Below are 57,671 nucleotides of genomic sequence, written 5' to 3'. Positions count from 1 at the left end.
CTGGTTCAGCGAGCCCCCGACTCCCGAGTCGCTGTCCGCCGTCGCGGAGGCGGTGTGGGACGACCGGCCGATCCTGGCCCGCTACCGGCGCGGCCCCGGCGACACCGGCGTGGAGCGCACGTTGGAGCCGTACGGGCTCGTCCTCAAGGCGGGCGTCTGGTATCTGTGCGCCCGGGTACCGGAGCACGCCGGTCCTGGGACCGGTCCCTTCCGGGTGTACCGCGTCGACCGCTTCACCTCCGTCGAGGTGTCCGGCCACCGTGGCCCCGTCTCCGGCCAGGGCCCCGACGAACGCTTCACGCGCGACGCCGGCTTCGACCTGCCCGCGTTCTGGGAGGAGGGGGCGGAACAGTTCGCGCGGTCGATCCTGCGCGCGGAGGTCGTCGTACGACTATCGGCGGAGGGGGTCCGCAGACTGCCGTACGCCGTCGATCCCGTGTCCGCCCGCGACGCGCTGTCGGCCGGTGGCGACCCCGACGAGCAGGACCGGGTCACCGTGACGCTCGCCGTGGAGTCGCTGGAGGTCGCCCATACGCAGCTGGCCGTGCTCGGGCCGGAGGCGGAGGTGCTGGCGCCGCCGGAACTGCGGGCGCGGTTCGCGCGGGACGCGCAGCGGCTTGGGGCGCTGTACTCCCCGCCCCCGCCACACCCACCTCCACCAGCCGCGTAGTTCACCGCGAGGCGCGAGCTCGCGAGGCCGGCGGGCCTGTACACCCCCGTCACCTGTTTTCACCTGTTTCTTGCGAGGAGGCCCTGGCGTTCACGCCGGGGAGGAATCGCATCCGGGTGTCGTGACGCGGAGCGCCGCCACATCCGGTTCAGGGCGCGGAGCGCCGGTACCGCTGTTGGCAGCACCGAGGTGATGCGAACGTGTGTGCGACCAGAGGATGGCCCGCCGCAGACCGAAGAAGGGCCGGCCGGGATCGAACAGGCAGCATGAGGACACCGGCCGCAAGTGGGCCAAGAAGGTCGTCCGTGACCACGACGCCATCGCTGTCGAGGATTTCCGCCCCAAGTTCCTGGCCAGGACCACGATGGCCCGCAAGGCCGCTGACGCCGCCATCGGCGCCACCAAGGCCGCTCTATCTACATGGGCCGCAAACACCGGCGGGACATCCGCCTCGTCCACCCCGCGCACACCACGACTCCCCACGGGACAAGAACTCCGCACACGTCATGCTCGTCCGGGCTGGTCTCAACCCGGCTGGTACCGATGGCAGAAGACCTCCTGGAGCGCTGCTCCAGGAGGCGGCCTGAGCCAGGAATCCCCTCCCGTTCAGGGAGAGGAGGATTCAAATTCCGCGTAGCTCCGCGTGCGTCTCTCCCTTCGAGGCACGATGCTGTACCCGTGATGGACGAGACGGAGTTCTGGAAGCTGGTGGACGCGAGCCGCGAGGCCGCCGAGGGTGACCCCGAGGACCAGGCCGACCTGCTGGTCGAGCAGTTGCTCCAGCTCGACCCTGACTCGGTCCTCGACTTCGCCCGGCATTTCGAGGCTCGTTACAACCGCGCCTACCGCTGGGACCTGTGGGGCGCCGCCCGGGTCCTGCTCGACGGCGCCGACGACGACGCCTTCGACTTCTTCAGGTGCTGGCTGATCGGCCAGGGCCGCGAGGTCTTCGAGGGTGCCCTGCACGGCGACCCGGACTCGCTCGCCGATCTCCTGGACGACTTCGACGCGGAGATCGACGGGGACGGTGAGGAGCTGGGCTACGCGGCCGACGAGGCGTACGAGCAGCTCACCGGCACCGCCACCCCGGATCTGGGTATTCCGCCGGCGCCCGCCGAGCCCGAGGGCACGCCGCTCGCCCTGGAGAACGAGGGGGCGCTCGCCGACCGGTATCCCAAGCTGTGGCAGCGGTTCAAGGGGGCCTGAGACCCCCGTCGTCCCGTGGTCCCGTAGTCCCGTAGTCCCGTAGTCCCGTTGCCGCTCCCCGTTCTCAGGCTGCCGTGCTGCGGCGGCGGGTCAGGTCCGACGGGATGTAGGCCTGCTGCGTGGGGTCAGCCCGTACCGCATGGTGCATGGGGGCCGCGTTGGCCTGGTCGAGGGCGGACGCCGTGACCGCCGCCGGGCCCAGGACGACCGTCGCCACCGCGCAGAGCACGGTCCACGGACCCCACGCGCCTCCGGCCCGGCCGCCGGAAGACCTCTTGCCGCCGGAAGTCCTCTTGCCGCCGGCCCGTTCGGCTCGTTCGGCCCGCTCCAGCGGGTTCGTACGACTGCTGCTGCTCATGATCCCCACCTCCGGTCAGTGCGTATACCGAAGGTACGACGGGGAGTTGGGACGCCTCGTTGAGTGCGCTGTGCCGTACCTGTGAGCGGTCTCGCGACAGAGCCCGTGCCTCAGCGCCGACCCTGCAGACGCGCCGCCGTCTGTCTGATCGCCGGGAGGCGAGCCGTGAGGGCGGCGCCGGGGCAGCTCGTCATGTAGCCGGCGTTGTGGCCCGCCAGGGCGGGCAGGGTGACGGTGGTGCCGGACGCCCAGCGGCTGAGGGAGTTGCTGGAGACCAGGCGTGCGGTGCCGCGTGGGTCGGTGCCCGAGAGGCCGAGTTTCCAGGCGGCGAGGGCGGCGATCGCGTCGGTCATGGCCTGCGGCACGGGCACGCCCGCGGTGAAGGTGCCGAGGGCGGCGATACCGGCGGTGCGATGGTTGAAGCCCTGGGTGTGGGCCCCGGTGACGGGGCGGTCGACGCCGCCCGCGCGGCCTTCGTAGACGGTGCCGCAGCGGTCGACGACGAAGTTGTAGCCGATGTCGTCCCAGTCCCGGGAGCCGGTCTGGCCGGCGTACAGGTAGCGGATGATGCGGGGCGCGTCGGCGCAGTCGTAGCCGTTGGGCGAGTCGGTGTGGTGGACGAACACGGCGACGACCCGGTCGTCGTAGCGCGGCGGCGGCTGGCTGCGTTCGGCGTCCGCGATCCAGGCGGTACGGGGGACGATGCGCGGCTTGGCGGCGGGGTGGGCGACGGCCGGGCGGGCCGCGACGGGGGGTGTCCGGCGCGCGGGGGTACGGTCGACGCCGGCCGCGCACAGGACCAGTCCGACGGCGGCGGCGATTCCGGGCAGGCAGGCGAGCACCACGCGGGCGGCGGCCGGCACGCGGAGGACACGCGAGTCACCCATGGACCCCATGGACCGCTTGGATCCCATGAGCCTCACTGTGGATCGGTTCCGTTCCGCCCGCGATGTGTGGTGTGCCACTTGGTGGAACCAATGTTCCGGTCAGGGACGTTTTTAGAGGTCCAGGCGCCGGATGCGCGCATGTGACTGATCGGCGACTGATCACCGGGACCTTCCCGCGCGTACTACCGCATGTAATCCGCGTGTACGGGGGACCTACGGGGGACCGAGGGTCCAGAAGAAAGGCGGCCGGAGTGGACCTGCTCGACATCCTGCTGTTGCTGGTGATCCTCGGCTATGCGGCGTCCGGTTACCGGCGCGGCCTGGTGGCGGGCTGTGTCTCCCTGGCAGGGTTCGTGGGCGGCGCCGTGATCGGGGTGTGGGTGCTGCCGTGGATCATGGAGCTGGTGGAGGCGGGGACGCCCGGGGCGACGGTGACGGCCGTGCTCACGGTGCTGGTGCCGGCCGTGGTGGGACACGAGCTGATGGGCAGGTTCGCGCTGAAGCTGCGCCGCGAGCTGGACCAGGGGCCGCTGCGGGTCGCCGACGGGGTCGGCGGGGCCGCTGCGAACGCGGTCGCCGTGCTGTTGGTGTCGTGGGTGGCGGCGAGCGTCCTGGGTGCCTCCTCCTCGCCGGTGGTCACGACGGCGATCCGGGACTCGGCGCTGCTGGGCGCGGTGCAGGACGCAATGCCGGAGACCACCCCGACCTGGTTCTCGCGGGCCACGTCCGCGCTCACCCAGGCGGGCTTCCCGCAGGTCTTCAACCCCTTCGAGAACGAACCGGCGACGAGCGTCGCCAAGCCCACCGGGGACAGTGTCACAGCGAGCGCGACGAACGCGGCCAAGCTGAGCACGGTCAAGATCGAGGGCGTCGCGGGCAACCAGGGCCGCGAGGGCAGCGGTTTCGTGTACGCGCCCCGGCATGTGATGACCAACGCCCACGTGGTGGCGGGCATCGACGACCCGACCGTCCGGGTGGGCGGCGTAGGGACGGCGCACGAGGCGACGGTGGTGCTCTTCGACCCCGAGAAGGACGTGGCCGTGCTGTACGTACCGGATCTGCGCGCCCCCGTCCTGCGCTTCGACGACAGCGCGAAGCGGGGCGACTCGGCGGTGGTCGCCGGCTATCCGCAGGACGGCGACCTGAATCTGCAGGCCGCCACGGTCGCCGACAAGGTGCGGGCGAGGGGCCAGAACATCTACAACAGCGGGACGGTGACCCGCCAGATCTACTCGATCCGCTCGACGGTCCGCCCCGGCAACTCCGGCGGCCCGCTCCTCACCACCGACGGCAAGGTGTTCGGCGTGGTCTTCGCCCGCTCCACGTCCGACGACGAGACGGGCTATGTCCTGACGGTGGACGAGGTCTCCGACGACGCCGAGAGCGCGGCGGCCTCGACAGCGGCGGTGGACACGGGCGACCTGGTCACGTCCTAGCCACCTACACCTGGGTGGCTACAGCGAACGGCCCATGAGTACGTCGTCCACGAACTCCCCGTCCAGCAGGAACTCCCTGGGCTGTATGCCCTCGACGACGAAGCCCTCCGACTCGTACAGCCTGCGGGCCGGGGTGTTGTGCCCGAGGACGCGCAGCGTGAGACGCAGGGCGCCCCGGCGGCGGGCCTCGGCCACGGCGCCCCGGATCAGCAGCCGCCCGACACCCATGCCCCGCGCCTCGTCGGAGACGGCGAGCCCCTGGATCTGCCGGACGTGCGCGTTCGACGCGAGCGGAGTGGGCCGGGCGAGCCTGACATAGCCCACGACCAGACCGTCACCGGCCACGGCGACCAGATGGTCGCCCGGGCCGGAGTTCTCGTGGAAGAACGGCGTGTACGGCGGTCTGGGCCGAGGCGAGACGGAGTGCAGCGTGGACCAGGTGGCGCGGTCGAGTCTGCCGAGGGCCTCGTCGTCGTCGGGCAGGGCGAGGCGCACGAACGGCTCGTGGCCGGCGGGGAGCTCCTGGCCCTCGGGTCCGTCGTACGGCTGCTGATGTGGTTGGTGCGGCGCGGGCGGCATGGGGATCACTCTAGAGCGGGGGTAGGACAACAGGTCAGGGGCCGGTGGCGCAGGATGGGGGCATGGAACGCTCGCGAATCGCGGTGGCCGGTGCGTCCGGTCTCATCGGTACGGCCCTGGTGCGGTCGCTGACCGCCGACGGACATGAAGTGCGCCGCCTGGTACGGCATGCGCCCCGGAGCAAGGACGAGGTCCGCTGGGATCCCGAGCGGCAGACGATCGACGCCGCCGGGCTCGCGGGCTGCAGCGCGGTGGTGAACCTGGCCGGGGCGGGGGTCGGGAGCCGGCGCTGGACCGACGCGTACAAGCGGACGATCCGCGACAGCCGTGTCCTGGGCACGGCGACGCTCGCCGAGGCCGTCGCCTCGCTGGACGAGCCGCCGCGGGTCTTCGTGAACGGCAGCGCGATGGGCTACTACGGGGCGACCGGCGAGCGGGCAGTGGACGAGAACGCCCCTGCGGGAGACGGCTTCCTGCCGTCGGTGTGCGTGGAGTGGGAGGGGGCCGCGGGCGCCGCCCAGGAGGCGGGCGTACGGACGGTGTTCGTGCGGACGGGACTGGTGGTGGCGCGCGGGGGCGGGGCCTGGGGAAAGCTGTTTCCGCTGTTCAAGGCGGGCCTGGGCGGGCGGATGGGCGACGGCTCCCAGTACTGGTCGTTCGTCGCGCTGCACGACGAGGTGGCGGCGATCCGGCATCTCATCGACACCGACGGCCTGTCCGGGCCGTTCAATCTGACGGCACCGCAGCCCCTCACCAACCGGGAGATCACGGCGGCGATGGGGCGTGTGCTGCGTCGGCCGACGCTGTTCACGGTGCCCGCACCCGTGCTGCGGCTGGTGCTGGGCGAGATGTCCGGGGACGTGCTCGGCAGCGCGCGGGTGCTGCCGACGCGGCTGCTGGAGTCCGGGTTCACGTTCGCGTTCCCGGAGATCGACGACGCGATCCGGGCGGCGCTCGCCTGATCCCCCTCCGCGCCCTTGGACCACACCGCGGATGACCGTGTGCGACCGCATGCGACCGGTGTGCGACCGTGCCCTGTTCATGCGCGACTTCCGCCGACCGTGAGCCGCCCTACTCTCGGTCCGAACGGTTTGAACGGTCTGCACAGTCAGGACAGTCAGAACTACCGAACTCGCTTATCCCGTACGCCTGTTGGGGCAGCGGTGCCCCGGCCGGCCGCGTCACCGCGAACCAGGGAGGGCACGTGCTTGAGCCCGCGTACCAGGCGGACGTCGTCATCGTGGGGGCCGGGGTCGCCGGACTCGCGGCGGCCCATCGGCTGACCAGCGCAGGAGTAACGACCGCGGTCCTGGAGGCCGCCCCTTACGTCGGCGGCCGAATGGCGACCGAGAAGGTCGACGGTTTCCGACTCGACCGGATCGGGCAGCTGCTGTCCACGTCGTATCCCGAACTGCGGCTCACCCCGGGCCTCGACGCGCTCGTCCTGCGTCCCTTCGCACCGGGTGTCCTGGTGCACAGCGACGGACGCCGGCACCGCGCGGGCGCCCCGCTGGGCGGAGGGGGCGCACGGGGCGCACTCGGTGCTGTGCGCGCCCTGGCAAGCGCCCCGAGGCCGGCCAGGACGGCCAGGACTGCCAGGTCCCCCAGGACGGTGGCGTCGGCGATGGCGCGCACCGGCGCCCCGCTCGGCGGAGTGGTCGGCGGGGCGTTCGGCGGCGCGGTCGACCAGGCCCGGCTCGGCGCCGCGCTCACCCGGCTCGCCGGGGTGCCCGTGCAACGGCTGCTGGCCCGCCCCGAGTTGTCGGCCGCCCACGCCCTGGCCAACCGCGGCCTGCCCGCCCGTACGATCGAGGGCTTCCTGCGCCCGCTGCTCGCCGCGCTGCTCTGCGACCCCGACCTGACCACGTCGAGCCGGTGCGCGGATCTCGCGCTGCGGTCCTTCGCGAGCGGCCGGCTGTGTGTGCCGGAGGGCGGCGCGGACACCCTGCCGGAGCTGCTCGCACGGGCGCTGCCGCCCGGCACGGTGCACACCGGGGTCCGGGTCACGTCCATCGCCACGAATCTCGTGACCACCGCCGACCACGGCGAACTGCGCTGCCGGGCCGTTCTGGTGGCGACCGACGCCCGCGCCGCCGCCGGTCTGCTGCCCGGTCTGCGCGTACCCGACTTCCACCCGGTGACCGTCGTCCACCACACAGCCGACGAGGCGCCCGCGACCGGCGCGTTCCTGCTCCTGGACGCGGATCGCGGGGGCCCGGTCACGCACACGGCGGTGATCAGCCGCGTGGATCCGTCCCGGTCCCCGGCCGGCCGCCCGCTGATCTCGTCGACGGTGCTGGGCGCCCCTCCGGCGGACCTGGACACGGCCGTACGTACGCATCTGTCCCGCCTGTACGGAGTGTCGACCGCGCGCTGGGAGACCCTCGCCGTGCACCACACCGCCGAGGCGGTTCCCGCTATGCGTCCACCGCACGATCTGCGCCGGCCGGTGCGGCTGCTGGCGGGCCTGTACGTGTGCGGCGACCACCGGGACACGAGCACCGTCCAGGGCGCCCTGCACTCCGGGCACCGGGCCGCGGCCGCGATCCTGACGGACCTGGGCGCGGGCCCGATGCATGTGGCGGAGCCGTTGCGGACGTCAGCGACGCCGGCGGAGGAGGACGAGGCGGCAGCCGCGTGAGCTATCCGAGCGCGGCGACCTTGTCGCGGTACCCCCTGACGGGTGCCGCGTCCCGGTAGGGCTCCAGGCGCCGCTCGAAGTCCCGTACGTACTCGATCGCCCGCACCGAGCGCATCTCCGTCGCCGCGCCGGCCGCCTCGGCGCCCAGCTGGCAGGCCTGGTCGAGCTCGCCGAGGCCCAGCCGTGCCGAGGCGAGCACGACGCGGCAGAAGAGACGGCTGCGGGCGAAGGCGGGGGCGCGCAGCTGGAGCGAGCGCTCCGCGTGCTGGGCGGCGGCGCGGAACTGCTGCAGATCGCGGTGGCAGTGCCCGAACTCGTCGGCGAGCTGCGCCTCGTCGAAGAACCGCGCCCAGTGCGGGACCTCGTCGCCTGGCCGGGCGGCTTCGAGGGCCCGTTCGGCCCGTACGAGGGAGGCGGTGCAGGCCCGGACCTCCCCCAGCACCCCGTGCGCCCGCGCCTCGCACGCGTGCAGCAGCGACTGCACGACGGGCGGTGCCGCGGTGCCGACGCCCTGCTGGGCCACCCGCGCGAGCTGCACGGCCTCCCGTCCGTGCCCGAGGTAGACGGCCTGCCGGCTCATGGTGGCCAGCACGTACGAGCCGTACGCCCGGTCCGCCGCCGCCTGCGCGAGCCGCAGCGCCTGCACGAAGTAGCGCTGGGCGAGGCCGTGCGCGGCGATGTCGTACGACGTCCAGCCCGCGAGCCGGGTGAGGTCGGAGGCCGCCGCGAACAGCAGGCGGCCCGTCTGCTCGCCGTACGTGCCGCGCAGCATGGGCTCGGTCTCGTGTTCCAGGTAGCGGACGAGGGCCTGGCGGGCGTGGCCGCCCCCGTAGGCGTCGTCGAGAGTGCGGAACAGCTCGCCGACCGAGCGGAGCGCGGCGATGTCACCGCCGGTGACCTTCTGCCCGGGGCCGCGCTCGGCCTGCCCGCGCTGCCGGGGCACACCGGGCCGCCCCTGCACGGGCACCCGGGCTGCGGCGGGTTGATCGGCGCGGCCGACCCGGTCGTCGGGACGCCCGATCAGCCAGTCCCGGCTGGGCACGACGAGTCCTGCCGGGGTGAAGGCGATCTTGCGCAGCTCGGCGTGGCTGCCGGAGTCCTTGCGCCACAGCCCGCTGACGATGTCGACGGCTTCCTCGGGGGTGGCCGCGAACTCCAGCCCCGCGTAGACGGGCGCGCAGGCGTCGAGGCCGAGATCCTGGGCGGTGAGCCGTCGTCCGAGGCGCCGGGTGAACACCTCGGCGATGAGGGCGGGGGTGGTGCCGCGGGGCTGCTGTCCGCGCAGCCAGCGGGTCACCGATGTCTTGTCGTATCTGAGATCAAGGCCGTGTTCGAGACCGAGCTGGTCCACCCGGCGGGCCAGACCTGCGTTGGAGAATCCCGCTTCTGCGATGAGCGCGGCGAGCTGTCGGTTGGGAGTGCGCTGCGCGGGTCGTTCCGTCATCTGCGGTGCGGTCTCCTGCCTTCGGGCCCTCTGGGGTGCCCGGCTTGCTGGTGAGCAGCCCTTTTTGGCCTCGTGGACGGCGCGAATGTAGCGGAGCGTAAGCAGCCGATCGCACATTTCGCCGTACATTCATCCGATCGTGTGAGGATTGGGCGCCGGACTGACGGGTGTCGGCCGGACGTACAGTGGCTTGGGCGCGTTACGTGCCTGACCCGCAGTTGCTGAGGAAGCTGCCGAGACAGCCAGGGAGGCACCCCCGTGAGTGGTGAGTTGCGGTTCGTCCGGATGGGATTCGGCGCCGACGGCATCGACTACGTCGACTACCAGGCGGCCTGGGACGAGCAGCGCCGGGTGCACGCGGCCCGCTTCGCGGACGAGATCCCCGACACCTGCCTGCTCCTCGAACACCGGCCGGTCTACACGGCCGGTCGGCGCACCGACCCGAGCGAGCGCCCCCTCGACGGAACTCCGGTCATCGACGTCGACCGCGGCGGCAAGATCACCTGGCACGGCCCCGGCCAGCTGGTGGGCTACCCCATCCAGAAGCTGCCGCGTCCGGTGGACGTCGTGGCGCATGTCCGGCGGCTGGAGGACGCACTGATCCGTACCTGTGCGGAGTTCGGGGTGGAGACGTCGCGGGTGGAGGGGCGCAGCGGGGTGTGGGTGCTGGGCGATCCGGTCGAGCAGCGGGCCGCCTCGCTCGGCGGCCTCTCGCTGGACCTGGACCCGCGCCTGACGGACGACGAGTTCGATCCTCGGCTGAACGGCCCCGAGTACGCGCCGTCGAACGCCGGGCAGCGGCGGGAGGACCGGAAGGTGGCGGCGATCGGGATCCGGGTGGCCAAGGGGGTCACAATGCACGGCTTCTCGCTGAACGTGAACCCGGACAATGTCTGGTTCGACCGGATCATTCCGTGCGGAATCCGGGATGCCGGGGTGACGTCGCTCACGAACGAGCTGGGGCGGGATGTGACCGTGGGAGAGGTTCTGCCGGTGGTGGAGCGGCATCTGCGGGATGTGCTGGAGAGCGCGGAGCTGCGGGCTCGGGTGGTGGAGCGGGCGTCGGCGTGACGGGGCGCCCCTGAACGGGCCTCGCCCTCAAACGCCGGAGGGGCTGAATTTCAGCACCCCGCGTCTCAAAGGTTGCCCGTCTCGAAAGGCGGGAAGCGCACGGGCGTACCCTGGTGGACGCCGAAGAATCGAAGCTACAGGGAGCCATCGTGTCCGCAGTCGCACCCGACGGACGCAAGATGCTGCGCCTGGAGGTCCGGAACGCCCAGACCCCCATCGAGCGCAAGCCCGAGTGGATCAAGACCCGGGCGAAAATGGGCCCCGAGTACACGAAGATGCAGAACCTCGTGAAGAGCGAGGGCCTGCACACCGTCTGCCAGGAAGCCGGTTGCCCCAACATCTACGAGTGCTGGGAGGACCGCGAGGCCACCTTCCTCATCGGCGGTGACCAGTGCACCCGGCGCTGCGACTTCTGCCAGATCGACACCGGCAAGCCCGAGGCTCTCGACCGTGACGAGCCCCGCCGCGTCGGGGAGTCCGTGGTCACGATGGACCTCAACTACGCCACCATCACCGGCGTCGCCCGCGACGACCTGGAGGACGGCGGCGCCTGGCTGTACGCCGAGACCGTGCGCCAGATCCATCAGCAGACCGAGGGGCGCGAGGGCGGGCGTACGAAGGTCGAGCTGCTCGCGCCCGACTTCAACGCCGTACCGGAGCTGCTGGCCGAGGTCTTCTCCTCCCGGCCCGAGGTCTTCGCGCACAACGTCGAGACGGTCCCCCGCATCTTCAAGCGCATCCGCCCCGGCTTCCGTTACGACCGTTCCCTCAAGGTCATCACCGACGCCCGCGACTACGGTCTGGTCACGAAGTCGAACCTGATCCTCGGCATGGGCGAGACCCGCGAGGAGGTCAGCGAGGCGCTGCGCCAGCTGCACGAGGCCGGGTGCGAGCTGATCACCATCACGCAGTACCTGCGTCCGACCGTCCGGCACCACCCCGTGGAGCGCTGGGTCAAGCCGCACGAGTTCGTCGAACTGAAGGAGGAGGCCGAGCAGATCGGCTTCTCCGGGGTCATGTCCGGCCCGCTGGTGCGTTCCTCGTACCGCGCCGGCCGCCTTTACCAGATGGCCATCGAGCTGCGTCAATCAGCTGCTCCGCAGCGGGGCGGTGCATACATCGCCTCGCAAGCGGTGTGAGCAGGACCCTCGTCGCCTGACACACCGTCACTCTCCCGGCCCAGCAGGGATGCAGCAGACGTGTGAATTCGCGCACAAGTGACTACCCGCCAGTAACGGCCGATTCCGTGCGGTCCTGACCGTCCTCGCAGTTGAGGGCATACGTCAGGGCCGCATCGGCGTTTTCGCCTTCCGTATCAAGGCTTCATCCGCGTTTGACCGGCAAGTCACGCCCTGGTAACACCAATCAGTAACCCTGGTTTTACACGATGTGCACCCTTACCCAGAGCCGTTCCGAGGGGGACACCCGCCATGCAGACCGCACCCGTCCGCGCCACACCCATCCCGTCGTTCACCGGCGCACTGCGCGCAGTCGAGTCGTTGCTCATGAACAGCGGCCAGCGCACCGCCCGCCAGAACGCCTGGACCTCCGTCCTGGAGGACCGCCGTCGCGCCAAGGACCGGGTCGAGGCGCAGCGCGTCCTCGAACAGGCCCTGGCCACCCGTTCCTGACCGTCGCTCCCCACCTCCCGACGACACCGCCGTCGTCGGCGCTTCCAGGGCCACGTAGACTTCACGGCATGGCGAGGAAGGAACCCGCGGCGGACGCCGCGAACCCCGGGCGACTCAAGCAGATCGCTCTGACGTACAAGATGACCCGCAAGGCCGACAAGAAGATCGGTCTTGTACTCGCGGCTGTCGGAATCTTCACCTTCGGTGTCTTCCTCGCGATCGGCTTCCTGATCGGTCACCCGATCTATCTCGGAATTCTCGGCCTCCTGCTCGCCTTCCTCGCGACGGCGATCGTGTTCGGGCGCCGGGCCGAGCGAGCCGCCTTCGGGCAGATGGAGGGCCAGCCGGGTGCTGCTGCGGCCGTGCTGGACAACATCGGCCGAGGCTGGACGACGACTCCGGCGGTGGCGATGAACCGCAGCCAGGACGTGGTGCACCGCGCGGTCGGCAAGGCCGGCATCGTGCTGATCGCCGAGGGCAACCCGAACCGGGTGAAGAGCCTGCTGGCCGCAGAGAAGAAGAAGATGGCCCGCATCGTCGCGGACGTACCGGTGCACGACCTGCTGGTCGGCACGGGCGAGGGCCAGGTCGAGCTGAAGAAGCTCCGCACGACCATGCTGAAGCTGCCGCGCGTCCTCGCCGGCCCCCAGGTGACCGCCACCAACGACCGACTGCGGGCGATGGGCGACCTGATGAGCAACATGCCGCTGCCGAAGGGCCCGATGCCCAAGGGGATGCGCATGCCGCGCGGCGGCAAAACGCGCTGACGCAGTCGCCGCAAGCGGCCTGGCACCGACCCTCGCACCGTCCTCATACCGACCTCGTACGACGATGGGGCGCCCGGATCACTCCGGGCGCCCCATCGTCGTATGCCGTCCCGTACGTGAGCTAGATCCGCACTTCCACAGTGCGTGCCAGTCGATCGTGGAGGCCGCGGCCGTCGCGGTCCCAGATCATGGCCGGTACGGCGATGCACAGCAGGAACGTGCGGAACAGGGCTCGCAGGGGGTTGGCCCGGCCGGTGTCCAGGGCGACCACGCGCAGACCGAAGAGGCGCTTGCCCGGCGTGAAGCCGACGGTACCGACCGTGACCACGCCCAGGACGAAGAAGATCAGCAGGGCCCAGTTGCCGGTCGCCTGGTTGTAGCCGTCAGTGAGCAGACCGTATGCGATCAAGAGGCACAGGCCCCAGTCGACGGCCAGGGCGCCGAGCCGGCGGCCCGGGCGGGCGATCGAGCCGGGGCCCTCCTCGGGCAGACCGAGCTGTTCGCCCCGGTATCCGAAGTCGACACCGGCTTCCTCTGCGGCGGCGCGAGGTCCGGAGAGCCACGATCCGAGTGCTTGCCTGTTGTCCACCCGACCACCGTACTGCGCGCGATTTTCGATACGTACAGGTGGGTCGCACGGCCGAGGTCCGGTTAACTTGGTCGAAACAAATGGGTCATGCCTGAGAAACCACCTGTCCCTAAGGTCGGATCCAACGTGTGCCACCGCACTGGCCGCACGAACGAACTACCACCCCGGCACGGACGGCCGGGAGTAGGAGGAGCTGGATGTTCCAGAACGCCGACGAGGCCAAGAAGTACATCGCGGACGAGGACGTCAAGTTCGTCGACGTCCGCTTCTGCGATCTGCCGGGTGTGATGCAGCACTTCACGCTGCCGGCGACGGCCTTCGACCCGGACGAGGAACTTGCCTTCGACGGCTCCTCGATCCGCGGCTTCCAGGCCATCCACGAGTCCGACATGGCGCTCCGCGCCGACCTGTCCACGGCGCGGGTCGACCCGTTCCGCAAGGACAAGACGGTCAACATCAACTTCTTCATCCACGACCCGATCACGGGCGAGCAGTACTCCCGTGACCCGCGCAACGTGGCCAAGAAGGCGGAGGCGTACCTGGCGTCGACCGGTATCGCGGACACCGCGTACTTCGGTCCCGAGGCCGAGTTCTACGTCTTCGACAGCGTGCGCTTCGCGACCGGCGCGAACGAGTCCTTCTACCACATCGACTCCGAGGCCGGCGCCTGGAACACCGGTGCGGTCGAGAACAACCGCGGCTACAAGGTCCGCTACAAGGGCGGGTACTTCCCGACCCCGCCGGTCGACCACTTCGCCGACCTGCGTGCCGAGATCTCCCTGGAGCTGGCCAACTCCGGCCTCCAGGTCGAGCGCCAGCACCACGAGGTGGGCACCGCCGGCCAGGCCGAGATCAACTACAAGTTCAACACGCTGCTCGCCGCGGCCGACGACCTCCAGCTCTTCAAGTACATCGTGAAGAACGTGGCGTGGCGCAACGGCAAGACCGCGACCTTCATGCCGAAGCCGATCTTCGGTGACAACGGCTCGGGCATGCACGTCCACCAGTCGCTGTGGACGGGCGGTCAGCCGCTCTTCTACGACGAGGCCGGTTACGCGGGCCTGTCGGACACCGCCCGCTACTACATCGGCGGCATCCTCAAGCACGCCCCGTCGCTGCTCGCCTTCACCAACCCGACGGTGAACTCGTACCACCGCCTGGTCCCGGGCTTCGAGGCGCCGATCAACCTGGTGTACTCGCAGCGCAACCGCTCCGCGGCCATGCGTATCCCGATCACGGGTTCCAACCCGAAGGCCAAGCGCGTCGAGTTCCGCGCGCCCGACTCCTCCGGCAACCCGTACCTCGCCTTCTCGGCCCTGCTCCTTGCGGGCCTGGACGGCATCAAGAACAAGATCGAGCCGGCCGAGCCGATCGACAAGGACCTGTACGAGCTGGCTCCCGAGGAGCACGCGAGCGTGGCACAGGTCCCGACCTCCCTCCCGGCCGTCCTCGACTCCCTCGAGCGCGACCACGAGTTCCTCCTCCAGGGCGACGTGTTCACGCCTGACCTGATCGAGACGTGGATCGACTTCAAGCGCACGAACGAGATCGCACCCCTGCAGCTGCGTCCGCACCCGCACGAGTTCGAGCTGTACTTCGACGTGTGATCGACCCGCCTCACCAGCGTTTCAGGGCCGTCCCCGCGAGGGGGCGGCCCTGCTGTGTTTGGACTGTTGGGCCGATCGAAATCTTTTCCCGCTTCACAGACGGCCCGCAGTCACGAGATCATCCTTACCTATTGTCCAGACGGTTGTTCGAGCGAGAGATGAGAGAGGGAACGGGGATGTCCGAACAGGACGACGTGGAGCGGGAGTTCGACGTCAGGTGGGCCGACAACGCCGAGCACAAGGAGCCCTCCGCACGGGCCCGGATGCTGGCCGCGCGGTGGAAGGAGAACCCGCCGGAGCCGGTGCCGTTCCGGGGGGAGCCCGAGCACTCGGGACCGCGTCGGTCGTCGTGGGTATCGACGGCGATCGTACTGGGGTGCGTGGCCGCGGTGATCCTGCTGCTGGGATACGCGAACTTCCGGACTCCCTACTAGTCGCACCCTCCGTATCAGCTCCACCGGAGTGAGTTGCCGGCCGCCCGTTAATCGCGCGACCGGCGGCCGGCTCCCGGCCTACCATCACGCGATCCGGCAGGCTGAACCAGGGGCGGGCATGCGCGAGGACATCAGGGGCGGCGAAGTGGCGGCGCGGCGGCTGGCCGAGGGGGCCGCCCTGCACAGACAGAGGTGGGAGGCCGGCATCAAGGGCTGAGCTTTGCCGGCCCCAGGACCGACCGCGACCGCTTCATGGGACGGGGCGGGTGCACACTGGGCAGTGGGGCGAGTGCCTGACTGGCGGGGTGATGCGGATGTCGAGCCGGATGCGGAGCGATCGGCGACTGACCGTGCGGATGACGGTCACGCTGTTTCTGCTCGGATTGCTGTACGTGGCCTTCGTCGCCGCGTTGATCGTGCTGCTGAAGTCCTGGGTGCTGGTCGTGGTGGTCGCGGCGGGGTTCCTCGCCGCGCAGTACTGGTTCTCCGACCGGGTCGCCCTGTTCGCGATGCGCGGGCGGGTCGTGGAGCGGGAGGAGTATCCGCAGCTCCACGGGGTGATCGACCGACTGTGTGCCATGGCCGACCTGCCCAAGCCGGTGGTCGCCGTCTCGGACATGGATATGCCGAACGCGTTCGCGACCGGGCGGAACGCCGATCACGCCGTGGTGTGCGTGACCACGGGGCTGCTGCGGCGGCTGGAACCGGATGAGCTGGAGGGTGTCCTCGCGCACGAGCTGTCCCATGTCGCGCACAAGGATGTCGCCGTGATCACCGTCGCGTCCTTCCTCGGCGTCATCGCCGGGCTCATCGTGCGGTTCGCGTTCTACTCGCAGCTGTTCGGCGGGGGCCGACGGGACCAGAACACCGCCGTCGTCTTCATGGCGGTGATGGGCGTCTCCGCGGCCGTGTACACGATCAGCTTCCTGCTGATCCGTGCCCTGTCCCGGTACCGGGAACTGGCCGCCGACCGCTCCGCCGCGCTGCTCACCGGGCGGCCCTCGGCACTGGCTTCCGCCCTCACCAAGGTCTCCGGCGACATCGCGCGGATCCCGTCGAAGGATCTACGGACCGCGCAGGCTTTCAACGCGTTCTACTTCACGCCCGCCCTCGGCAAGGAGCCGGGCCTGGCGCGGTACTTCTCCACCCATCCCAGCCTGGAGCAACGGATCGAACAGCTGGGGCGGATCTCCGGCGAGTTGGGCGAGGCGGCGGCTCCCGGCTCCGGGAAGTAACGAGGATCGGCGAGGCTTGGAGTGCCTGTATGGGGTTGCTGGACATTCTGCTGGGGCGCACCAAGCCCGTCGTGCCTGATCTCGACCGGCTCTTCGGGCTGCCGTCGGCCGCGGTGACCCTCCAGGCCGCGGCCGGCTTCACACCCACCGGCGGGGGTGCGGTGTGCTTCGCCACGGTGGAGGGCGCGGCCTTCGACGAGGTACGCAAGGAGGTCCAGGCGCTGCTCGACGCGGATGCGGAGCGGACCGGGCCGCCTGTCGAGCTGGTCCGGGACGAGTACGGGTACTCGTGGCTGGTGTCGCGGCGCGGGCCGGAGGATCTGCCGGCGCTCGTCGGGGATCTGCACGCGGTCAACAGTGCGTTGGAGGCTGGTGGGTTCGGGCCTCAGTTGTTGTGTTCGGTGGTCGGGTTCGAGGATGCGGCGAGCGAGGGTGGCGGTGCGGGTTCGCGGCGGCTCGGGCTTGTCTATCTCTACAAGCGCGGGACCTTCTATCCCTTCTCGCCGCTGACCGAGAGCGTCGGGGGACCTGGAGGTGGCGGTCAGCGGCGGGACAGCGCGCTGGAGTTGCAGGTGCGGGCCGCGCTCGTCGGTGATCTGCGGATGGAGGAGGACCTGGGTCGGTGGTTTCCGGTGTGGGGTGCCCCCGGTCTCTGAAACGGACCGAGGGCACGTTCCCCTCCCGCTGGTCCCGCTGGTCCTACTGGCCCCGCTCGCGGCGGTAGCGGCGCTCCCACTTGGCCTGCTGGTCGCGGCGCTGGCGGTAGGCGCGGTAGTTGGCGGGCGAGGAACCGGCGGCCGGGCTGCTGCCCCCGGACGAGGGTGCCGCCGTACCGCTCCCCGTGCGGCCGTAGCGGAAGTAGACGAAGAGCAGGCCGGCGGCGGCGAGCCACAGGACGCTGTTGTCGAAGCCCATGATGACCAGAACGACGGTCGCGGAAATGATCAAGGTGCCCATGACGGGACTCCTTGCGAGTGGCGTGGGTGGCTGAGCGGTGACGTACGTGACGGTGCATGCCGACGGGGCGCTTGGGGTGGGCGTCCGTCGGTGCGTAGAGAGTAGCCCCGAGTCCCACGAGTGGTGCCTGTCCGGCGGGAAGCGGTGTGGACGGCTTCGCTGTACGTGTCCCAGCGTAGGGATGCGGGGGGAGGCTGCGCATCCGCTTTTCTGCGTGCGGGAGGTGAGTGATGCCAGTGGCGTGAGTGAATGGGCGGATGAGTGAGCTGCTTCCTTTCTCAAGGAACGGCTGGTGCCACTGCTCGCCGAGTTCGTCGCGCGTGACTGGACAGTCCTCTCGTGCTGGTGGGGTTCAGCATGAGTGGGCAGACGGTGGCGGATCTCGCCGGGCACTACGGGGAACGGGTCGCCGCCCTGGGGTTGTGCGCGCCTGCCGTGTACGGCGCCGAGGCGTGGGACGTGCCGTTCGGTGAGGGGGACGGTCGCTTCAGCGAGTTGATCCGGACGCCAGGGAGTTGGCGCGGGGCGCTCGCGCTGGACACGCTGCGTGCGTACGAGGGGCGGGCGGTGCTGGTGGTTCCGGGCGCGGATCACGTCATTCCGGCCGAGGTGACGGACGCCGTCGCGGATGCGTTGGCGAGGCGTGCGCAGTTCACACGTCTTGAGGTCGGCGACGCGGACCACTTCTTGGGGCTGTGCTTCCGCGATCACGAGGACGACCGACGGGAGTTCGTGGACGTCGTGCTCACCGGGCTGGACGACCGCGGTTGGACACCGACGCGCTCCTGGGTGGCCGAGCAACGTTCAAGCGCGAGATGCGGCAACGCGCCCGGGAGTCGGCGGAGTCCGCGACTCGGGACGTGTCGGCATGACGGGGGCGGTGCCGGTCCTTGAACCGTGAACGCCGCCCGTCCCCCAAGGACGGACGGCGTTCACAACCGGGACTCAGCGCGAGTAACGCATCAGTGCCCGCACCATGTGGCACGTCGTGTCCGACGGTGGGTGGACGCCGATCAGGTCCGCCGCGCTGCGGATCGTTTCGTTGCGGGCCTGGTTCGGCATGTAGACGCCGGAGTCGAGCAGGGCGATCGCGAGTCGCATCGCCTTGAGACGGCGGTTGTGCGTGACGTACCAGTCGCGGGGGCGGCCCGGCGGCAGCGGGCGCTTCTCCACGGGGGCGTACGGCAGGTCGAGCACGACCCCTCTCCTGGCGGTGGACTGGGTGGGCAACGGCTTGAGAGCGGCAGCGGGCACAGGCATCCTCCTGTCGCGGTCAGAGTGGCACCGGAACTCCCGGCGACACCCTCGAACACTGCTTCTATTTTACTACCCGGCACTGACAAAAGCCCCTGGCCACGAGGCCTCTGACGTACCGTGAGCCCCATGGAAATCTGGATCAACCCGGCCTGCTCCAAGTGCCGTGGAGCCCTGTCGCTGCTCGCCGCCGAGGGCGCCGAATACACCGTCCGCCGCTACCTGGAGGACCTGCCCACCGAGGCCGAGATCCGTGCCGTACTCGATCGGCTCGGGCTCGAACCCTGGGACATCACCCGGACCCAGGAAGCCGTCGCCAAGGAGTTGGGGGTGCGGGAGTGGGGCCGGGAGGCGGAGGACCGGGAGCGGTGGATCGCCGCTCTCGCCGCGCATCCCAAGCTCATCCAGCGGCCCATCATCACCGCCGATGACGGCAGTGCCGTCGTGGCCCGGACGGACGAGGCCGTGCGGGACGCACTGTCCCGGCGTCCGACGGTGTGACGTACGTTACTTCGGCGGCCGCGGTGACCACTGAGCAACCTCGTTCGATATCTCGTACATAGCGACGTACGCTCCCCTACCTCTTCAGGAGGCGCGGATGTCGCGCAGAAGAACTGTCAGCACGAAGAAGAAGCTCGCGCTGCTGGTCGGTGCCGGAGTGGTGGCGGGCGGTGGTGCATTCGCCATGGCGGCCACCTCCAACGCCGCACAGACCGCCGCCGACTCGACCGTCTGCCAGGGGCTCGCGACCGCCCTCGGCAACAACCAGAAGTTCATCGCGGACCAGCGGGCCACCCCCGACGCCCAGTCGGCCGCCCGGATCGCCAACCGTGACGCGGTCGTCGCTCAGATCAAGGTCCAGCAGGAGGCGTCCGGGTGCGTGGTTGGGGAGTCGGCTCAGGACTCCCAGGTCACGCAGCCCGGCCAGCCCGGCCAGCCCGGCCAGCCCTCACGGAGTGAATCCGCAGCGCCCGCCGAGGCCGCCTCACCCGCAGCGCCCGCCGACGGGCAGCAGGTCTGCAACGGGTCCACCGTCACCCTCTCCGGGGAGGACGGGGCGCCGGCCGCGTCCAGCAACCAGTTCCCCGCCGGGACCAAGTTGCGCGTCACCAACCTGGACAACAACAAGTCCACGACCGTCGAGGTCACTTCGGTCTCCGGCAGTTGCGCTCTGCTCAACAACGCGGCCTTCGAGCAGGTACGCGAGCCCGGCAAGTTCCTGATCCGCCGGGCGCTGATAGAAGAGGTGGGGTGAGGTTCCGGCGCTGACACCTGCTCGGACCAAGGGTCCTGTCGCTCCCGGCCAGGGGTGGCAGGACCCGTCCATTTCCCCCATGTCCCCCTTGTACCCATCAACTGCGTCGCGCTCCCAACCCCTTCGCATACGAGTTCCGAGGCATTTTCCCTCGTTTCCCCTCCCCGGCTCCGTCCCGTCCTCCCCACGTGAGACGCGCCACAAGAACACCAGGTAACACGGGGTTCACATTCGAGCAATGATCGGGAAATCGCCTGTTGACAGGCTTCCGGGCAATGGCGCGGTGCCTCAGTGCCGCAGCACCGCAGCACCCGCAAGTGCGCATAGAGACCCACCCCGAAGGATGTGTCCCCGTGACCTTCAAGGCCGAGTACATCTGGATCGACGGCACCGAGCCGACGGCCAAGCTCCGCTCCAAGACCAAGATCCTGGCCGACGACGCCAAGGGCGCCGAGCTGCCGATCTGGGGCTTCGACGGGTCTTCCACGAACCAGGCCGAGGGGCACTCCTCGGACCGCGTGCTCAAGCCGGTCTCCTCCTACCCGGACCCGATCCGCGGCGGCGACGACATCCTCGTCATGTGCGAGGTCCTCGACATCGACATGACGCCGCACTCGTCCAACACGCGTGCCGCGCTGACCGAGGTCGCCACGAAGTTCGCCGCTCAGGAGCCGATCTTCGGCATCGAGCAGGAGTACACCTTCTTCGACGGCGCCCGTCCGCTCGGCTTCCCTGAGGGCGGCTTCCCGGCCCCCCAGGGCGGCTACTACTGCGGTGTCGGCGCCGACGAGATCTTCGGTCGCGAGATCGTCGAGGCCCACCTGGAGAACTGCCTCAAGGCCGGTCTCGCCATCTCCGGCATCAACGCCGAGGTCATGCCCGGTCAGTGGGAGTTCCAGGTCGGCCCCGTCTCCCCGCTGGAGGTCTCCGACCAGCTGTGGATCGCCCGCTGGCTGCTCTACCGCACCGCCGAGGACTTCGGGATCTCCGCGACCCTGGACCCGAAGCCGGTGAAGGGCGACTGGAACGGCGCCGGTGCGCACACCAACTTCTCCACCAAGGCGATGCGCGAGGGCTACGACGCGATCATCACCGCCTGCGAGTCCCTCGGTGAGGGCTCGAAGCCGCTCGACCACGTCAAGCACTACGGCGCCGGCATCGACGACCGTCTCACCGGTCTGCACGAGACCGCCCCGTGGAACGAGTACTCGTACGGCGTCTCCAACCGTGGCGCCTCGGTGCGTATCCCGTGGCAGGTCGAGCAGGACGGCAAGGGTTACATCGAGGACCGCCGCCCGAACGCCAACGTCGACCCGTACCTCGTGACGCGGCTGATCGTCGACACCTGCTGCTCGGCCCTGGAGAAGGCCGGCCAGGTCTGATCGCTCGTCTGATCTCCGTCTGATCCCAGATGGTGAGAAGGGGTGTCCACCGCACGGTGGACACCCCTTCTCTGCTTCGCCCCTTCTCTGCTTCAATGGACCCATGGCCAGCTTCCAGAAGTGCATCGCGACAGGTCGCCACGACCTCGAGCCCTTCTGGCCTTCCCGCCAGCACCACGACTTCGACCGGGTGTGTTGTCGCGCGATGAACGCGTCGGCCCTCTAACACCAGCTGTACGGCCCTTCTGTCGCCGTACCTCTCGGTCTTCCGCCGACGCGCACGACGTACGTCCCCTGACGAACTCCTCGCGCGAAAGAGCTGACCTCTCATGGCGACCACCACTCGTTCCCTCTCCCCCCTTTCTCCCCTCCCCACGGCTCCCCGTCCCGCCCCCGCGTCCCCGGGCGCCTCCGCACGGCACCGACTTCGCGCCGTCGACCGGGACGAGGTGGTCGACGTCGCGGACTTCCTCCCGCCGGGCGCCACCTGGCTGCCGGCTCCCCCGCACACCCTGCCGACGCTGCCGGGCCAGCCGCCGATGATCGGCTACCTGGTGCTCGTACCGGCCGATCAGCAGCCGCCCGTACTGCCGTTCGCGCTCCCGGCTCCGGAGCCGGCGCCCGAGCCGACGCAGCCGGTGGCCGACGGTGGGCGTCACCTCGTACGCGTCGACAACGCCCAGCGCACCGCCGAGGTCGAAGGGCGTCCGCTGGATCTCACCTACCTGGAGTTCGAGCTGCTCGCCCATCTCGTCGCGCACCCGGGCCGGGTGCACACCCGCGACCAGTTGGTCACCACGGTGTGGGGCTACGGGCACGTGGGTGACGGCCGGACCGTCGACGTCCACATCGCCCGGCTGCGCCGCAAGCTCGGCGTGGAGCACCGGCAGGCGATCCAGACGGTACGGCGGGTGGGGTACAAGTACACGCCCCCGACCGCGCGTTGACCCGTCGCCCCGCTATCCGGGGGGGTGTGTCTGGCACCACCACCCGGTACGGGTGTTCGGCCCCGTGACCCGGTGGGGCGCCCTCGGCGAGACTGACCGCATGGACGACGCCTTCACCGCACGAGTTCGTACCGTGTCGCTCGCCGGGGCACGGTCGCTGCTGCTCGCCGTCGCCTCGATCGCCGGGTCGCTGCTGCTCCTCGTGCTCTCCCTCGTTTCGCTCGCGCTCGTGCCCGTCCTGGGGGTCGGTCTCCTCACCACGCCCCGGGTCGTCAAGTGGGTGCGGGCGTGGGCCGACTGGCGGCGGCTGATGGCCGTGCGGTGGGGCGGGGTGCGGATTCCGCCCCGGTACCGGGTGCCGCCGGCGGACGCGGGGCGGTGGGCGCGGGCCCTTGGGGTGCTGCGTGATCCGGCGACCTGGCGGGAGTTCGCGTGGCTGCCGCTCGACGCGGTGCTCGGGTTCGTCACCGCGCTGGTGCCGGCCGCGCTGCTCCTGTATCCCTTCGAGGGGTTCGCGCTGGCTCTCGGGCTGTGGCGGGTGTTCACGGACGGGACGTACGTCGGCTGGTGGTACGGGTTCGTGCCGATCCGCGGTCAGGGCAGCGCGCTCGCCGCCGGCGCCCTGGGGGCCGTACTCCTCGTTGCCTCGTACTATCTGACGCCCGCCCTCCTGCGCCTTCACTTCCTGCTCACGCGGGTGCTGTTGGATTCCGAGCGCGGTGAACTCGCCGAGCGGGTGCGGGTGTTGACCGAGACGCGGCGGGATGCCGTGGACACCTCTGCCGCCGAACTACGGCGTATCGAGCGTGACTTGCACGACGGCGCGCAGGCGCGGCTGGTCGCGATGGGGATGGATCTGGGGACCGTCGAGGCGCTCATCGAGAAGAACCCGGAGAAGGCGCGGGAGTTGCTCGCGCGGGCCCGGCAGTCCTCCGCCGACGCGCTCGCCGAGCTGCGGGACCTGGTGCACGGCATCCATCCGCCGGTGCTGGCGGAGCGTGGACTGGGCGATGCCGTACGGGCGTTGGCGCTGCGGCTGCCCATCGACACCGAGGTCGTGGTCGACGTGGACGGCGGTCGGGCGGAGGCGCCTGTGGAGTCGGCGGCGTACTTCGCGGTGAGCGAGGTGCTGACCAACGCCGTCAAGCACTCCGGCGCCGAGCGGGTGTGGGTCGATCTGCGGTACGCGGACGGCTCGTTGCGAATCTCCGTCACCGACAACGGGCGGGGCGGTGCGCGCGCCGGGGGCGGGTCGGGGCTGGCCGGGGTCGAGCGGCGGCTCGGTACATTCGACGGCGTCCTGGCCGTCAGCAGTCCGGTTGGCGGTCCCACCATGGTGACCATGGAGATTCCTTGCGAGTTGTCCTAGCCGAAGACCTGTTCCTGCTGCGCGACGGACTGGTCCGGCTGCTGGAGGCGTACGACTTCGAGATCGCCGCGGCGGTGGAGAGCGGTCCCGAGCTGGACCGGGCGCTCGCCGAGCTGGCACCGGACGTCGCTGTGGTCGACGTACGCCTGCCGCCGACGCACACCGACGAGGGGCTGCAGTGCGCGCTGCGGGCCCGTCGGGCGCGGCCGGGGCTGCCGGTGCTGGTGCTGTCGCAGCACGTGGAGCGGCTGTACGCACGGGAGTTGCTGGCCGACGGGGACGGCGGGGTCGGCTATCTGCTCAAGGACCGGGTGTTCGACGCGGAGCAGTTCGTGGACGCCGTACGACGGGTCGCGGCGGGCGGTACCGCCATGGACCCGCAGGTGATCAAGCAGCTGCTGGCGGGGCGTGCCGGGGACGGCCGGCCGCTGGGGCGGCTGACGCCCCGGGAACTGGAGGTGCTGGAACTCATGGCTCAGGGACGTTCGAACGCGGCGATCGCGGGGCATCTCGTTGTCACGGAGCGGGCGATCGCCAAGCACACGTCCAACATCTTCGCCAAACTCGGACTTGAGGTGTCGGACGATGACAACCGCCGCGTCCTGGCGGTACTGACCTATCTCGACCAGGGGCGTTGAAAGCACAGCACCGTCGACAAACTCGACAAACTCGACGATATCCGCTCGCCTGCCGAACACTTGCCGTAAGAGATCGGCAACTCCCAGTATACCCGGTGAGGTTGGGGTCGAATTGTCCTACGAATCTCTCATCAATTTCTGAGGCGGCTGAACACTCCTGAGGTCCCCCTCGTATGGAATGACGCCGCTTCACTCCTGTCGGGCGCCTCGATAGCCCCGCAAGGAAGTCAGAGGAGTTCCATGGGACGCAATGCACGTAAACGACGCTCACCACTGGCCGTTCGCGCCGTGGCCGCATCCGCGGCCCTCGCGATCGGTGGTGGTGGACTTGTCTGGGCGAATTTCTACGCCTCCGCACACGAGGAGAACGGCGCCCAGAACCAGACCAAGGCCGCTGCGGCGCAGATCGCCACGATCGACTGCCCGGATGTCGGTCAGAAGCTCTCGAACGTCCCCGACGGCGCCCGCGCCGGCGTGGACAAGGAGCTGGCGAATCTCGACAACCAGATCACCGAGGCCTACGCGCGTCTCGCCTCCACTCGGCAGGCGCAGGCAGGTGACGCGAGCTTCGTGCAGAACGCGATCGTCGGTCCGCTGAAGGACAAGCGGTTCGCGGCGATCGACCGGATCCGGATCAACATCCAGCGCGCTGGTGGTTCCGGTGCCGACAACCTGGGGCAGTTCGCCCAGTGCACCGGTGTCGCGGCCGCGCCGCAGACCAACGCCGGTGAGGGCCAGGGCAACCAGGGCAACGGCCAGAACAACGGTGGCAACCAGAACAACGGTGGCCAGGACCAGAACAACGGCGGTCAGGACCAGAACAACGGTGGTCAGGACCAGGGTCAGGACAACGGCCAGGACCAGGGCCAGGACCAGGGTGGCGGTCAGGACCAGGGTCAGGACCAGGGCAACGCCGGTGGCGGCGGCCAGGGCGGCAACGGCCCGGTGGCTGCCGACTTCGTCGACATCACCCAGGTTCAGGGCAACGCCCAGCTGGGTGTGGGTGCGAACGGACTCGCTGCCAACGGCAACAGCGGCTCGCGTGGCTCCTTCACCACGAAGTGCGGCACCAACGGCAACGACAACCACAACACGGACAACGTGATCGTCGCCCCCGGTGTCAGCAACGGTGCCCACCACCTGCACGACTACGTCGGCAACCAGAGCAACGATGCCTTCGCGAGCGACCAGGAACTGGCGGCGGCCCAGACCAGCTGCCAGAACCAGGGCGACAAGTCGTCGTACTTCTGGCCGGTGCTGCGTCTGCAGGACGGCTCGCAGGACTTCGACCAGAACAACGACGGCGGTGGCAAGGAAGGCAACGTCGGCAAGATCCTGCAGGCCTCCCAGGCGCAGATCAAGTTCGTCGGCAACAAGAAGGGCAACGTCGTCGCGATGCCGACCGCCCTGCGCATCATCACCGGTGACGCCAAGGCCTTCGTCAACGGCAACGCGAACGCCAACGTGAACTGGAGCTGCACCGGCTTCGAGAACAAGGTGCAGCTGAAGGACCAGTACCCGATCTGCCCCCAGGGCAGCTCCGTGGTCCGTACGACCGACTTCCAGAGCTGCTGGGACGGCCAGAACATCGACAGTGCGAACCACCGCACTCACGTGTCCTTCGTCCAGGCCGACGGCACCTGCGCCAACGGTTTCAAGGCGATCCCCCAGCTCCAGGTCCGTCTGGTCTACAACGTTCCGGCCCCGAAGCTCGAGAACGGCACGGTGGTGAACCCGTACGCGGTGGACACCTTCCCGGAGAACCTGCACAAGCCGATCACCGACCACAACGACTTCATCAACTTCTTCTCCCAGAACACGATGAACAAGATGGTCAACTGCATCAACACCGGCAAGAAGTGCCAGTAGATCCAGTAGCTCGACCGGTGGCCCACCGACGGTGGGCCACCTGAGAAAGCCGGTGGCGGGTTCTCCCGCCACCGGCTTTCTCATGCTCTGCTCTGTCTTTGTTGTTCCCGCTTCCGCTCAGCCTTCGTGGCCGGCGGAGTGGCTCGCCTCGCCACCGCCGCCCGCGTGGTGGTCGGCGCCCACCTCGGTGGTCCCGCCGAGCTTGCTCTGCAGCTTTGCGATCACCTTCTGGTCGCCGACCGCGGTCCACTTGCGGCCGAGGAGGTAGAACCCGCCGTAGTCCTTGGCCCCGTTGATCCACTCGCGCTGGCCGCGGTCGGTCGCGTAGGTCAGGAGAAGGAACTTGCCGTAGGTGGTGGTCTTGCAGGCGGCCTGGCGGAGCTCGTCCGCGTCGATCTGCATGATCGGCGTGCAGCCCGCCTCGCTCGCGATGTGTTCCAGGCTGCCGGTCGCGGCGACCGGCGTGGCGTCGATCGCCGTGGCCGCCTGATCGCTGTCGCCGCCTGAGCAGCCCGTCAGTGCCAGCGCCGCCACGGCTGTGACCGCGGCAGCCACGAGCTTCGGTCGCGTCACCATCATCTGTTCGTCCTCCGGTCCGTTCGCCGCCGACATTACTCTCGGCCCATGCTGCGGGAGGCCCCGGCACGGAGCCCTCGCTCTCGATACGGCTGCCGGGCACAGACCACTCAATCAGGGAACGCGTGTGCGAGAGTGGGCAAGTGAACGCAGACTGGGAAGAGCGTGTGGATGCCGCCTGGGCCACCTTCGACGACTACGACGAGGACCACGGAGCGGACTTCCGCGCCGTGATCGACGCACTCGTCGCCGAACTGCCCGCCGGCAGTCCCCTGACCCCCTTCGAGCAGGCCTGCGCCTGGGACTCGACGGGCCACTCCGACCGTGCGGCGCCCCTCTACCGGGAGGCGCTCGCGCTCGGGCTCGGCGAACACAGCGGATACAAGGGCCGGCGCGCCAAGATCCAGCTGTCGAGTTCACTGCGGAACATCGGACAGGCCGAGGAGGGCGTCAAGCTGCTCACCCCCGAACTGGACGCCCCCTCCGACGAGTTGGACGACGCCGTACGGGCATGTCTGGCGCTGTGCCTGTCCAGTCTCGGCCGCGACCGCGAGGGCCTCTCGCTCGTCCTCGGCGCCCTCGCTCCCCATCTGCCGCGCTACCAGCGGTCGATGGCGAACTACGCACGGCTGTTGACCGAACCGGACGCGTAACTCCGGGAGGGTCAGGTGACGAGGGCCAGGTGACCATCCGACGATTCGCTCGTTCTGCTGAACGTGCAGTCACAGGATGTCGCCTTCAGCCCCAGCACCGGTAACAGCGCCAAGGGCCGCCCCGTCGTCGACGTGGAGCAGGCCGAGGCCGCGCTCGTCGAGCACTATCCCCGGCTCGTCCGGCTCGCCTATCTGGTGCTGCCCCCGAGCCTCGGCCGCAACCGGCGCGTCCTGACCGCGCACGCCCTCACCCAGCGCGCGCTGCCCAGGGGACGCACGGCCACAGCGGTGCTCCCGGCCCAGTCGAAGGGCCGCGCGGGCGACCCCGGTTACGCGCTGGTCCGCCTCCAGGTGCTGCGTACGGCACTCGCGGCGGGACAGCCGTGGCGGGGCCGCACGCTGCCGAAGCGGTCGCAGCTGCCGCCGCTGCTCCCCCAGGTGTGGGGTCTGCGGCTCTTCCCGCGTTCGGGCGGCGCCGACGAACTCGCCCTGGACCAGCGGCTGTCGGCCCTGTCCGGCCCCGCCCGGGCCGCTTACGTCCTGCGCGGTCTGGAGAAGCTCCCGGACTCCGACGTGCGCACCGCCCTGGAGGCCGCCGGGGTCGGCCGGCCGATCGAGGCGCTGCGCGAGGCGGACGAGGTGCCGGCGCAGTACGCGCTGCTCGACTCCGCCGAGTTCGACCCCTGTTCGCTCCACGCCCGCCCGACCGACCTGATGCGGCGCAGGCAGCACCTGAAGGCCGCCCTTGTCGCCGCCGCGGCCGTCGCGGTGTGCGGCACGCTGCTCGGTCTGCCCGGCGACGGCTGGGCCCCGGACGGCGCCGCCGCTCCCTCGTACGCGCAGAACCCGGCCGCCCAAGCCGCCCTGGACCCCGCCCGGTTGACCTTGGTGCCGGCCGCCACCTGGAAGTCCTCCGCGCGCACCGACTTCTCCGTCTGGCCCGCGCGCGGCGACCTCGTCGGCGACAGCGCCCTGCTGCGCCGCGCCCTCGCCGTCTGGGCCCGCCCCGGCGAGACGGTCCAGGTCTCGGCGACCCCGGGCACCCCGTCCGGCGGCCCGGCCGGCCCGCCCCAGTTGCTGTACGCGGGTACTGTCGACGCGGCTCGCGTGGTGATCCTGTACGACGGTCTGCGCATCGCCCGGTACGCCGAACCGAAGGACGGCACGAGCGGGGCCGCCCTCGACTTCGCCCGCGTCGACGGCGCGACCGGCGCCGAGGCCGACGCGGTGGTCCTCGACCGGGCCGACGGCAACGTCCGCTATCTGACGGCTCCTTGGGTGCGCAAGGCGGAGATGCGGGACCTGCGCAAGCCGGCCGCGACGCCGATCGACCTGGGGCTGACCGACGGGGTGAGCGGGCCGCTGGCCAGCCCTGTCGCCCAGCGGGGCGCCTGCCAGTCCTGGAACACGCTCCAGGTGACGGACGCCGGGGGCGCCCGACTGCTGAGCGACCTCGGCGAACTCGTGCCGGCCCACCTCACCACGGGCCGCCCGGCCACACCCCGCGAGGCCTCGGCACCGACGGCGCTGGCGACGTGGTCGCCCTTCGTCTGCTCTCTCGCCACGATGCACTCCCAGGGCGTGCGCTCCGTGAACGCCTGGCGGTACGCGGAGCAGCCGCTGCCCGACGCGAGCGGCGCCGCCGACTGGGTGTGCACCCGTGCGGAGACCTGGCGGGGTGGGGGTGCGCGGGTGCTGGCCCAGTTCCATACGCCGGGTGGGCAGTACGGGGCGGTCGCGGCGAAGTCCGAGAACAGTCCGGCGTGCGGTTACCGCGACCCGAACGTGCTGGCCGGTGTGCTGTGGAAGTCGGGGGCTGGTGAGTGGTATCTGCTGGCCGCAGGTGCGGAGAACACGGCGTCCGTCACGGCGACGGGTGGGGTGAGTGCGTCTGTGCGGGGTGCCATGCTGGCGGCGAAGACCCGGCAGGGGGCGCAGGCGGGGTTGAAGGGGACCCTCAAGGATGGGCGGGGTATCGGGGGGTTGCGTTAGGTGCGGGCCGGTGGGGGCTTGTCGCGCCCCGCGGCGGAGCCGCATATATGACACAGCCCCGCGCCCCTATCGGGGCGCGGGGCTAGCTGACACTCGCGTCAACAAGTCTGCGCCCGAGGGTTTCCTCGTTCGCTACCCATCAGTACATTGACGCCATGTCCAACCCGCCACACATACCGCTCAAGGTGCGCAAGGTGTCCTTCTCCTGGGAGGGCACCCCGTTGCATTGGGTGCCGGGGGATCCGTTCACCTCGCACACCATCAACGTGCTGCATATGCTGCTGCCCGCCGGTGAGCGGTGGTTCGTGCACGTGTACAAGCAGGTGCTGCCCTACATCCGGGACGAGCGGCTTCGTGCGGACGTCGTCGGGTTCATCGGGCAGGAGGCCATGCACTCCCAGGCCCACGACGAAGTCCTCCCCCATCTACGGGAGTTGGGGCTCGATCCGACGCCGTACACCGCCCAGCTCGACTGGCTCTTCGAGAAGCTGCTCGGCGACCGGTTCCCCCTGCCGGGCCGCCGGGCACGCAAGTGGTGGCTCATGGAACGGGTCGCCGTCATCGCGGCCATCGAGCACTACACGGCGTTCCTCGGCGACTGGATACTCAACGCCTCGGAGCTGGACCGGCGCGGCGCCGATCCGACGATGCTGGACCTGCTGCGCTGGCACGGCGCCGAGGAGGTCGAGCACCGGTCGGTCGCCTTCGACCTGTTCACTCACGTCGACGGGAGTTATCGGCGGCGCGTGCGGACGTGGCTGACCGGGCTGCTGGCGATGTTGTTCCTGTGGCAGCGCGGGGTGCGGTTCTTCATGGCGAACGACCCGGCCCCGAACCTTCGCAAGCCGACCTTCCGGGGCTTCTACGTGCGCGGGAAGCGGGGCCTGCTGCCGTCGACCCGGGCCATGGCGAGATCGGTGCCGCGCTATCTCGCCCGCGACTACCACCCCTCCCAGGAGGGTTCCACCGAGCAGGCCGTCGCCTATCTGGCCTCCTCCCCCGCCGCCGTCGCCGCCGACAGGGGCGCCGCCTGATGCCCCGGCCGCTGACTCTCGCGCTCACCGCCGGGGCCGCGCTGCTCGCCCGGCGGGCCATGCGCCGCCGGATCGAGGCCTCGCCGCTGTGGCCGCTGGGCGTGCTGGCGGAGCCGGTCTCCGGCCGGCCGCGCTCACGGGCCCTGCGGCTGACGGTCGCCGCACACGAGGCGGTCGCCGACGGGGTCGTACAACTGCGCCTGGAGGGCCGGGAGTTGCCGGGCTGGGCGCCGGGCGCGCATCTCGATCTGGTGCTGCCGTCGGGGCTCGTGCGGCAGTACTCGCTGTGCGGGGACCCGGCGGACACCTCGTCCTACACCGTCGCCACGCGGCTGGTGCCGGACGGGCGCGGGGGCTCGCGCGAGGTGCACGAGGAGCTGCGCGCGGGCATGACCGTCGAGGTGCGCGGCCCGCGCAACCGCTTCCCGCTCACTCCGGCACCGGCGTACGTCTTCGTGGCCGGCGGTATCGGCATCACCCCGATCCTGCCGATGCTCCGCGCAGTGGACGCTCAACCCGGCCTGGAATGGCGGCTGTTGTACGGGGGCCGCAGTCGGGCCTCGATGCCCTACCTCCCGGAGATCGAGAAACTGGGCGCCGGCACCGATCGCGTCACCGTCGTCGCGGAGGACGAGGACGGGCTGCCCGACCTCGACGCGCTGTTCGCGGGTGTGGCGGCGGAACTGCCCGAGGGCACCGCCGTCCACTGCTGCGGCCCCGAGGCGCTGATGGCCGCGGTGGAGGCCCGGACTCCCGAGGGTGCCGTTCTGCGTACGGAGCGCTTCACCCCGCGTACGGCGACCGGGGGCGACCGGTCCTTCGAGGTCGAACTCCGGCGCAGCGGGCGGACGTTGACGGTAGCGGCCGACTCGACGGTGCTGGCCGCCGTACGGGCGGAGCTGCCGGACACCGCGTACTCGTGCCAGCAGGGGTTCTGCGGGACCTGCCAACAGCGCGTGCTCGCAGGGGAAGTCGACCATCGTGACGAGCTGCTGACCGATGCCGAGCGGGCGTACTCGATGCTGATCTGTGTGTCACGGGCACGACGCGGTCCACTTGTGCTGGATTTGTGAACACCCTCGGTCGGACCCGTCCGTTGCGGGCCGTATCCGATCGGTAAGGTGTTCGCATGACAACCGGGGTTCGCCGCAGAATGGGAGTCGAGGAACGCCGGCAGCAGTTGATCGGCGTCGCCCTCGAACTGTTCAGCCGCCGCTCGCCCGACGAGGTCTCCATCGATGAGATCGCGTCGGCCGCGGGCATCTCGCGCCCACTGGTCTACCACTACTTCCCCGGCAAACTCAGCCTGTACGAGGCCGCGTTGAAGCGTGCGTCGGACGATCTGGCGGGCCGGTTCGTGGAACCGCAAGAGGGTCCGCTGGGGGCGCGGCTGCTGCGCGTGATGCGCCGGTTCTTCGACTTCGTCGACGAACACGGGCCCGGTTTCGCGGCGTTGATGCGCGGTGGGCCGGCAGTGTCCGCGGACGAGGTGCGGTCGAGCAGCGCCTCGGCGACGAACGCGCTCATCGACGCCGTACGACAGGCCGCGTACGTCCAGATCCTGTCGCATCTGGACCTGGACGTCGAAGAGGCGCCCGCCCGGCTGGAGTTGGTCATCCGGACGTGGATATCGCTCGTCGAGTCGACGGCGCTGATCTGGCTGGACGGGCGGCGTGTGCCGCGCGCCGAGCTGGAGGCGCAGCTCGTGCATGACTTCGCGGCGCTGGCCGCCGTGAGCGCCGCCTACGACGAGGAGATGGCCGCGCTCCTGCGCCGGATGCTCAAACAGGAGCCCGCCGACGGCCCGTTCAGTGATCTGGTCGCACGGCTCATCTCGCTCGCCTCGTGACCCCCGTAGCCCCCGCAACTCCCACTACGGGTCAGTTGTCGAACTTGCGGTAGGAGTCGTCGAGTTCGCGGACCTCGACCGAGGCGTGCAGGGCGAGTCCCTCGACAGGCTTCACCTGGGCGCGCACCAACTCCAGTACGGCTTCCGTCAGTTGGGCCTTCGTCTCCACCGTGCGCCCGGTGAGCATGCCGATCCAGACGTGCACGATCGCATGGCCGTCGCTGTCCGCGCCGACCGTGGCGTCCTCGGTGCGGCGGAACTGCGTCTTGCACGCCTCGGGCTTCGCCTTCGCCGTGGCGACGACCTCCTCGTGCAGCGCGAGCGCGAACGCGCGCCGGTCGAAGGCCTCGGCCAGCGAACCCGAGTAGTCGACGGTGATCTGCGGCATGGGTCAAACCCCTGTTCTAGGACTGCTACGACTTCTACGACCTGTACGACCTGTGCGAGGGCACGGCCACCACACCCTAACCGGAGCCCTGATCAGCCAGCCGCAGCGCCAGCATCGCGATGTCGTCCTCCCTGTCGTGCCCGAAGCAGACCAGCAGCGTGTCGCACAGGGCGTCCAGGCCGGGCAGCGCACCGGAGGCGGCCGCGCGGAGGTGTTCCAGGGAGTCCGCGAGGTCGGTGCCCCTGGTCTCGATCAGACCGTCGGTGATCATGAGGAGCCGGTCGGTGGGTTCGAGGAACAGTTCGGTGGGCGGCGGATGGGTGAGGCCCACGCCGAGCAGCGGGCCCTCGGCCTTGGCGTAGTCGGCGCTGTTGGTGTCCCGGATGATCAGCGGCGGGATGTGGCCCGCGTTGGCGATGAGGGCGCGCCCGGTGCTCGGGTCCACGTGGACCAGGCAGACGGTGGCCGTGACCTCGGGGTGGTAGCGCTGGAGCATCCGGTCGAGGCGCTCGGCGAGGACGGCAGGGTCGTTCTCCTCGACGCAGTAGGCGCGCAGCGCGTGCCGGATCTCGACCATCACGGTGGCCGCGTCCAGCGAGTGCCCTACGACGTCGCCGACCGCGGTGAGCACGCCGTCGTCGGTGCGCAGGGCGGCGTAGAAGTCGCCGCCGATCTCGGCGTCCCGGGACGCGGGCACGTACCGGACCACGACGTCGATGCCGGGCAGTTCGGGCAGCCGGTCGGGGCGGGGCAGGAAGCTGTGCTGGAGGGTGAGGGCGACATGGCGCTCGACCTGGTACATGAGCAGCGGCTCGGCGGCGAGGACGGTGGCCTGGGCGAGCCGGGCCACCAGGGACTCCTTCTCGGGGCTCACTCTGCGCACCCCGCGGGTGGGCGTGGCCAGGCACACCGAGGCTCTGCCGTCCTCGGTGGGGATCAGCACCAGGCGGGCGTCGTGTTCCACGCCCGGCCGGAAGAACCCGGTGGGCCACAGCGGTGCGGGCACCGTGGTGATCTGCACCCCGCTGTGCCCGCGGGTGAGGCGCCGGAGCAGGCCCGCCACGACGCGGTGGGCGCTCTCGTCCGGCATGGCGAGCGAGGTGCGGTCGCGGGAGGTGGCGCGGTACAGCTCGTCGTCCGGGCCGAGGAAGAACACGGCGGCCGGCGAGCCGGTGAGCCGCGCGGTGCCCTCGGCGGCGGCGTCGGCGAGTTCCTGCAGGGAGCGCGCCGCCTGGATGGTGAAGATCGTCTCCGACAGCCGGGTCAGCCGCCGTGCCAGTGCCTGGTCGTCGGCCCGCAGCCGGGACGCCCGCACCGCGGCCCGCAGTACCGCGTCGATCTCCTCGGGCTCGGCGGGCACCGTGAGATAGGCCTCCCCGCCGGCGTCGAGCCCGTCGCAGCGGGCACCCGGGGACACGGCGGAGGCCGAGAAGTGCACGACGGGCAGGCCGGCCATGTGCGGCCGGTCCTTGAGCCGGCGGCACAGCTCGACCCCGCTCATGTCGGGCAGGTTCACGTCGATGAGGGCCACGTCGGGCAGGATGCCCTTGCGCAGCCGTACGTCGAGCTCGGTGAGCGCCTCGTGGCCACTGGCGACCGGGACGACCTGGTAACCGGCGCGGCGGAGCAGGGCACTCATCGCGTACCTGCTGGCCGCGGTGTCGTCCACGACGAGCACGGTGGTGTCGGTCGACTTGCCGTTGCCGTCCATCTGCCCGCCCTTGGACACACCGGTGGGGCAGACCGGGATTCGGGGTCTGCCCCACCAAGATAAGCCCTTGTCAGGACGTACGGGAGAATACGGCGACGGTTCTCCCTGGAACGGCGAACGTTCCCGATGCCCGTTCGTACGTGGCTGACTTGACGACAGAGTCCGCTCCCGCCCGCAGGACGGGGTGCAGCGCGTACGAGTTCCCGGCGAGCGAGCCGACCCGCTGCTCAGTCCTCCTGGGGGTCGCGTTGAACACGATGACGAGATCGCCGAGTTCCATGGTGATCACGCCGGGTGTCTCGTCCTTGCCGGACAGCGGGAAGGAGAGCTTCGACTGCACCTGTCCGGCCGTGTCGAGGGAGAAGGCGCTCTCCGTCGTACGGATTCTCAGCAGATCTCGGTACGCGGCGGACGCGCCCTCGATCTGCGCGCAGCCGACCTTGACGTTCCTGTCGCTCAACAGGGGCTTGGCGTAAGGCCACTTGGAGGCGTTGTCGGTCGCCATGGGCAGCCCGCGCCCAAAGCCATTGCCATCACCATCACCATCTCTGTTGCCGTTGCCGTTGCCGTCCGCGCAGTTCCAGTGGATGGCGTTGAACCAGTCGCCGCTGTCGTAGGAGTTGCGGTCGAGGGACTTGGAGCGCAGCAGGTCGCTGCCGGCCTGGGAGAGGGCCGGTCCCTGTGAGAGGGCGGCCGTGGCCATGGCGAGGACCTGCATGCGGGCCCGGCCGGCCGGGGAGGTGGTGGCGGGCAGCTTGAAGGCGAGCGCGTCGAACAGGGACTCGTTGTCGTGGGCGTCGGCGTAGGCGAGGGCGTCGCCGGGTGCGTCCGCGTAGCCGGCGGGTTGGCCGTTGTAGTCGACCTGGGCGCCGGTGACGTCCTTGCCGTCGGTGTCGGTGAAGCGGTAGGCGGCGAGGTTGCCGGTCAGGCCCACCTTGATCAGGTCCTGGTAGTGCAGGAGGCGCGCCTTCTGCTCGGCCGAAGTGCCGTTGCCCGTCGACGAGTTGGGGTCGGTGTACAGCCCGGACGCGAAGCCCTGGACGCCCGGGTCCTCGTCGAAGGGGCCACCGCCGCGTACGGCGTCACGGGCGCGGTCGGAGAAGGTCGCGATGCCCGTCCCCGCCATGTTCTTCTGGGTGGCCTGCACGAAGCGGGCGTCGTCGGCGACCTCGCCGAAGTTCCAGCCCTCCCCGTACAGGATGATCTTCTTGCCGTCGACGCCGTCCTTCTTGAGGGTGAGGGCGTCGAGAGCCTTCCTGACCGCCAGGATGTTGGCCTTCGGGTGGTGGCCCATGAGGTCGAAGCGGAAGCCGTCGACCTTGTACTCCTTGGCCCAGGTGACGATCGAGTCGACGACGAGCTTGCCCATCATGGTGTTCTCGGGCGCGGTGTTGGCGCAGCAGGTGGAGTTGGCGACCGAGCCGTCGGCGAGGAGTCGCTGGTAGTAGCCGGGGACCACCTTGTCGAGGACGCTCGTCTTCGCCTGTCCGCTGGCGGGGGTGTGGTTGTAGACCACGTCCATCACGACCCGCAGGCCGTCGCTGTTGAGCGACTTCACCATTTGCCGGAACTCGACCGTGCGCCGCGTCCCGTCCGGGTCACTCGCGTACGAGCCTTCCGGGACGGTGTAGTGGTACGGGTCGTAGCCCCAGTTGTACGCGTCCTTCGCGGCGATCTTCGCGACGCACGCCTGCTGCTGGTCGGAGTCGGCGGCGTAGGAGGACAGGTCGCAGTCGACGGTCGCCTGGTCCGCCCTCTTCTCGGGGATGGTCGCGATGTCGAAGACGGGCAGGAGGTGGACGTACGAGGTGCCGGCCTTCGCCAGTGCGCGGAGGTGCTTCGAGCCGTCGCTGTCCTTGTCGGTGAAGGCGAGGTAGGTGCCCTTGTCCTTCGCGGGCACCGTGTTGTCGGCGACCGAGAAGTCCCGGACGTGCAGCTCCTGGATCTGGGCGTCGTTGAGAGGTACGGCCCTGGGCTTGGTGTACGACGTCCAGCCGCCCGGCGCCAGCGAGTTGTCGTCCAGGTCGACGACGAGGCTGCGCTCGGAGTCGGCGGTCAGGGCGACGGAGTAGGGGTCGGTGACCTGGTTGGTGACGACCTTGGCGGCGCTCGGGGCCCACACCTTCACGACGTACCGATAGGGCTTGTTCTTCCAGGACTTGCTGCCGGTGACGGACCAGACGCCGGTGGTGTCGTTCCGCTTCATGGCGACCGTGGAGCCGTCGAGGTCGAGCTTCACCGACTGCGCCGTCGGCGCCCAGACGGAGAGCGTCGGACGGCCCTTGCTGAACGTCGGCCCGAGGTCGGCCTTCGACGCGTCGACGTAGAGATCGTCCAGTACGCCGGCGATCTGGACGCCCGTAGCGGCGAGCACCGCGCCGTTCGCGGCCCGCTGGGAGGCGACGACCTGGCCGCGCAGGGCCTCGCGGACCTGGTCACGGTCGCGCGGGTCGACCGTCCAGGCGGTGTACGCGGCGAGGTGCGGGAACTTGGCCTTCTGGGCGTCGGTGAGGGCAGACCTGGTGAGGCGGAGCCAGCGCTCGTCGGTGCTGGTCAGCGCGCCGTCCTTCGCCGTGATCGAGCCGGTGCGGGAGTAGAGCAGCTGGGTGGAGGCGGCGGTGTCGTTACCGTTCCAGGCGACGGTGTTCCGGTCGATCCAGACCGCCTTGGAGGTGGTCAGGTCGAGGACGGCCGAGCTGCCCGCGGGCTGCGGGAGCAGGTACTTCTCCTGGCCGTTCAGTAGCCACACCTCGTGGCCGTTGGTCTTGAGGTCGAGGGCCTGGTCGGTGGCGAGGTCCTTCTCGTCGCCCTTGTGGAGGATGTAACTGAGGCTGGTGGCACCGGCGTTGAGCGGCACTTCGTAGACGGCGCCGTAGGCGTCGGTCCGCACCGGCTCCAGAGGCTTCGACCAGTCCGTGGGGTTCGCGGCGCCGGACCAGACGTGCAGGCCCCAGCCGTCGTAGTTCCCGTCGGCGCGGTGGTAGTGGAGGACCGCCTTGGTCGTGTCCTGGTCGGGGTAGTCGGCGCCGGGCTTCTGGGTCAGCACGGCTTCCTTGCCCTGCTCGGCCCAGATCTCGCCGGTCTTCGTGACGTCGATCGAGCGGTCGGCGGAGACGTCCTTGTTGCCGTCCTTGTCGATGACGAGGTAACTGACGCTGGACGCACCGGGCTTGAGCTTGACGTAGGCGAAGGCGCCGTACGCGTCCCGTCCGACGAAGTCGTGGCCTGCCGGCCAGGTCGTGCCCTCGCCGTCGGCGAGGTCGCCCCAGGCATACAGGCGCCAGTCGGTGTAGTCGCCGTCCGCGCGCTTGTAGTGGACGACCGCGTAGTCGCGCGAGGAGGCCGTGGGGACCTCGGGGGCGGGCGGTGTGCCCGTGGTGGAGGCCGCCATGGCGCTTGCCGTGCGTCCGGCGCGGTCGATCACAACCGCCTTGTAGCGCAGGGGTGTTCCGGGGGCAACATCCTTGGCGATGGTCTGGGTGACCCGGTAGGGCGCGTGGTCGGCGGAGCCGAGGGTCTGCCACTTGCCGTTGCCGGTCTGGGCGGCGAAGGCGACGCGGTTGAGCTGGCCGCCGTCGACATCGGCGGTGATGTTCACGGTGCCGGTGGCGCCGGTGGGCGGGGCGGTGAGGGTGAGGGAGGGCTTGGTGGTGGGCGCCGGGAGCTTGCCGGTGGCCTTGAGGACGATCGCGGTGCTGGGCGGGACGGTGACGGCGATCTTCTTGTCGGTGCCGCTCTTCACCTTGGCGTGGGTGCCGTAGATCCCCTGGAAGGCCATGGTCGCCGAGCCGGTGGCGAAGGTCGCCGTCCTGGCCCCGGACGCGTTGTTGAAGGCCACGACGTACTCGGCGCCGGTCCTGGCGTCGGTGCGGGAGAAGGCGTAGACGCCGGTGCCGTCGGTCGCGTAGCGCTCGGTCTGGATGCCGTCGGTGAGGGCGGGGTTGGCTTTGCGGAGCTTGGCGAGAGCACTGATCTGCTGGTAGAGCGGTGCTCTCGTGTCGTACGCGTCCCTCGCGTGCGTACGGTCCGTGCCGAGTTCGTCGTCGTCCAGGTAGTCCGTGACCTTCGAGGCGAACATGGTCTGGCGGGCGTCCTTGTCGCCGCCCGGGCCGGTGAAGCCCTGCTCGTCGCCGTAGTAGACGACCGGGTTGCCGCGACTGAGGAACATCAGCTCGTTGGCGAGCCTGTCCTTGGCGAGCAGCTCGATGTCGGTGGCCTGAGGGTTGTCCTGTTGCAGGAAGGACCCGATGCGGCCCATGTCGTGGTTGCCGAGGAAGGTGACCTGCTCGTAGGCGTTGGCCTTGTCGGTCGTGTACTTGTAGTCGTCGCCGAAGACCGAGGCGAGCTTCTGCGCGCTGCCGCCCTGGGAGGCGTACGAGCGGGCCGCGTCCTGGAAGGGGAAGTCGAGCGTCGAGTCCAGGCGCCCCTGGGTGACGTACGGGGAGGTCACGGACGTGTCGGCGGAGTACACCTCACCGAACATGAAGAAGTCGTCGCGGCCCTTCTTCGCCGCGTACGCGTCCAGCGCGGTGGCCCACTGGGTCCAGAACTCCATGTTGACGTGTTTCACGGTGTCGATCCGGAAGCCGTCAATGTCGAAGTCCCGTACCCAGCGCTCGTAGATCTTCTCCATCCCGCTGACGACCTCGGGACGCTCGGTCCACAGGTCGTCGAGTCCGACGAAGTCGCCGTACGTGGCGGACTCGCCGGCCCAGGTGGAGTCGCCCCGGTTGTGATACATCGTCGGGTCGTTGAGCCAGGTGGGGACCTTGGTGTTCTTCTTGGCGGCGGGGACGACGGGTGTGCGCGGGAAGGAGTCGGCGTCGACGGCCGGGAAGGCCTTGGCCCCGTCCGCGTAGTCCGCGTCGTCGAAGGGCTCGCCGTCCTTGGTGAGGTACGGGAAGGCGCCCTTGGAGAGGTAGTCGTAGGACTTCTGCTCGTAGTCGACGACATCGGCGGTGTGGTTGGTGATGACGTCGAAGAAGACCTTGAGGCCCTTGGCGTGCGCCTTGGAGATGAGGGTTTCGAGGTCCTGGTTGGTGCCGAAGTGCGGGTCGACCTGGGTGAAGTCGGTGATCCAGTAGCCGTGGTACCCGGCGGAGGCGTCCGTCCCGGTCCCCTGCACGGGCGCGTTCTTGAAGATCGGAGCCATCCAGATGGCGGTCGTGCCGAGGCCCTTGATGTAGTCGAGCTTGCTGGTGAGGCCCTTGAGGTCGCCGCCCTGGTAGAAGCCCTTGTCGGTGGGGTCGTAGCCGGTGGCGAGGCGGGAACCGGTGAGTCCGCCACGGTCGTTGGCGGTGCTGCCGTTGGCGAAACGATCCGGGAGGACGAAGTAGAACTGCTCGCGGGTGAGGTCGTTGCGAGCGGCGGTCTTCGCCAGCTTCGCGTCGGAGGGGGGCGGGGGTGGGGCGGCGGCCCCTGCGGCTCCGGCGGCCAGGGGCTGGACGAGGGCCGCGGTCAGCGCGGTCACGGTGATCGCGGCGACTCGTCGGCCGGCGTGGGCGGTACGGGTGGTACGGGCAACGCGGGCTGTGCGGGCTGTACGGCGCCTTGTCGGCGACGGCCATCTCGGTATCACGGATGGACTCCTTGCGATCACGGCTCTTTCGGGTCCGACCCCGCGCGACCGTACCGCCGCCGAAAGGTTTACAGCAAGGGTCATGAAAGTAACGGAAAGAATTTTCAGCGGAACTTCTAGCAGGTGGACTTGCCCGCGTAGATCGCGAGGGCGGTGTTGGAGCCGAGGCTCGCGGTGAACTGACCCGAACTGTTCACGGTGACCGTCGTGTTGCTCTGGACGTTGCAGTACGTGCCGGCGGGCAGCGAGGTCTGGTACGTGCGACTCAGGCTGCTCGACTCGTGGTTGATGGCGACGAAGCCCTTGGTGCCCCGTCCGAAGGCGATGGCGTCGCCTCCGTTGTCCCACCAGTTGCCGAGGGACTCTCCGCGCACGGCGTTGCGGAAGGCGACCATGCGCAGGATCTCCGGCCAGGCGTGCTGGCACTTCCAGCCGTCCTGCCAACAGGCGTTGACCGTACCGCCGTTGGGCGGCCCGGCGTCCGTGTCGGAGAACTCGTAGCCGGAGTTGATGTCCGGGGCGCCGTACGGATACGCCAGCATGAAGACGTTGGCGAGCGTGTAGTTGGCGTTGTCCTTGTAGCTGAGCGTGCTGCCATTGCGCTCGGTGTCGTGGTTGTCGACGAAGACACCGGCGACCGAGCTGCTCATGTAGCCCCAGCCCTCGCCGTAGTTCTTCAGGTAGGCGAGGTTCTCGTTGTTGAAGACCCGCTTCAGGTCATACGCGTAACGGAACTCCTGGACATCACCGTTGCCCGTGTACTCGGTGGGCTGGACGGCCTCGCCGCTGCCGTAGATGGCCTCCTGCTTCCAGTACACCGACGTGTTGCTGAGGCGGGACTTGATGTTGGCCAGGTCGGTCGCCGGGATGTGCTTGGCCGCGTCGATACGGAAGCCGTCGACGCCGTAGCCGAGCAGGGAGTTCATGTACCCGGCGATGGTGGCGCGGACGTACTCCTCGCCGGTGTCCAGGTCGGCGAGCTGCACGAGCTCGCAGTTCTGGACGTTGGCGCGGTTGGTGTAGTCGCTGATGGTGGCCGTGCAGTCGTCGAAGTCGTAGGAGGAGTACAGGCCGGGGTAGTTGTACTTCGTGTACGACGAGCCGCCGGTGCCGGTACCGCTGCCCGCCGACATGTGGTTGATGACGGTGTCGGCGACGACCTTCACACCGGCCGCGTGACACGTGTCGATCATGCTCTTGAAGGCGGTGGCGTCACCGAGGCGGCCGGCGATTTTGTAGCTCACGGGCTGGTACGAGGTCCACCACTGCGAGCCCTGTATGTGCTCGGCGGGCGGGGAGACCTGCACGAAGCCGTAGCCGGCGGGGCCGAGGGTGTTGGTGCACTCCTTCGCCACCGAGGCGAAGTTCCACTCGAACAGGACGGCGGTGACGTCCTTCGTGCCGGGCGGGGAGGCGTGGGCGGCGCCCGCCGGGACTGCGAGCGCGACCGACGCGCCGGCCACGAGGGCGAGCGCGCCGGAGAGGGTTCTACTGGCCATGTGGGGTCCTTCTCCGTTGAAGGTCCTGGCAAGATCCCTTGCTGGTTCTTGCTGCAAGATGGCTGAAATCTTTCAACCGATCGCAAGGTACGAGCCCACTTGTCGGACGGTCAACCCTTGGGACACATCCCCTTCAACGGATGGCGCAGTGTCGCCGCAGGGGGCTTCCCGGCGCGGCGGGCATCGTTCTGGGCCGCCTCGTGACTCATCGGTCCGGCACCGGTCGTGGCATCGGTCAGAGCTGCAGACAGCTCGGCGTCCCGTCCTCCCCGCATACCGCTGACGACGTTGCCCAATCCTCGGTGGGCTATGGGCCGACCTGCCCGTACTCCACCGTGTACGCCGCCGACCACCGCTACGGCGTCGCACGCGACGTCCCATGTCCGGGGCTCGCCGACCACCGAAGCGTCCGGTTTCTGGATGGCAGCGCGGTGGGGGTCTGGGCCTACTATCCACGATATGGCGTTACTTGAGCGGGAGCACTGGCTTGATGCGCTGCGACGCTGCCCAACAGGGCGGGTGGTTCTGGTCTCCGGTGAGGCGGGTATCGGCAAGACCGCTCTTGTCAGGACGTTCTGCGACGGCCTGGCCCGGATGGTTCTGTGGGGCTCGTGCGACGCGCTGCGGACACCGCAGCCACTCGGTCCGCTCCACGACATCGCACGGCAGGCGACAGGTGAGCTGGCCGCCGCGATGGCTGCAGAGAGCCCGCGTCACGCGATGTTCAACGCGTTCCTGGATCAGTTGACGGCACGCGAAACCATCGCCGTGGTGGAGGACGCGCACTGGGCCGACGAAGCGACACTCGACCTGCTCATGTTCGCCGCCCGCCGGATCTCCTCCACTCGTGGCCTGCTTGTCATCACCTATCGGGATGACGAGGTCGGACCGGATCACCCGTTGCGCGCGGTGCTGGGAGCGCTCGCCACCGACAAGAGTGTGCTGCGCATTCGGCTGTCACCGCTCTCGGCCGCGGCCGTCGCCACCCTGGCCGGGCCGGACGGTCCGGATGCCGCGGAACTGCACGCTCGGGCCGGCGGCAACCCCTTCTTCGTGACTGAGGTTCTGGCAGATCCCGAGCGCAGGGTTCCCGAGACGGTACGCGACGCGGTGCTGGCCCGGGCGGCCGGTCTCCGCCCCGCGGAGCGCGACGCACTCAACTCAGTGGCTGTCTTCCCCGGTTATGCTCCCGCGCCTTTGGTCCAGGCGCCCAGGAAGGCCGTTGACGGCTGTGTGGATGCGGGAATGCTGATTCGCGACGGCACGCGGATCCTGTTCCGCCACGAGCTGGCCAGACTGGCCATCGAGGAGGGCATCGCGTCGGCGCGCAAGACCGAGCTGCATGAGCGTGCGCTGGCGGATCTGACACAGCGGGGCAGTGATCCGGCCCGGCTCGTTTATCACGCGGAGGAGGCAGGCGACGCGGCCGCCGTACTCGTACACGCCGGTGCAGCGGCGAGGCGGGCATCTGCCGTCGGTGCTCACCGACAGGCGGCCGATCACTATGCCCAGGCGCTGCGGTTCGCCGACGGGATCAGCCCGCGCCGGCAGGCAGAACTGCTTGAACGCCACGGCGAGGCGTGTGCGCACGCCGGACGGAGTGCCGCGGCCGTGCTCTCCTCCCGTCGGGCGATCGAGTGCTGGCGGGAGGAAGGCGACCAGGAGCGTGAGGCCGCTCTGATGGCGTACTGCTCCTACTACTTGTGGAACCAGGGCCGGAACGCTGAGGCGCATGCCATGGTGCGGCAGGCGCTCGCCCTTGCCGAGCGGCTGCCGGAGGGCCCCGGGCTGGTCGCCGCGTACACCTGGTCGGCGTATCTTCTGATGCTTGCCCGGGACATCCCCGGAGCGGTGCGGACCGGATGTCACGCCGCCGTGCTCGCCGAGCGGTTCGGTGAACAGACCCTGCTCGCCCGGGCGCTCAACGCGGTCGGCTCCGCACAGTGGTCCATCGAGCCGGACCTGGCCATGCGGACCATGCTCCGAAGTATTCAGGCGGGCCGCGTGGCCGGTGACGACGGTGCCGTCGGAAGCGCGATGGTCAACCTCGGATCCGCGGCAGGCGAGGTCCGTCGCTATGACGTCGCGGAACACTGGCTGCGCGAGGCCATGAAGTGGTGCTCCGACCGTGACCTGGACGACGTACGCAGTTACGCCACAGCGTGGCTCGCCCGGTGCCTGTTCGAGCGCGGGCAGTGGTCAGCGGCCGAAGCGATGGTGGAGCAGGTGGGAGCCACCGAGTGCACACCGAGCCGGATCGTCGCGCTCACCGTGCTGGGGCGGCTGCGGACCCGGCGGGGAGAGCCGGGTGCGGCAGACGTCCTCGACGAGGCGTGCTCACTGGCCGAACAGACCGGAGACCTGCAACGCCTGTGGCCGGTCGCCGCGGGACGCGCCGAACTCGTGTGGCTGAGCGGACAGCAGCCCGACAGCAGCCTGTCCGAGAGCTACGAGATGGCGGTACGGCTCGGCATCGGCTGGGCGATCGGTGAACTCGGGCAGTGGCTGCAACCGGAGCCGGGGGAAGTCCACCAGGCCGCCGCCCCGCCGTATCGGATGAACCCCGTGGAAGCCGCCCGGGCCTGGGATGAGCTCGGTTGCCCGTACGAGTCGGCCATGGCGCTCGCGCAGAGCCCGGATCACCTGCGTGAGGCCCTGCGCGGGTTCGAGGGCCTCGGGGCGCGGCCTGCCGCGGACCAAGTGGCCCGGCGGATGCGCGACCTGGGAATCCGGACACCACGGCGTTCGACCATGGCCCATCCCGACGGGCTCACCGCACGCGAAGCCGATGTCCTCGACCTTCTCAGGGACGGGCTGCGGAACTCCGAGATCGCCGACCGGCTCCGCATCGCGGAGAAGACGGCCGGGCATCACGTCTCCTCCATCCTGGCCAAGCTCGGCGTGCGTACCCGCCAGGAGGCCGCCAGACATGGGGAGATCGCTGAGCGAACATAGGGAACAACTCCCGATGTCCCAAGGCCGCTCCCGAACCGACAGTAGTTCGGAAAGGAGCGTGCAACATGCCGCGATATCTCGTGCAACGGACCTTCACCGAGGGTCTGCACATCCCGATGGACGACGAGGGCGCCAAGACCTGTACAGGCGTCATCGAGGGCAACGCCGCGTCGGCGGTCACCTGGGTGCAGTCGTACGTGAGCCGTGACAAGAGCATGACCTACTGCGTGTACGACGGGCCGTCTCCGGAAGCCGTGCGCCAGGCTGCGCAGACCACAGGCCTGCCCGTCGACCGGATCACCGAAGTCAGCGTCCTGGACCCGTACTTCTATCACTGACCCTCGCCCAGTCATCGTCACCAGCAACCCCGCCCGCGATACCTCCAGTTACCGGCGTACGGCGACACGGCTGGATGGTCCGACTCCGGTTGTCGCGATCTCTCAGAGCGTTCGACGGGGACAGTGACGCCGTGACTCCGGCAGAGCTCGAAGAGCTGAAACAGGGGCCGGTCCGCTGCCTATCTACCCGACAGCTGTTTCAGGACAGGCTGTTCAAATTTTCCGACCGAAAGGAACCGGAGGCCAGAAAAATGAGAATGAGAAACAAAATGGCTGCCTCGGCAGGGGCGTTACTGGCGGCCGCCAGCATGGTCACCATGACGGCCGGGGCCAGTGCCGCCGCGCCGGCCGCGGGATCCGTGGCGGACCACTCCACCCGCCTCACGGCCCTCGCACCGGCCGGCGCTTTTCACACGCTCAAGAACGTGGCCTTCGGCCAGTGCATCGACGCGCCGGGCGGGCAACTCAACGTCCGGCTTCAACTGGCCGACTGCAACGGTTCCAACACCCAGAACTGGGCGTTCATACCGGTGCCCGGCGCAGCGAGAACCTACTCCCTTGTGAATCAGGCAAGCGGGTACTGTGCCGAGGTCAACAACGGCACCAGCACTCCAGGGGAAGCGGTCGACGAATTCACCTGCAACACGTCGGGGTCGGAATACTGGACCAAGAGCAACGTAGACGTCGGTGAGTTGACATACCAAAAGTTCGAACACGCGGGCACTGGATTGTGCCTAGACACGGTCGGCGGCGCCGGCAGCCAGCTCATGCAGTGGGACTGCAGCAACGCTCATCCCCCGGCGGCCCAGATGTGGATCCTGAGCCCCTGAAAAGACCGAGAAGGCCCCTCTGCTGTCGCAGCCAAATAGGGCCCGCCGCCCCGAACTGGGCGGCGGTCCCTGCAAGTTCGACCGCCGATGCCTGCGAGAACAGGCCTGCGGGGATGTCAGCCCCGGCGGGAACTTGCGACGAGTTCGGACCGGCAGCGGCCCGACGCCCACGACTACGGCTTGATGTCACCTACGCCGGACAGCCGGCATATCGCACACTGTTCGACAAGCGTGCATTTGTCATGTCCACACCTCAATGGGGAGGATGCCCGGTGGAAGGATGTAAGTTCACGCGGCGCGCGGTGCTGGCCGCGGCAGCCGGAGGGGTCGTAGCCCTTGGTTCCGGGGCGCTCACCGACACCGCCCAGGCGGCGACGGGATCGGCAGAGCTGAAGGCCGCTGACCCGCCGACCGGGACAGTGCGGGTGTTCTGGCTCAAGCCCTCGGACGTGGCGAACGACCCGCGGTACCCCAACGGCATCACCAGCGTCATGCAGGAATCACAGCGCTTCTACCGCCAGGAACTCGGCGTGACGTTCAAGCTGAACAACCCGGCGGTGGAGGTGGTCCAGGGCAACCACGGGCGTGCCTGGTACGAGAACACGCCGAACGGCGGCGAAGAGTACTGGTGGGTGGTCTTCAACATGGAGCAGGAGCTCATGGCCAGGTTCGGTCTCAGATCCCCGGACTCGCGCTGGCTGTGCGTCGGCGAGGTCAGCGCCGAGAAGGCGGGTGTCTCCGGCGGCGGTGGAGGTGCCGGCTGGGTGATCCTCAGCGGCCACGATGCCGACGGCGCCGCCGGGATCAATGGCCCGATGAACAGGTGGTACGGCGGCATGGTGCACGAGTTGGGCCACGCGTTCGGGCTGCCCGACTCCACGCACACCGACGGCACACCGATGTCCGCCTCGTTCTACGACTACCCGAACTGCCACTTCAACCAGCAGCAGAAGGACAGCATACGGAACGGCCCCTACGGCAGCTTCCTGTCCTGAGCTCAGGGCTCCGTCGTTCTCTCGGCCGACCCGTCGTAGTTGGGACGGGCCTGATGCCCCAGCTCGGACGTGATGGTTATTCGTGGTGATCGTCCACGCGAAACGGGAAGGCCCCTCGACCGTCGCAACCAAGCAGGGCCCGCCACCCCGAACTGCGCGGCGGGTCCCGCAAGTTGGACCTCAGGCAGTCGTCCACCACACCGTCGTGTCCGCCGGCAGCTTCGCCTCGTCCTCCACTACGGTCACCTCGCCACTGGCCACCAGCACCTCCCCGTACGCCGGGATCGTGACCGCCTCGCCGCTCGTGTTCGCCACGCACACGAACTCGCCGCGCCGGAAGGCCAGGACGCCCTGCGGTGCCTTCAGCCACTCGACGGAGTCGCCCGCGCCGAGGCCGGGGTGTTCGCGGCGGGCGGTGAGGGCGGCGCGGTACAGCTCCAGGGTGGAGCCGGGCGTACCTGTCTGTGCCTCGATGCTCAGCTCGGCCCACTCCGCGGGCTGCGGAAGCCAGGAGCCGCCGTCGCCGAAGCCGTACGACGAGCCCTCGCGGGTCCACGGGATCGGCACCCGGCAGCCGTCGCGGAAGCCGTCCTGGCCGGCGCCCCGGAAGTACGCGGGGTCCTGGCGGACCTCGTCCGCGAGGTCGACGACGTCCGGGAGGCCCAGTTCCTCGCCCTGGTAGACGTACGCCGAGCCGGGCAGCGCCAGCATCAACAGGGTTGCCGCGCGGGCCCTGCGCAGGCCCAGTGCACGGTCTCCGGCGAGGCGGATCTGCGTGCCCAGGCCCGACTCGTTGGCGAAGCGCGTCGCGTGGCGGGTGACATCGTGGTTCGACAGCACCCACGTAGCCGGGGCGCCGACCGGGCGCATGGCGTCCAGGGTGCGGTCGATGACGACCTTCAGTTCCGCCGCGTCCCAATAGGTCGCCAGGTACTGGAAGTTGAAGGCCTGGTGGAGTTCGTCCGGGCGTACGTAGTTCGCCGTGCGTTCGATGGTCGGGGTCCACGCCTCCGCGACGAAAATGCGCTCGCCCGCGTACTCGTCGAGGACCAGGCGCCATTCGCGGTAGATGGCGTGCACGCCGTCCTGGTCGAAGAACGGCATGACATCGTTGCCCAGGAGCTTGACCTGATCGTGGGATCCGAGGTCTGGGAGGCCCGCCGCCTTCACCAGGCCGTGTGCGACGTCGACACGGAAGCCGTCGACGCCCATGTCGAGCCAGAACCGGAGGACCGAGCGGAACTCGTCCCCGACGGCCGGGTGTTCCCAGTTGAAGTCGGGCTGCTCCGGCGCGAAGAGGTGGAGGTACCACTCGCCGGGGGTACCGTCCGGCTCGGTGACCCTCGTCCAGGCCGGGCCGCCGAAGATGGACTCCCAGTCGTTGGGCGGGAGTTCGCCGTTCTCGCCCTTGCCGGGGCGGAAGTGGTAGCGGTCCCGGAGCGGTGAGCCGGGGCCGTCGCGCAGCGCCCGCTTGAACCACTCGTGCTGGTCGGAGGAGTGGTTGGGGACCAGGTCGACGATGATCCTGAGGTTCAGTTCGTGGGCGTCCCGGATCAGGGCGTCGGCGTCCAGGAGGTTGCCGAACATGGGGTCCACGGCGCGGTAGTCGGCGACGTCGTAGCCGGCGTCGGCCTGTGGGGAGGCGTAGAAGGGGCTGAGCCACACGGCGTCGACGCCCAGGTCGCGCAGATACGGCAGCCGGGTGCGTACGCCCTCCAGGTCGCCCATGCCGTCGCCGTTGCTGTCGGCGAAGCTGCGGGGGTAGACCTGGTAGATCACGGCGTCCCGCCACCAGTCACTGTGGGCGGAGACGGCGGCGACGGTGGAAGTCGGGGCCGGAGCTGTGGAGTGCTGGCTCATAACGTCCTTGATACGTAACGGAGTTCGGGTCATGGGGCGGTTTCTGCTGGTTTGAAGCTGCGGGTCCGTTGTGGCTGGTCGCGCCCCGCGGCGGAGCCGCAGATCGATACAGCCCCGCGCCCCTTCGGGCGCGGCCGAACCGCTGCCGACTTAGGCGGCCCGCGGTGACAGCGGGGTCGGATGGACACCGCGGGCCGCCGACCCGTACGACAGAGCCGTACGGGAGTTTTACGCAGGGCCGGGGCGTCAGCCCTTGGTACCGCCCGCAGTCAGGCCCGCCACCAGGTTCTTCTGGACCAGGTAGAAGAAGGCCGAGACAGGTATCGCGACCAGTACCGCGGTGGCGGCCATCAGGTTGCGCTGGGCGTCGTGCTCGCTGACGAAGCTCTGCAGGCCGACCGCGAAGGTGTACTTCGTGTCCGACAGCATGAACGTCGAGGCGAAGGCGACCTCGCCGAAAGCGGTGATGAAGCTGTAGAACGCGGCGACCGCCAGGCCCGGTTTGGCCAGCGGCAGGATCAGCCGCGCGAAGGTGCCGAAGGGGGTCAGCCCGTCGACGCGTCCCGCCTCGTCGATCTCGAAGGGGATCGTGTCGAAGTATCCCTTGAGCAGCCAGGCGCAGTACGGCACGGCCGTCGAGCAGTAGACGAGGATCAGACCGAGGTAGTTGTCGATGAGCTGGAGGTCCGAGAGGATCTGGTACATCGGCACGATGAGTACGGCGATCGGGAACATCTGGGTGACCAGGAGTACCCACATGAACTTGCGGTAGCCGGGGAAGCGCATCCGCGAGACCGCGTACCCGGTGGTCGCCGCGACCATCACCCCGATGACCGTCGTGCCGAGCGAGACGATCAGCGAACTCTTCATCCAGTCGAAGAAGTTGGTGTGCTGGAGGACGAACGAGTAGTTGTCGAACGTCATCTTGTCCCAGATGCGCCCGGGGTGGAGGTAGTCGTCCTTGTCCGGGCCGAGGGACAGGAAGAGCAGCCAGGCGATCGGGAAGAGCGCGATCAGGCTCGCGACGGTCAGGATGCCGTGGGAGGCGAGGGTGGTGGCCAGGCCCCGGCGCCCGTGTCCGCGGGGTTGCGTGGCGGCGGCATCGTCGTCGGCCGGGTCCGACTGCGCGGACTTCTGAACGGTCATGGCACTCATGGGTACGGAAGCTCCTGCCTCAGATCGCGAGCTGCTGGTCATTGCGGTTCAGCCAGCGGCGGTAGAAGGAGGTGAACACGATCAGGATGGCCAGCAGCAGCATGCCGTAGGCCGCCGACTGCGCGAAGTCGCGCGGCTGTTGGCCGAAGCCGAGGTAGTAGGCCCAGGTGACGAGGATCTGCGCGTCCGGGGCGGTGTTGCCGAACAGCAGGAAGATCACGGCGAACTGGTTGAACGTCCAGATGATGCCGAGGAGTACGACGGTCGAGCTGACGGAGCGCAGGCCCGGCAGGGTGACGTACCGGAACTGCTGCCAGGCGCTCGCGCCGTCCATCTCGGCGGCCTCGTACAGCGTGGAGTCGATCGACTGGAGGCCGCCGAGCAGCGAGACCATCATGAACGGCACCCCGCACCACGTGTTGACCATGATCGCGGCGAACCGCTGCCAGAAGGTGTCCTCCAGCCACAGCGGTGACGGCAGGTGCACGGCGTCGAGCATCGTGTTGATGATGCCGCCGTCGGCGAGCATGAACCGCCAGCCGAACACGGTGACGAAGGTGGGAACGGCCCACGGCAGGACCAGGATCAGCCGGTAGAAGGTGCGCCCGCGCAGCTTCTGGTTGAGGAGGAGCGCGAGGCCGAGACCGATGCAGTAGTGCAGGGCCACGCAGAGCGCGGTCCAGACGATCGTCCAGATGAAGTGCGCCCAGAAACGGTCGTACGCGGTGTCGCCCCACAGGATGTCGGCGTAGTTGTCGAAGCCGATGAACTTGTAGGTGGCGTCGATGTGGTTGACGCCGATCGTGCGGGCCGAGTTGAGGCTGTTGGCGTCCGTGAGCGTGAGGTAGAGGCCGCGCACGAGCGGGTAGAGCACGAGTCCGCCGAGTACGACGACCACGGGGGCGATCATCGCGTACGCGTACCAGTACTTCTGGTAGGCGTGCTTGAGGCGATCGAGCCGTCCGGGGCGCTGCCCGGGCTCGCCCCGGCGTTTGCCGGTCGCGCGGTCGATGGCGACTGTCATGGGTTCGACACCTTCTGGAGGATCAGGAAGTCCGAGGACGCCTGGGAGACCAAGGGGTACCGGCCGCGAAGGGCCGATGACCGCCGGAACTGTCCCCCGAGTCCAACTGGGCAGTTCCGACGGCCGTTCGGGGTCACTGGCCGATCACTTGCCGATCACTTGCCGAAGTCCGGGACCAGCTTGGCGATCGCGGTCTCCGCGTTGCCGAGGCCCTTGTCGAGGGACTCCTTGCCGCCCGCGATCTGCCCCAGCTCGGTGTCGAGCGGAGCCCACAGGGAGCTGTACTCGGGCAGCGCCGGGCGGGGCTGGGCGGCGGGGAGGACGCCCTGGTAGCCGGCGAGGCCCGGGTCGGCCTTGACCTCGGCGGTGTAGGCGTCGTCGCGGGTGGGCAGCGTGGAGTTCTTCAGGGCGATCTGCGTCTGGGACTTCGCGGAGGTCATGAAGTTGACGAACTTCAGCGCGGCCTTCTGGTGCGCGGCGTCCGAGCCCGCGTACACGGATAGGTTGTGGCCGCCGGTCGGGGCGCCCGCCTTGCCGGTGGAGCCGGCCGGGACGGTGGCGACGCCGAGGTTGGCCTTGTCCTTGAACGCGGCGCCCTTGTAGAAGTTGGTGATCTCCCACGGGCCCTGGACGATCGCGGCGACCTTGCCGTTGACGAACGCGTCCTGGATATGGGCGTACGCGTCGGCGGTGGTGTCCGCCTTGTGCAGGCCCTTGCCGTCGAAGAGGCCGAGCCAGGTGCCGTAGGCCTTCTTGGCGGCGGCCGAGTTGACGGTGATCTTCTTGGCGGTGGCGTCGACGGTGTCGGTGCCCTCGCCGTAGAGGAACGACTGGGCGTAGTAGGCCTGGGTGGAGCCCCAGTAACCGTCGACGCCGCTCTTGTCCTTGATGGTGGCGGCGGCCGTCTTCAGGTCGGCCCAGGTCTTGGGCGCCTCGGTGAGGCCGGCCTTCGCGAAGAGTTCCTTGTTGTAGACCAGCGCGAGGGTGTCGGTGACGATCGGGGCGCCGTACGTCTTGCCTTCGTACTTGGCCTGTTCGATCAGGCTGGGCTGGAACTTGGCCTCGTCGGTGAGGGCCTCGGTGCCGTCGAGCGGCAGCAGGAAGCCCTTCTTGGCGAAGGCGGGGGTCCAGCCGACCTCGGAACGCAGCACGTCCGGGGCGCCGGAGGCACCGGCGGCGGTGTCGAACTTGTTCTGCGCCTGGTCGAAGGGGACGTTGACGTACTTGACCTTGACGTCCTTGTTGGCGGCCTCGAACTCCTTGACCAGGGCCTGGTACGTCGGCGCCTCGTTGGTGGCGTTGGAGGTGTCCCACCAGGTGATGGTGACCGGACCGTCGGCCGAGTCGCCGCTGTCGCTTCCGCCGCAGGCCGTCGCCGCGAGGGCGAAAGACGCCATCAGCGCGGTGGCCGCTATGCCACGCCGCATGAGTTCTCCTTGAGGGTGAAAGCCCGTGTACTGGCGGGAACGGGCCCGTCCGCCGTTTCCGCCGACTTGCCGGCCGCGCCGTTGCCGCCGCCGGGCGACGTGAACGTAACAGCCATGTAAGCGCGACGAAAGACCTTGCAGCAAAAAAATGCAAGAACCGACGACAGTTACCGCGTCGTGACCCTCGGAATCCCCATCGCAGGACCGCCTGATCCCCTGTTCTCCCACTGTCCAGCGGGATCTGGGACACTTGTGCAAGACTCTGCAAGCTCTTGCCATGTACGCCCCATCAGACACGCGCAAGACACCCCGCAAGGCACCCGCAAGGCACACGTGTTAGACCCGAGGGAGCGCGATGACGCAGCAACCCGCAGCGGCGAGCGGCCGTCCCGGTCGTCCGGTGGGCCGTTCCACGGCCCGTGCCCGGCGTCCGTTCGGTGGGCAAGGCGAGGGCCGGCCGGTACAGTCCAGCCCTGTGACCACACGGCTTGCCGACATCGCCGCTCAGGCGGGGGTGAGCGAAGCGACAGTCAGCCGGGTCCTGAACGGGAAACCGGGCGTCGCCGCCACCACCCGCCAGACCGTGCTCGCCGCCCTCGACGTACTGGGCTACGAGCGCCCGGTCCGGCTGCGCCAGCGCAGCGAGGGCCTGGTGGGCCTCATCACCCCGGAGCTCGAGAACCCCATCTTCCCGGCCCTGGCACAGGTCATAGGCCAGGCCCTGACCCGGCAGGGCTACACCCCGGTCCTGGCCACCCAGACGCCCGGCGGCTCCACGGAGGACGAGCTGACGGAGATGCTCGTCGACCGGGGCGTGGCCGGCATCATCTTCGTCTCCGGCCTGCACGCGGACACCTCCGCCGACATGCAGCGCTACGAGCAACTGCGCGCCCAGGGCGTGCCGTTCGTCCTCGTGGACGGCTTCTCCCCCAAGGTGCAGGCGCCGTTCATCTCCCCCGACGACCGCGCGGCGATGCACCTCGCGGTCACACATCTCGTCTCCCTCGGCCACACCCACATCGGACTGGCCCTCGGCCCGAAGCGTTTCGTGCCGGTGCAGCGCAAGATCGAGGGTTTCGTCCGGACGATGCAGGATCTGCTGGGCCTGACGGCACAGGACGTCGAGACGCGGTTCGTCCAGCACTCGCTGTACACCCTGGAGGGCGGCCAGGCGGCGGCCATGGCGCTCATCGACCGTGACTGCACGGCGATCGTGTGCGCGAGCGACATGATGGCGCTGGGCGCGATACGGGCGGCCCGGCAGCGCGGCCTGGAGGTCCCCCGGGACGTCTCGGTCGTGGGTTTCGACGACTCCCCCCTGATCGCCTTCACCGACCCGCCCCTCACCACGGTCCGCAAACCGGTCCCGGCGATGGGCCAGGCCGCCGTACGCACCCTCCTTGAGGAGATCGGCGGTACGCCGGCCCCGCACAGCGAGTTCGTGTTCATGCCGGAACTGGTGGTCAGGGGGTCGACAGCCTCGGCCCCTGGGGAACGTACTCGTTCCTAGGGTGGAGAATGCCCCGCTTCGCACAGTGCTCCGGTAGTAGTCCGGGCCGCCTGTCCCCACCGTAGGACGTGCGGGTCGGACAGGACCAGGGGATGATCTGGGAGGGGACCGTATCTGGCAGACTCTGTGTCCATGGGTGAAACGACCGTGACGACAAGGGAAGGCCACGAGCGGGCCGCACCGCACTCCGTCATGGACGAGACGGCGGAGGGGAACGGCCGCGTGGCCAAGGGACTCCTGCGCCGAGTGCGCGCTCCGCGCCGGCCACGGCTGTGGTTCGAAATCCTTCTGATCGCGATCAGTTACTGGACGTACTCGCTGATCCGCAACGCCGTGCCGGAGCAGAAGGCCGAGGCGCTGCGCAACGCGGACTGGCTCTGGAAGACCGAGCACAGCCTGGGCATCGCCGTCGAGGAGTCGGTCAACCACTCGATCAACTCGGTGACTTGGCTGATCGTGGGCATGAACTACTACTACGCCACGCTGCACTTCATCGTCACTCTCGGTGTCCTGGTGTGGCTGTACCGTAGTCATCCCGGGCGTTACGCGGCGACGCGTCTGACCCTTTTCGCGACCACGGCAGTGGCTCTGGTCGGTTACTACCTGTATCCGCTGGCCCCGCCCCGTCTGATGAACGGCGGCGACTTCGTCGACACGGTGATGGTCCACCACACCTGGGGTTCGATGGCCTCCGGCGACCTCAAGCACATGTCGAACCAGTACGCGGCGATGCCGTCGATGCACATCGGCTGGTCCACGTGGTGCGGCCTGACGATCTTCGCCCTGGCCAGCGTCCCGTGGGTACGCGTTCTCGGGCTCCTCTACCCGATGGCCACCCTGCTGGTGATCGTCGCCACGGCCAACCACTTCTGGCTGGACGCGGTCGGCGGCCTCATGTGCCTGGCCTTCGGCTTCATGGTCGCCCGCCTCTGGTACGGCAAGCTCCCGTACGCCCTCCCGAAACTGGTCCCGGTGCGGGGGCAGGGCGGCCCACTGCTCCCGGTCAAGCCATAGGCACGACCAGGGCCTGGGCCCGACGGGGAGCCGGGCCGGGCCCGGGTTTCTACACCGACGCCGCCCCGTAGAACAGCGTCTCCACGACACCACGGGCCCGCCGGGTGGTCCGCCGGTACGCGTCGATCATGTCGCCGACATGCCCCGGCCCGTACCCCAGGTACCGTCCGACCGCGCCCAGTTCCCGCCCGTCCGAGGGGAAGGTGTCCCCGGCCCGGCCGCGCACCAGCATCACCGCGTTGCGCACCCGGGTGGCCAGGACCCACGCCTCGTCGAGTATCGCCGCGTCCTCCGCGGAGATCAGTTCGGCGGCGCAGGCTGCGGCGAGGGCCTCGCGGGTACGGGTCGTCCGCAGCCCGGGTTCGGCCCACCCGTGCTGGAGCTGCAGCAACTGGACAGTCCACTCCACGTCCGAAAGGCCGCCCCGCCCGAGCTTGGTGTGCAGGGTCGGATCGGCGCCGCGAGGCATCCGCTCCGACTCCATACGCGCCTTCAGGCGCCGGATCTCGCGCACCGCGTCGTCGCCCAGCCCCTCCGCCGGGTAGCGCAGGGGGGCGATCAGCTCGATGAAACGGCTGCCCAACTCCTCGTCCCCGGCGACGACTTCGGCCCGCAGCAGCGCCTGGGACTCCCAGACGAGGGACCAGCGACGGTAGTACGCCTCGTACGACGTCAGGGTCCGGACCGTCGGCCCCGACTTGCCCTCGGGGCGCAGATCCGCGTCGATCAGCAACGGCGGGTCGGCGCTGGGCACTTGGAGCAGCCGCCGCATCTCGGAGACGACGGCGTTCGCGGCCTTGGCGGCCTCGTGCTCGTCGACGCCCTCCCGGGGTTCGTGTACGAACAGGACGTCGGCGTCGGAGCCGTAGCCGAGTTCGTGCCCGCCGAAGCGGCCCATGCCGATCACCGTGAACCGGGTGGGCAGGGTCTCCCCCCACCCGTCCCGCACGACCGCCCGCAGGGTGCCGGCCAGGGTCGCCGCCGTGAGGTCGGAGATCGCGCCGCCGACCCGGTCCACCAGGGCGCCCTGGTCGGCCTCGGCGGGCGACTGCTCGGTGCCGTAGGAGCCGACGATGTCGGCGGCGGCCGTACGGAACAGCTCGCGCCGCCGGACACCGCGGGCGGCGTACACGCCCTGTTCGCCGGTCTCGGAGCGTCCGACGGCGGCCAGTATCTCCTGCTCCAGCTGGTCCCGCGCGCGCGGCTCCAGACCGCCTGCCCCGTCGCCGTCGCCGAGCAGCGCGACGGCCTCCGGGGCCCGCATCAGCAGGTCGGGGGCGAGGCGCCCGGCCGACAGGACGCGGGCGAGGTTCTCGGCGGCGGCCCCCTCGTCTCTCAACAGCCGTAGATACCAAGGGGTTCGGCCCAGCGCGTCCGACACCTTGCGGAAGTTGAGCAGCCCGGCGTCCGGATTGGCGGAGTCGGCGAACCAGCCCAACAGGACGGGCAGCAGCGTCCGTTGGATGGCCGCCTTCCGGCTCACCCCGCTGGCCAGCGCCTCCAGGTGCCTGAGCGCGGCGGCCGGATCGGCGTACCCGAGCGCCACCAGCCGTTCCCGGGCCGCAACCGTGCTCAACCTGGTCTCGCCTGGGGCGAGTTGGGCGACGGCGTCGAGCAGCGGCCGGTAGAAGAGCTTCTCGTGCAGCCGTCGTACGACGGACGCGTGCCGCTTCCACTCCCGGTTCAGCTCGGCGACGGGATCGGTGCGCAGCCCGAGCGACCGTCCGATGCGCCGCAGATCAGCGTCGTCCTCGGGGACGAGGTGGGTGCGCCGCAGCCGGAACAGCTGGATCCGGTGCTCCATGGACCGCAGGAACCGATAGGCGTCGTCGAGCTGCACGGCATCCGAGCGCCCGACGTACCCGCCGGCGGCGAGAGCGCTGAGCGCGTCCAGGGTGGTCCCGCTGCGCAGGGAGGTGTCGGCCCGCCCGTGCACCAACTGGAGCAGCTGCACAGCGAATTCGACGTCCCGCAGGCCGCCCGGCCCGAGTTTCAGTTCCCTCTCCACCTCGGCGAGGGGAATGTTCTCGACAACGCGGCGGCGCATCTTCTGCACGTCGACGACGAAGTTGTCGCGCTCGGCGGCGTGCCACACGAGGGGGGCGAGCGCGGCGACGTACTCCTCCCCCAGCTCGACGTCACCGGCGACCGGGCGGGCCTTCAACAGGGCCTGGAACTCCCAGGTCTTGGCCCAGCGCTGGTAGTAGGCGCGATGGCTGCTGAGGGTGCGCACCAGCGGCCCGTTGCGGCCCTCGGGGCGCAGATTGGCGTCGACGGGCCAGATGCTCCCCTCGATGGTGGTCTCGGAGCAGATCCGCATGAGGTGCGAGGCGAGCCGGGTGGCGGCCTGCAGAGCCTTCCCTTCATCGGCGCCGTCGACCGCCTCGCCGACGAAGATGACATCGACGTCGGACACGTAATTGAGCTCGTGACCACCGCACTTGCCCATCGCGATGACGGCGAGCCGGCACAGTGCGGCATCCTCGGGCGCGGCGATACGGGCGATGGCGAGAGCGGCGCGCAGGGTCGCGGTGGCGAGGTCGGCCAGCTCGGCGGCGGTCTCGGCGAGGTCGGTGGTGCCGCACACGTCGCGGGCGGCGATGGACAGCAGGCAGCGCCGGTAGGCGACGCGCAGCGACACGGGGTCGTTGGCCTCGGCGAGCCCTCGCTCGAACTCCTCCACCCCGGGATGGAGATCCCGGGGCTCGTACATGGCGAGGGCCTGCCAGTCGCGGGGATGCCGGATCAGATGGTCGCCGAGGGCGGCGGAGGCGCCGAGCACCCCGAGCAGCCGGTCGCGCAGCGGTTTGGCCGCTATCACCGTGTCGAGCAGCTCGTGGTGGGCGGTGCGGCCGTCCTGCGCCTCGGCGAGCCTGACGAGCCCGAGCAGCGCGAGATCCGGGTCTGCGGTCGCGCCCAGCGCGTTCAGCAGCACCGGGTCGTCCCGCAGGGGCGCCAGCTCGGCGCTGTCGAGGAGCCGCTCGGCGGCGGAGGGATCGGTGAAGCCGTGCCGCAGCAGCCGCGTGAAGGTACTGCTCCTGCGCCCCGGCGCCATCA

General features: G+C 69.6%; 48 protein-coding genes and 2 pseudogenes (2 of these 50 only partly in view). 33 read left to right on the top strand and 17 right to left on the bottom strand.

Annotated elements, in window-relative coordinates; genetic code table 11:
• From OG734_RS35985 to OG734_RS35975, 3 genes and pseudogenes are all read left to right on the top strand, one after another.
• Positions 1-670: the 3' portion of a helix-turn-helix transcriptional regulator gene (locus tag OG734_RS35985; RefSeq protein WP_330291601.1), read on the top strand. The gene continues 389 nt to the left of window position 1, outside the view; the window shows 670 of its 1,059 coding nt (coding positions 390-1,059); its start codon lies off the left edge, out of view; it ends in the stop codon at positions 668-670.
• Between the two features lie 208 nt (positions 671-878).
• A pseudogene (locus tag OG734_RS35980) lies at positions 879-1,257 on the top strand (RNA-guided endonuclease TnpB family protein); the annotation flags it as partial.
• Between the two features lie 94 nt (positions 1,258-1,351).
• Entirely contained in the window at positions 1,352-1,876 is a 525-nt protein-coding gene (locus tag OG734_RS35975; RefSeq protein WP_330293916.1) for a DUF4240 domain-containing protein, read from the top strand.
• A 64-nt stretch (positions 1,877-1,940) separates the two neighbouring features.
• Here the strand turns inward: OG734_RS35975 and OG734_RS35970 are convergent, their stop codons facing one another.
• Positions 1,941-2,234, bottom strand: a complete 294-nt coding sequence (locus tag OG734_RS35970; protein ID WP_330291600.1) for a hypothetical protein — start codon at positions 2,232-2,234, stop codon at positions 1,941-1,943.
• Positions 2,235-2,344: 110 nt separating this feature from the next.
• Positions 2,345-3,121 carry a peptidoglycan recognition protein family protein gene (locus OG734_RS35965; RefSeq protein ID WP_330293915.1) on the bottom strand — a complete coding sequence of 259 codons (777 nt, stop codon included), beginning with the start codon at positions 3,119-3,121 and terminating at the stop codon, positions 2,345-2,347.
• 251 nt (positions 3,122-3,372) lie between these two features.
• Between OG734_RS35965 and OG734_RS35960 the strand changes: the two genes are divergently transcribed.
• On the top strand, positions 3,373-4,557 hold the full coding sequence (locus tag OG734_RS35960; protein WP_330291599.1) for a MarP family serine protease: 1,185 nt from the start codon (positions 3,373-3,375) through the stop codon (positions 4,555-4,557).
• Positions 4,558-4,575: 18 nt separating this feature from the next.
• On the opposite strand, the gene OG734_RS35955 is transcribed toward OG734_RS35960, so the two are convergent.
• Positions 4,576-5,136 (bottom strand): GNAT family N-acetyltransferase, encoded by a 561-nt coding sequence (locus tag OG734_RS35955; RefSeq protein WP_330291598.1) that lies wholly within the window; start codon positions 5,134-5,136, stop codon positions 4,576-4,578.
• 62 nt (positions 5,137-5,198) lie between these two features.
• Between OG734_RS35955 and OG734_RS35950 the strand changes: the two genes are divergently transcribed.
• Positions 5,199-6,098 (top strand): TIGR01777 family oxidoreductase, encoded by a 900-nt coding sequence (locus tag OG734_RS35950; RefSeq protein WP_330291597.1) that lies wholly within the window; start codon positions 5,199-5,201, stop codon positions 6,096-6,098.
• A 242-nt stretch (positions 6,099-6,340) separates the two neighbouring features.
• Positions 6,341-7,777, top strand: a complete 1,437-nt coding sequence (locus OG734_RS35945; RefSeq protein WP_330291596.1) for an NAD(P)/FAD-dependent oxidoreductase — start codon at positions 6,341-6,343, stop codon at positions 7,775-7,777.
• A gap of 1 nt (position 7,778) precedes the next feature.
• Here the strand turns inward: OG734_RS35945 and OG734_RS35940 are convergent, their stop codons facing one another.
• Positions 7,779-9,221, bottom strand: a complete 1,443-nt coding sequence (locus OG734_RS35940) for a regulator (RefSeq protein WP_330291595.1) — start codon at positions 9,219-9,221, stop codon at positions 7,779-7,781.
• Between the two features lie 285 nt (positions 9,222-9,506).
• Here OG734_RS35940 and lipB point away from each other — a divergent pair, with 285 nt between their 5' ends.
• From lipB to OG734_RS35920, 4 genes are all read left to right on the top strand, one after another.
• A complete protein-coding gene (gene lipB / locus OG734_RS35935) occupies positions 9,507-10,292 on the top strand; it encodes a lipoyl(octanoyl) transferase LipB (RefSeq protein WP_330293914.1) in 786 nt (261 codons plus the stop codon).
• A gap of 149 nt (positions 10,293-10,441) precedes the next feature.
• Positions 10,442-11,431, top strand: a complete 990-nt coding sequence (gene lipA / locus OG734_RS35930; protein WP_330291594.1) for a lipoyl synthase — start codon at positions 10,442-10,444, stop codon at positions 11,429-11,431.
• A gap of 291 nt (positions 11,432-11,722) precedes the next feature.
• Positions 11,723-11,923, top strand: a complete 201-nt coding sequence (locus tag OG734_RS35925) for an SCO2195 family GlnR-regulated protein (protein ID WP_330291593.1) — start codon at positions 11,723-11,725, stop codon at positions 11,921-11,923.
• A gap of 68 nt (positions 11,924-11,991) precedes the next feature.
• The gene (locus tag OG734_RS35920; RefSeq protein ID WP_330291592.1) at positions 11,992-12,690 is read left to right on the top strand and encodes a DUF4191 domain-containing protein; all 699 of its coding nucleotides are present in this window, start codon (positions 11,992-11,994) and stop codon (positions 12,688-12,690) included.
• Positions 12,691-12,811: 121 nt separating this feature from the next.
• On the opposite strand, the gene OG734_RS35915 is transcribed toward OG734_RS35920, so the two are convergent.
• A complete protein-coding gene (locus OG734_RS35915) occupies positions 12,812-13,279 on the bottom strand; it encodes an RDD family protein (RefSeq protein ID WP_330291591.1) in 468 nt (155 codons plus the stop codon).
• 197 nt (positions 13,280-13,476) lie between these two features.
• Here OG734_RS35915 and glnA point away from each other — a divergent pair, with 197 nt between their 5' ends.
• From glnA to pspAB, 4 genes are all read left to right on the top strand, one after another.
• Entirely contained in the window at positions 13,477-14,886 is a 1,410-nt protein-coding gene (gene glnA, locus OG734_RS35910) for a type I glutamate--ammonia ligase (RefSeq protein WP_330291590.1), read from the top strand.
• Positions 14,887-15,062: 176 nt separating this feature from the next.
• On the top strand, positions 15,063-15,320 hold the full coding sequence (locus OG734_RS35905) for an SCO2583/SCO2584 N-terminal domain-containing protein (RefSeq protein WP_330291589.1): 258 nt from the start codon (positions 15,063-15,065) through the stop codon (positions 15,318-15,320).
• Between the two features lie 314 nt (positions 15,321-15,634).
• Complete coding sequence (gene htpX, locus OG734_RS35900) at positions 15,635-16,555, top strand: zinc metalloprotease HtpX (protein WP_330291588.1); 921 nt, start codon at positions 15,635-15,637, stop codon at positions 16,553-16,555.
• 29 nt (positions 16,556-16,584) lie between these two features.
• Complete coding sequence (gene pspAB / locus OG734_RS35895; protein WP_330291587.1) at positions 16,585-17,211, top strand: PspA-associated protein PspAB; 627 nt, start codon at positions 16,585-16,587, stop codon at positions 17,209-17,211.
• Between the two features lie 43 nt (positions 17,212-17,254).
• Here the strand turns inward: pspAB and OG734_RS35890 are convergent, their stop codons facing one another.
• Positions 17,255-17,512: a hypothetical protein gene (locus OG734_RS35890; protein ID WP_330291586.1), complete on the bottom strand. Its 258-nt coding sequence runs from the start codon at positions 17,510-17,512 to the stop codon at positions 17,255-17,257.
• Between the two features lie 327 nt (positions 17,513-17,839).
• Between OG734_RS35890 and OG734_RS35885 the strand changes: the two are divergent.
• A pseudogene (locus OG734_RS35885) lies at positions 17,840-18,328 on the top strand (alpha/beta hydrolase); the annotation flags it as partial.
• Positions 18,329-18,457: 129 nt separating this feature from the next.
• Here OG734_RS35885 and OG734_RS35880 read toward each other — a convergent pair.
• Positions 18,458-18,766 carry a hypothetical protein gene (locus OG734_RS35880; protein WP_330291584.1) on the bottom strand — a complete coding sequence of 103 codons (309 nt, stop codon included), beginning with the start codon at positions 18,764-18,766 and terminating at the stop codon, positions 18,458-18,460.
• A 129-nt stretch (positions 18,767-18,895) separates the two neighbouring features.
• Here OG734_RS35880 and OG734_RS35875 point away from each other — a divergent pair, with 129 nt between their 5' ends.
• The 7 genes from OG734_RS35875 (at position 18,896) to OG734_RS35845 (ending at position 26,226) form a co-directional block, all read left to right on the top strand.
• Complete coding sequence (locus tag OG734_RS35875) at positions 18,896-19,267, top strand: arsenate reductase family protein (RefSeq protein WP_330291583.1); 372 nt, start codon at positions 18,896-18,898, stop codon at positions 19,265-19,267.
• Between the two features lie 97 nt (positions 19,268-19,364).
• On the top strand, positions 19,365-20,021 hold the full coding sequence (locus OG734_RS35870) for a hypothetical protein (RefSeq protein WP_330291582.1): 657 nt from the start codon (positions 19,365-19,367) through the stop codon (positions 20,019-20,021).
• A 353-nt stretch (positions 20,022-20,374) separates the two neighbouring features.
• Entirely contained in the window at positions 20,375-21,403 is a 1,029-nt protein-coding gene (glnII, locus tag OG734_RS35865) for a glutamine synthetase (protein WP_330291581.1), read from the top strand.
• Between the two features lie 329 nt (positions 21,404-21,732).
• The gene (locus OG734_RS35860; protein ID WP_330291580.1) at positions 21,733-22,350 is read left to right on the top strand and encodes a winged helix-turn-helix domain-containing protein; all 618 of its coding nucleotides are present in this window, start codon (positions 21,733-21,735) and stop codon (positions 22,348-22,350) included.
• Between the two features lie 100 nt (positions 22,351-22,450).
• Complete coding sequence (locus OG734_RS35855) at positions 22,451-23,719, top strand: sensor histidine kinase (RefSeq protein ID WP_330291579.1); 1,269 nt, start codon at positions 22,451-22,453, stop codon at positions 23,717-23,719.
• A complete protein-coding gene (locus OG734_RS35850) occupies positions 23,704-24,357 on the top strand; it encodes a response regulator transcription factor (protein WP_330291578.1) in 654 nt (217 codons plus the stop codon). The genes OG734_RS35855 and OG734_RS35850 overlap by 16 nt, the downstream gene beginning before the upstream one ends.
• A gap of 240 nt (positions 24,358-24,597) precedes the next feature.
• Positions 24,598-26,226, top strand: a complete 1,629-nt coding sequence (locus OG734_RS35845; protein WP_330291577.1) for a DUF1996 domain-containing protein — start codon at positions 24,598-24,600, stop codon at positions 26,224-26,226.
• Positions 26,227-26,343: 117 nt separating this feature from the next.
• Here the strand turns inward: OG734_RS35845 and OG734_RS35840 are convergent, their stop codons facing one another.
• Positions 26,344-26,805: a hypothetical protein gene (locus OG734_RS35840; protein ID WP_330291576.1), complete on the bottom strand. Its 462-nt coding sequence runs from the start codon at positions 26,803-26,805 to the stop codon at positions 26,344-26,346.
• Positions 26,806-26,945: 140 nt separating this feature from the next.
• Here OG734_RS35840 and OG734_RS35835 point away from each other — a divergent pair, with 140 nt between their 5' ends.
• The 5 genes from OG734_RS35835 (at position 26,946) to OG734_RS35815 (ending at position 32,330) form a co-directional block, all read left to right on the top strand.
• A complete protein-coding gene (locus OG734_RS35835) occupies positions 26,946-27,455 on the top strand; it encodes a tetratricopeptide repeat protein (protein WP_330291575.1) in 510 nt (169 codons plus the stop codon).
• A gap of 63 nt (positions 27,456-27,518) precedes the next feature.
• Positions 27,519-29,447 carry a hypothetical protein gene (locus OG734_RS35830; RefSeq protein ID WP_330291574.1) on the top strand — a complete coding sequence of 643 codons (1,929 nt, stop codon included), beginning with the start codon at positions 27,519-27,521 and terminating at the stop codon, positions 29,445-29,447.
• Between the two features lie 155 nt (positions 29,448-29,602).
• Positions 29,603-30,481 carry a metal-dependent hydrolase gene (locus OG734_RS35825; protein ID WP_330291573.1) on the top strand — a complete coding sequence of 293 codons (879 nt, stop codon included), beginning with the start codon at positions 29,603-29,605 and terminating at the stop codon, positions 30,479-30,481.
• Positions 30,481-31,554 carry a PDR/VanB family oxidoreductase gene (locus OG734_RS35820; protein WP_330291572.1) on the top strand — a complete coding sequence of 358 codons (1,074 nt, stop codon included), beginning with the start codon at positions 30,481-30,483 and terminating at the stop codon, positions 31,552-31,554. Before OG734_RS35825 ends, OG734_RS35820 begins: the two co-directional genes overlap by 1 nt.
• A gap of 56 nt (positions 31,555-31,610) precedes the next feature.
• Entirely contained in the window at positions 31,611-32,330 is a 720-nt protein-coding gene (locus OG734_RS35815; RefSeq protein ID WP_330291571.1) for a TetR/AcrR family transcriptional regulator, read from the top strand.
• A gap of 31 nt (positions 32,331-32,361) precedes the next feature.
• On the opposite strand, the gene OG734_RS35810 is transcribed toward OG734_RS35815, so the two are convergent.
• The 4 genes from OG734_RS35810 to OG734_RS35795 form a co-directional block, all read right to left on the bottom strand.
• A complete protein-coding gene (locus tag OG734_RS35810) occupies positions 32,362-32,718 on the bottom strand; it encodes a 5-carboxymethyl-2-hydroxymuconate Delta-isomerase (RefSeq protein ID WP_330291570.1) in 357 nt (118 codons plus the stop codon).
• A gap of 76 nt (positions 32,719-32,794) precedes the next feature.
• Positions 32,795-34,429 (bottom strand): fused response regulator/phosphatase, encoded by a 1,635-nt coding sequence (locus tag OG734_RS35805; RefSeq protein ID WP_330293913.1) that lies wholly within the window; start codon positions 34,427-34,429, stop codon positions 32,795-32,797.
• 70 nt (positions 34,430-34,499) lie between these two features.
• On the bottom strand, positions 34,500-40,007 hold the full coding sequence (pulA, locus tag OG734_RS35800) for a pullulanase-type alpha-1,6-glucosidase (protein ID WP_330291569.1): 5,508 nt from the start codon (positions 40,005-40,007) through the stop codon (positions 34,500-34,502).
• A gap of 116 nt (positions 40,008-40,123) precedes the next feature.
• Positions 40,124-41,506 carry an alpha-amylase gene (locus tag OG734_RS35795; RefSeq protein WP_330291568.1) on the bottom strand — a complete coding sequence of 461 codons (1,383 nt, stop codon included), beginning with the start codon at positions 41,504-41,506 and terminating at the stop codon, positions 40,124-40,126.
• A gap of 459 nt (positions 41,507-41,965) precedes the next feature.
• On the opposite strand from OG734_RS35795, the gene OG734_RS35790 reads away from it, so the two are divergent.
• From OG734_RS35790 to OG734_RS35775, 4 genes are all read left to right on the top strand, one after another.
• Complete coding sequence (locus tag OG734_RS35790) at positions 41,966-44,461, top strand: ATP-binding protein (protein ID WP_330291567.1); 2,496 nt, start codon at positions 41,966-41,968, stop codon at positions 44,459-44,461.
• Between the two features lie 65 nt (positions 44,462-44,526).
• Complete coding sequence (locus OG734_RS35785; RefSeq protein WP_330291566.1) at positions 44,527-44,799, top strand: DUF4242 domain-containing protein; 273 nt, start codon at positions 44,527-44,529, stop codon at positions 44,797-44,799.
• A 131-nt stretch (positions 44,800-44,930) separates the two neighbouring features.
• Positions 44,931-45,629 carry an RICIN domain-containing protein gene (locus OG734_RS35780; RefSeq protein ID WP_330291565.1) on the top strand — a complete coding sequence of 233 codons (699 nt, stop codon included), beginning with the start codon at positions 44,931-44,933 and terminating at the stop codon, positions 45,627-45,629.
• Between the two features lie 272 nt (positions 45,630-45,901).
• Entirely contained in the window at positions 45,902-46,624 is a 723-nt protein-coding gene (locus tag OG734_RS35775) for a hypothetical protein (protein WP_330291564.1), read from the top strand.
• A 180-nt stretch (positions 46,625-46,804) separates the two neighbouring features.
• Here OG734_RS35775 and OG734_RS35770 read toward each other — a convergent pair whose 3' ends face one another.
• The 4 genes from OG734_RS35770 to OG734_RS35755 form a co-directional block, all read right to left on the bottom strand.
• Entirely contained in the window at positions 46,805-48,484 is a 1,680-nt protein-coding gene (locus tag OG734_RS35770; protein ID WP_330291563.1) for a glycoside hydrolase family 13 protein, read from the bottom strand.
• 246 nt (positions 48,485-48,730) lie between these two features.
• The gene (locus OG734_RS35765) at positions 48,731-49,639 is read right to left on the bottom strand and encodes a sugar ABC transporter permease (RefSeq protein ID WP_330291562.1); all 909 of its coding nucleotides are present in this window, start codon (positions 49,637-49,639) and stop codon (positions 48,731-48,733) included.
• A gap of 19 nt (positions 49,640-49,658) precedes the next feature.
• Positions 49,659-50,663: a carbohydrate ABC transporter permease gene (locus tag OG734_RS35760; protein ID WP_330291561.1), complete on the bottom strand. Its 1,005-nt coding sequence runs from the start codon at positions 50,661-50,663 to the stop codon at positions 49,659-49,661.
• Positions 50,664-50,818: 155 nt separating this feature from the next.
• Positions 50,819-52,090, bottom strand: coding sequence for an extracellular solute-binding protein (locus OG734_RS35755; RefSeq protein ID WP_330291560.1), 1,272 nt, complete (start codon positions 52,088-52,090; stop codon positions 50,819-50,821).
• 475 nt (positions 52,091-52,565) lie between these two features.
• Here OG734_RS35755 and OG734_RS35750 point away from each other — a divergent pair, with 475 nt between their 5' ends.
• Both OG734_RS35750 and OG734_RS35745 read left to right on the top strand, forming a co-directional pair.
• Entirely contained in the window at positions 52,566-53,600 is a 1,035-nt protein-coding gene (locus OG734_RS35750) for a LacI family DNA-binding transcriptional regulator (RefSeq protein ID WP_330291559.1), read from the top strand.
• A 132-nt stretch (positions 53,601-53,732) separates the two neighbouring features.
• Positions 53,733-54,614 carry a phosphatase PAP2 family protein gene (locus OG734_RS35745; RefSeq protein WP_330291558.1) on the top strand — a complete coding sequence of 294 codons (882 nt, stop codon included), beginning with the start codon at positions 53,733-53,735 and terminating at the stop codon, positions 54,612-54,614.
• A 49-nt stretch (positions 54,615-54,663) separates the two neighbouring features.
• On the opposite strand, the gene OG734_RS35740 is transcribed toward OG734_RS35745, so the two are convergent.
• Positions 54,664-57,671, bottom strand: the 3' portion of a protein-coding gene (locus OG734_RS35740; protein ID WP_330291557.1) for a bifunctional [glutamine synthetase] adenylyltransferase/[glutamine synthetase]-adenylyl-L-tyrosine phosphorylase. 1 nt of this gene lie beyond the right edge of the window; only the last 3,008 of its 3,009 coding nucleotides appear in the window; its start codon straddles the right edge of the window (only 2 of its three bases are visible, at positions 57,670-57,671); the stop codon is at positions 54,664-54,666.

It is taken from the genome of Streptomyces sp. NBC_00576 (genome assembly GCF_036345175.1).
Classification (GTDB): Bacteria; Actinomycetota; Actinomycetes; order Streptomycetales; family Streptomycetaceae; genus Streptomyces.
The sequence above is the reverse complement of the archived record's forward strand: the minus strand, read 5'-3'. Positions and strand labels throughout refer to the sequence as shown.

Bases quoted from the DNA above. Each gene is read 5' to 3' on its own strand.
- OG734_RS35975 (WP_330293916.1), top strand. From the start codon at position 1,352: ATGGACGAGACGGAGTTCTGGAAGCTGGTGGACGCGAGCCGCGAGGCC.
- OG734_RS35970 (WP_330291600.1), bottom strand. From the start codon at position 2,234: ATGAGCAGCAGCAGTCGTACGAACCCGCTGGAGCGGGCCGAACGAGCC.
- OG734_RS35965 (WP_330293915.1), bottom strand. From the start codon at position 3,121: ATGGGTGACTCGCGTGTCCTCCGCGTGCCGGCCGCCGCCCGCGTGGTG.
- OG734_RS35955 (WP_330291598.1), bottom strand. From the start codon at position 5,136: ATGCCGCCCGCGCCGCACCAACCACATCAGCAGCCGTACGACGGACCC.
- OG734_RS35950 (WP_330291597.1), top strand. From the start codon at position 5,199: ATGGAACGCTCGCGAATCGCGGTGGCCGGTGCGTCCGGTCTCATCGGT.
- OG734_RS35940 (WP_330291595.1), bottom strand. From the start codon at position 9,221: ATGACGGAACGACCCGCGCAGCGCACTCCCAACCGACAGCTCGCCGCG.
- lipB (WP_330293914.1), top strand. From the start codon at position 9,507: ATGGGATTCGGCGCCGACGGCATCGACTACGTCGACTACCAGGCGGCC.
- OG734_RS35925 (WP_330291593.1), top strand. From the start codon at position 11,723: ATGCAGACCGCACCCGTCCGCGCCACACCCATCCCGTCGTTCACCGGC.
- OG734_RS35920 (WP_330291592.1), top strand. From the start codon at position 11,992: ATGGCGAGGAAGGAACCCGCGGCGGACGCCGCGAACCCCGGGCGACTC.
- glnA (WP_330291590.1), top strand. From the start codon at position 13,477: ATGTTCCAGAACGCCGACGAGGCCAAGAAGTACATCGCGGACGAGGAC.
- OG734_RS35905 (WP_330291589.1), top strand. From the start codon at position 15,063: ATGTCCGAACAGGACGACGTGGAGCGGGAGTTCGACGTCAGGTGGGCC.
- htpX (WP_330291588.1), top strand. From the start codon at position 15,635: ATGTCGAGCCGGATGCGGAGCGATCGGCGACTGACCGTGCGGATGACG.
- pspAB (WP_330291587.1), top strand. From the start codon at position 16,585: ATGGGGTTGCTGGACATTCTGCTGGGGCGCACCAAGCCCGTCGTGCCT.
- OG734_RS35890 (WP_330291586.1), bottom strand. From the start codon at position 17,512: ATGGGCACCTTGATCATTTCCGCGACCGTCGTTCTGGTCATCATGGGC.
- OG734_RS35875 (WP_330291583.1), top strand. From the start codon at position 18,896: ATGGAAATCTGGATCAACCCGGCCTGCTCCAAGTGCCGTGGAGCCCTG.
- OG734_RS35870 (WP_330291582.1), top strand. From the start codon at position 19,365: ATGTCGCGCAGAAGAACTGTCAGCACGAAGAAGAAGCTCGCGCTGCTG.
- OG734_RS35860 (WP_330291580.1), top strand. From the start codon at position 21,733: ATGGCGACCACCACTCGTTCCCTCTCCCCCCTTTCTCCCCTCCCCACG.
- OG734_RS35855 (WP_330291579.1), top strand. From the start codon at position 22,451: ATGGACGACGCCTTCACCGCACGAGTTCGTACCGTGTCGCTCGCCGGG.
- OG734_RS35845 (WP_330291577.1), top strand. From the start codon at position 24,598: ATGGGACGCAATGCACGTAAACGACGCTCACCACTGGCCGTTCGCGCC.
- OG734_RS35840 (WP_330291576.1), bottom strand. From the start codon at position 26,805: ATGATGGTGACGCGACCGAAGCTCGTGGCTGCCGCGGTCACAGCCGTG.
- OG734_RS35825 (WP_330291573.1), top strand. From the start codon at position 29,603: ATGTCCAACCCGCCACACATACCGCTCAAGGTGCGCAAGGTGTCCTTC.
- OG734_RS35820 (WP_330291572.1), top strand. From the start codon at position 30,481: ATGCCCCGGCCGCTGACTCTCGCGCTCACCGCCGGGGCCGCGCTGCTC.
- OG734_RS35815 (WP_330291571.1), top strand. From the start codon at position 31,611: ATGACAACCGGGGTTCGCCGCAGAATGGGAGTCGAGGAACGCCGGCAG.
- OG734_RS35810 (WP_330291570.1), bottom strand. From the start codon at position 32,718: ATGCCGCAGATCACCGTCGACTACTCGGGTTCGCTGGCCGAGGCCTTC.
- OG734_RS35805 (WP_330293913.1), bottom strand. From the start codon at position 34,429: ATGGACGGCAACGGCAAGTCGACCGACACCACCGTGCTCGTCGTGGAC.
- OG734_RS35795 (WP_330291568.1), bottom strand. From the start codon at position 41,506: ATGGCCAGTAGAACCCTCTCCGGCGCGCTCGCCCTCGTGGCCGGCGCG.
- OG734_RS35790 (WP_330291567.1), top strand. From the start codon at position 41,966: ATGGCGTTACTTGAGCGGGAGCACTGGCTTGATGCGCTGCGACGCTGC.
- OG734_RS35785 (WP_330291566.1), top strand. From the start codon at position 44,527: ATGCCGCGATATCTCGTGCAACGGACCTTCACCGAGGGTCTGCACATC.
- OG734_RS35770 (WP_330291563.1), bottom strand. From the start codon at position 48,484: ATGAGCCAGCACTCCACAGCTCCGGCCCCGACTTCCACCGTCGCCGCC.
- OG734_RS35765 (WP_330291562.1), bottom strand. From the start codon at position 49,639: ATGAGTGCCATGACCGTTCAGAAGTCCGCGCAGTCGGACCCGGCCGAC.
- OG734_RS35760 (WP_330291561.1), bottom strand. From the start codon at position 50,663: ATGACAGTCGCCATCGACCGCGCGACCGGCAAACGCCGGGGCGAGCCC.
- OG734_RS35755 (WP_330291560.1), bottom strand. From the start codon at position 52,090: ATGCGGCGTGGCATAGCGGCCACCGCGCTGATGGCGTCTTTCGCCCTC.
- OG734_RS35745 (WP_330291558.1), top strand. From the start codon at position 53,733: ATGGGTGAAACGACCGTGACGACAAGGGAAGGCCACGAGCGGGCCGCA.